The organism is Pseudomonas sp. 21615526 (assembly GCF_013386245.1).
GTDB lineage: Bacteria > Pseudomonadota > Gammaproteobacteria > Pseudomonadales > Pseudomonadaceae > Aquipseudomonas.
Map to the genome: position 1 here is coordinate 1 of NZ_JACAOM010000075.1, position 55,492 is coordinate 55,492.

At 61.8% G+C, this 55,492-nt stretch carries 58 protein-coding genes (1 of these 58 cut by a window edge); 34 read left to right on the forward strand and 24 right to left on the reverse strand.

Features of this window, described 5'->3' with window-relative positions:
• Nucleotides 1-46 precede the first annotated feature (46 nt).
• From HX786_RS21395 to pilG, 4 genes are read right to left on the reverse strand one after another with little or no spacing between them, the layout of a single operon-like run.
• The gene (locus HX786_RS21395; RefSeq protein ID WP_008434142.1) at nt 47-2,098 is read right to left on the reverse strand and encodes a methyl-accepting chemotaxis protein; all 2,052 of its coding nucleotides are present in this window, start codon (nt 2,096-2,098) and stop codon (nt 47-49) included.
• Nucleotides 2,095-2,619, reverse strand: coding sequence for a chemotaxis protein CheW (locus tag HX786_RS21400; RefSeq protein ID WP_003213731.1), 525 nt, complete (start codon nt 2,617-2,619; stop codon nt 2,095-2,097). The genes HX786_RS21395 and HX786_RS21400 overlap by 4 nt, the downstream gene beginning before the upstream one ends.
• 12 nt (nt 2,620-2,631) lie before the next feature.
• On the reverse strand, nt 2,632-2,997 hold the full coding sequence (gene pilH, locus HX786_RS21405; protein WP_003213734.1) for a twitching motility response regulator PilH: 366 nt from the start codon (nt 2,995-2,997) through the stop codon (nt 2,632-2,634).
• A gap of 47 nt (nt 2,998-3,044) precedes the next feature.
• Entirely contained in the window at nt 3,045-3,452 is a 408-nt protein-coding gene (gene pilG / locus HX786_RS21410) for a twitching motility response regulator PilG (RefSeq protein WP_003213736.1), read from the reverse strand.
• Between the two features lie 239 nt (nt 3,453-3,691).
• Here pilG and gshB point away from each other — a divergent pair, with 239 nt between their 5' ends.
• From gshB to HX786_RS21445, 7 genes are all read left to right on the forward strand, one after another.
• Entirely contained in the window at nt 3,692-4,645 is a 954-nt protein-coding gene (gshB, locus tag HX786_RS21415; protein ID WP_003213738.1) for a glutathione synthase, read from the forward strand.
• 77 nt (nt 4,646-4,722) lie between these two features.
• Complete coding sequence (locus HX786_RS21420; protein WP_003213740.1) at nt 4,723-5,622, forward strand: energy transducer TonB; 900 nt, start codon at nt 4,723-4,725, stop codon at nt 5,620-5,622.
• Nucleotides 5,623-5,689: 67 nt separating this feature from the next.
• Nucleotides 5,690-6,259 carry a YqgE/AlgH family protein gene (locus HX786_RS21425; RefSeq protein WP_003213742.1) on the forward strand — a complete coding sequence of 190 codons (570 nt, stop codon included), beginning with the start codon at nt 5,690-5,692 and terminating at the stop codon, nt 6,257-6,259.
• Nucleotides 6,259-6,696, forward strand: a complete 438-nt coding sequence (gene ruvX, locus HX786_RS21430) for a Holliday junction resolvase RuvX (protein ID WP_008434150.1) — start codon at nt 6,259-6,261, stop codon at nt 6,694-6,696. Before HX786_RS21425 ends, ruvX begins: the two co-directional genes overlap by 1 nt.
• 72 nt (nt 6,697-6,768) lie before the next feature.
• Nucleotides 6,769-7,275 carry a bifunctional pyr operon transcriptional regulator/uracil phosphoribosyltransferase PyrR gene (pyrR, locus tag HX786_RS21435; RefSeq protein ID WP_003213746.1) on the forward strand — a complete coding sequence of 169 codons (507 nt, stop codon included), beginning with the start codon at nt 6,769-6,771 and terminating at the stop codon, nt 7,273-7,275.
• A gap of 24 nt (nt 7,276-7,299) precedes the next feature.
• Complete coding sequence (locus tag HX786_RS21440; protein WP_003213748.1) at nt 7,300-8,304, forward strand: aspartate carbamoyltransferase catalytic subunit; 1,005 nt, start codon at nt 7,300-7,302, stop codon at nt 8,302-8,304.
• Nucleotides 8,301-9,572 (forward strand): dihydroorotase, encoded by a 1,272-nt coding sequence (locus HX786_RS21445; protein WP_003213750.1) that lies wholly within the window; start codon nt 8,301-8,303, stop codon nt 9,570-9,572. Before HX786_RS21440 ends, HX786_RS21445 begins: the two co-directional genes overlap by 4 nt.
• Nucleotides 9,573-9,706: 134 nt before the next feature.
• On the opposite strand, the gene HX786_RS21450 is transcribed toward HX786_RS21445, so the two are convergent.
• Complete coding sequence (locus HX786_RS21450; protein WP_003213752.1) at nt 9,707-10,135, reverse strand: TM2 domain-containing protein; 429 nt, start codon at nt 10,133-10,135, stop codon at nt 9,707-9,709.
• Between the two features lie 250 nt (nt 10,136-10,385).
• Here HX786_RS21450 and HX786_RS21455 point away from each other — a divergent pair, with 250 nt between their 5' ends.
• Nucleotides 10,386-11,021, forward strand: coding sequence for a C40 family peptidase (locus HX786_RS21455; protein ID WP_023659314.1), 636 nt, complete (start codon nt 10,386-10,388; stop codon nt 11,019-11,021).
• Nucleotides 11,022-11,162: 141 nt separating this feature from the next.
• Here HX786_RS21455 and HX786_RS21460 read toward each other — a convergent pair whose 3' ends face one another.
• Nucleotides 11,163-12,197 (reverse strand): type IV pilus twitching motility protein PilT, encoded by a 1,035-nt coding sequence (locus HX786_RS21460; RefSeq protein ID WP_177041193.1) that lies wholly within the window; start codon nt 12,195-12,197, stop codon nt 11,163-11,165.
• 57 nt (nt 12,198-12,254) lie between these two features.
• Here HX786_RS21460 and HX786_RS21465 point away from each other — a divergent pair, with 57 nt between their 5' ends.
• From HX786_RS21465 to HX786_RS21505, 9 genes are all read left to right on the forward strand, one after another.
• On the forward strand, nt 12,255-12,941 hold the full coding sequence (locus HX786_RS21465) for a YggS family pyridoxal phosphate-dependent enzyme (protein ID WP_178912562.1): 687 nt from the start codon (nt 12,255-12,257) through the stop codon (nt 12,939-12,941).
• A gap of 33 nt (nt 12,942-12,974) precedes the next feature.
• Complete coding sequence (proC, locus tag HX786_RS21470) at nt 12,975-13,793, forward strand: pyrroline-5-carboxylate reductase (RefSeq protein ID WP_178912563.1); 819 nt, start codon at nt 12,975-12,977, stop codon at nt 13,791-13,793.
• A 24-nt stretch (nt 13,794-13,817) separates the two neighbouring features.
• Nucleotides 13,818-14,405, forward strand: coding sequence for a YggT family protein (locus tag HX786_RS21475; RefSeq protein ID WP_003213764.1), 588 nt, complete (start codon nt 13,818-13,820; stop codon nt 14,403-14,405).
• A gap of 230 nt (nt 14,406-14,635) precedes the next feature.
• Entirely contained in the window at nt 14,636-15,775 is a 1,140-nt protein-coding gene (locus HX786_RS21480) for a homoserine O-acetyltransferase (RefSeq protein ID WP_008434158.1), read from the forward strand.
• A gap of 7 nt (nt 15,776-15,782) precedes the next feature.
• Nucleotides 15,783-16,403: a methionine biosynthesis protein MetW gene (metW, locus tag HX786_RS21485; protein ID WP_003213768.1), complete on the forward strand. Its 621-nt coding sequence runs from the start codon at nt 15,783-15,785 to the stop codon at nt 16,401-16,403.
• 21 nt (nt 16,404-16,424) lie between these two features.
• The gene (locus HX786_RS21490) at nt 16,425-16,859 is read left to right on the forward strand and encodes a DUF4426 domain-containing protein (protein WP_003213770.1); all 435 of its coding nucleotides are present in this window, start codon (nt 16,425-16,427) and stop codon (nt 16,857-16,859) included.
• Complete coding sequence (rdgB, locus tag HX786_RS21495; RefSeq protein ID WP_008434161.1) at nt 16,856-17,452, forward strand: RdgB/HAM1 family non-canonical purine NTP pyrophosphatase; 597 nt, start codon at nt 16,856-16,858, stop codon at nt 17,450-17,452. The genes HX786_RS21490 and rdgB overlap by 4 nt, the downstream gene beginning before the upstream one ends.
• Nucleotides 17,449-18,651, forward strand: a complete 1,203-nt coding sequence (gene hemW, locus HX786_RS21500; protein ID WP_256343980.1) for a radical SAM family heme chaperone HemW — start codon at nt 17,449-17,451, stop codon at nt 18,649-18,651. Before rdgB ends, hemW begins: the two co-directional genes overlap by 4 nt.
• Before the next feature lie 19 nt (nt 18,652-18,670).
• A complete protein-coding gene (locus HX786_RS21505; protein ID WP_003213776.1) occupies nt 18,671-18,994 on the forward strand; it encodes a DUF3392 domain-containing protein in 324 nt (107 codons plus the stop codon).
• Nucleotides 18,995-19,137: 143 nt separating this feature from the next.
• Here the strand turns inward: HX786_RS21505 and trmB are convergent, their stop codons facing one another.
• From trmB to HX786_RS21525, 4 genes are all read right to left on the reverse strand, one after another.
• Nucleotides 19,138-19,863: a tRNA (guanosine(46)-N7)-methyltransferase TrmB gene (trmB, locus tag HX786_RS21510; protein WP_003213778.1), complete on the reverse strand. Its 726-nt coding sequence runs from the start codon at nt 19,861-19,863 to the stop codon at nt 19,138-19,140.
• A 9-nt stretch (nt 19,864-19,872) separates the two neighbouring features.
• Complete coding sequence (locus HX786_RS21515) at nt 19,873-20,667, reverse strand: thiazole synthase (RefSeq protein WP_102370101.1); 795 nt, start codon at nt 20,665-20,667, stop codon at nt 19,873-19,875.
• A gap of 65 nt (nt 20,668-20,732) precedes the next feature.
• Nucleotides 20,733-20,933: a sulfur carrier protein ThiS gene (gene thiS / locus HX786_RS21520; RefSeq protein ID WP_177022332.1), complete on the reverse strand. Its 201-nt coding sequence runs from the start codon at nt 20,931-20,933 to the stop codon at nt 20,733-20,735.
• A 71-nt stretch (nt 20,934-21,004) separates the two neighbouring features.
• Complete coding sequence (locus HX786_RS21525) at nt 21,005-21,382, reverse strand: DUF423 domain-containing protein (protein WP_003213781.1); 378 nt, start codon at nt 21,380-21,382, stop codon at nt 21,005-21,007.
• Between the two features lie 74 nt (nt 21,383-21,456).
• Between HX786_RS21525 and mtgA the strand changes: the two genes are divergently transcribed.
• Nucleotides 21,457-22,179 carry a monofunctional biosynthetic peptidoglycan transglycosylase gene (gene mtgA, locus HX786_RS21530; protein WP_178902671.1) on the forward strand — a complete coding sequence of 241 codons (723 nt, stop codon included), beginning with the start codon at nt 21,457-21,459 and terminating at the stop codon, nt 22,177-22,179.
• A 135-nt stretch (nt 22,180-22,314) separates the two neighbouring features.
• Here the strand turns inward: mtgA and rpoH are convergent, their stop codons facing one another.
• The 4 genes from rpoH to ftsY form a co-directional block, all read right to left on the reverse strand.
• A complete protein-coding gene (gene rpoH / locus HX786_RS21535; RefSeq protein ID WP_003176698.1) occupies nt 22,315-23,169 on the reverse strand; it encodes an RNA polymerase sigma factor RpoH in 855 nt (284 codons plus the stop codon).
• Between the two features lie 129 nt (nt 23,170-23,298).
• Nucleotides 23,299-24,321, reverse strand: coding sequence for a permease-like cell division protein FtsX (ftsX, locus tag HX786_RS21540; RefSeq protein WP_003213783.1), 1,023 nt, complete (start codon nt 24,319-24,321; stop codon nt 23,299-23,301).
• The gene (gene ftsE, locus HX786_RS21545; RefSeq protein WP_003213784.1) at nt 24,318-24,989 is read right to left on the reverse strand and encodes a cell division ATP-binding protein FtsE; all 672 of its coding nucleotides are present in this window, start codon (nt 24,987-24,989) and stop codon (nt 24,318-24,320) included. The genes ftsX and ftsE overlap by 4 nt, the downstream gene beginning before the upstream one ends.
• A complete protein-coding gene (gene ftsY, locus HX786_RS21550) occupies nt 24,986-26,395 on the reverse strand; it encodes a signal recognition particle-docking protein FtsY (protein WP_178912564.1) in 1,410 nt (469 codons plus the stop codon). The genes ftsE and ftsY overlap by 4 nt, the downstream gene beginning before the upstream one ends.
• Before the next feature lie 232 nt (nt 26,396-26,627).
• Between ftsY and HX786_RS21555 the strand changes: the two genes are divergently transcribed.
• From HX786_RS21555 to HX786_RS21570, 4 genes are all read left to right on the forward strand, one after another.
• Nucleotides 26,628-27,983 carry a pitrilysin family protein gene (locus HX786_RS21555; protein ID WP_003213786.1) on the forward strand — a complete coding sequence of 452 codons (1,356 nt, stop codon included), beginning with the start codon at nt 26,628-26,630 and terminating at the stop codon, nt 27,981-27,983.
• Nucleotides 27,976-29,466, forward strand: a complete 1,491-nt coding sequence (locus HX786_RS21560; RefSeq protein ID WP_003213787.1) for a pitrilysin family protein — start codon at nt 27,976-27,978, stop codon at nt 29,464-29,466. Before HX786_RS21555 ends, HX786_RS21560 begins: the two co-directional genes overlap by 8 nt.
• Nucleotides 29,466-30,077: a 16S rRNA (guanine(966)-N(2))-methyltransferase RsmD gene (rsmD, locus tag HX786_RS21565; protein WP_063026488.1), complete on the forward strand. Its 612-nt coding sequence runs from the start codon at nt 29,466-29,468 to the stop codon at nt 30,075-30,077. Before HX786_RS21560 ends, rsmD begins: the two co-directional genes overlap by 1 nt.
• 190 nt (nt 30,078-30,267) lie before the next feature.
• Entirely contained in the window at nt 30,268-31,263 is a 996-nt protein-coding gene (locus HX786_RS21570) for a hydrolase (RefSeq protein ID WP_178912565.1), read from the forward strand.
• Between the two features lie 47 nt (nt 31,264-31,310).
• Here the strand turns inward: HX786_RS21570 and HX786_RS21575 are convergent, their stop codons facing one another.
• Both HX786_RS21575 and HX786_RS21580 read right to left on the reverse strand, forming a co-directional pair.
• Complete coding sequence (locus HX786_RS21575; RefSeq protein ID WP_087693253.1) at nt 31,311-32,165, reverse strand: sulfurtransferase; 855 nt, start codon at nt 32,163-32,165, stop codon at nt 31,311-31,313.
• Between the two features lie 39 nt (nt 32,166-32,204).
• Nucleotides 32,205-32,876 (reverse strand): TetR/AcrR family transcriptional regulator, encoded by a 672-nt coding sequence (locus tag HX786_RS21580; RefSeq protein ID WP_003213791.1) that lies wholly within the window; start codon nt 32,874-32,876, stop codon nt 32,205-32,207.
• Between the two features lie 146 nt (nt 32,877-33,022).
• On the opposite strand from HX786_RS21580, the gene HX786_RS21585 reads away from it, so the two are divergent.
• From HX786_RS21585 to HX786_RS21605, 5 genes are all read left to right on the forward strand, one after another.
• A complete protein-coding gene (locus HX786_RS21585; RefSeq protein ID WP_134327473.1) occupies nt 33,023-34,450 on the forward strand; it encodes a coniferyl aldehyde dehydrogenase in 1,428 nt (475 codons plus the stop codon).
• Between the two features lie 28 nt (nt 34,451-34,478).
• Nucleotides 34,479-35,024, forward strand: a complete 546-nt coding sequence (locus HX786_RS21590; RefSeq protein WP_102370105.1) for a twin-arginine translocation pathway signal protein — start codon at nt 34,479-34,481, stop codon at nt 35,022-35,024.
• 33 nt (nt 35,025-35,057) lie between these two features.
• Entirely contained in the window at nt 35,058-36,653 is a 1,596-nt protein-coding gene (locus tag HX786_RS21595) for a GMC family oxidoreductase (RefSeq protein WP_134327474.1), read from the forward strand.
• 114 nt (nt 36,654-36,767) lie between these two features.
• The gene (coaD, locus tag HX786_RS21600) at nt 36,768-37,247 is read left to right on the forward strand and encodes a pantetheine-phosphate adenylyltransferase (RefSeq protein WP_003176711.1); all 480 of its coding nucleotides are present in this window, start codon (nt 36,768-36,770) and stop codon (nt 37,245-37,247) included.
• 183 nt (nt 37,248-37,430) lie between these two features.
• Entirely contained in the window at nt 37,431-37,682 is a 252-nt protein-coding gene (locus tag HX786_RS21605; RefSeq protein ID WP_003213796.1) for a YfhL family 4Fe-4S dicluster ferredoxin, read from the forward strand.
• A 133-nt stretch (nt 37,683-37,815) separates the two neighbouring features.
• On the opposite strand, the gene mutM is transcribed toward HX786_RS21605, so the two are convergent.
• Together mutM and HX786_RS21615 are read right to left on the reverse strand one after the other, a co-directional pair.
• Complete coding sequence (gene mutM, locus HX786_RS21610) at nt 37,816-38,628, reverse strand: bifunctional DNA-formamidopyrimidine glycosylase/DNA-(apurinic or apyrimidinic site) lyase (RefSeq protein ID WP_008438968.1); 813 nt, start codon at nt 38,626-38,628, stop codon at nt 37,816-37,818.
• Between the two features lie 21 nt (nt 38,629-38,649).
• On the reverse strand, nt 38,650-39,462 hold the full coding sequence (locus tag HX786_RS21615; RefSeq protein WP_173882995.1) for an HDOD domain-containing protein: 813 nt from the start codon (nt 39,460-39,462) through the stop codon (nt 38,650-38,652).
• 313 nt (nt 39,463-39,775) lie between these two features.
• Here HX786_RS21615 and HX786_RS21620 point away from each other — a divergent pair, with 313 nt between their 5' ends.
• The 4 genes from HX786_RS21620 to ilvD all read left to right on the forward strand — a co-directional run bounded on the left by HX786_RS21620 (nt 39,776) and on the right by ilvD (nt 45,867).
• Nucleotides 39,776-40,972: a class I SAM-dependent rRNA methyltransferase gene (locus tag HX786_RS21620; RefSeq protein WP_177041177.1), complete on the forward strand. Its 1,197-nt coding sequence runs from the start codon at nt 39,776-39,778 to the stop codon at nt 40,970-40,972.
• A gap of 387 nt (nt 40,973-41,359) precedes the next feature.
• Complete coding sequence (locus HX786_RS21625; RefSeq protein WP_177035304.1) at nt 41,360-42,442, forward strand: SagB/ThcOx family dehydrogenase; 1,083 nt, start codon at nt 41,360-41,362, stop codon at nt 42,440-42,442.
• Nucleotides 42,443-42,564: 122 nt separating this feature from the next.
• The gene (locus tag HX786_RS21630) at nt 42,565-43,764 is read left to right on the forward strand and encodes an MFS transporter (protein WP_177022339.1); all 1,200 of its coding nucleotides are present in this window, start codon (nt 42,565-42,567) and stop codon (nt 43,762-43,764) included.
• Nucleotides 43,765-44,025: 261 nt separating this feature from the next.
• On the forward strand, nt 44,026-45,867 hold the full coding sequence (gene ilvD / locus HX786_RS21635; RefSeq protein WP_003213802.1) for a dihydroxy-acid dehydratase: 1,842 nt from the start codon (nt 44,026-44,028) through the stop codon (nt 45,865-45,867).
• Between the two features lie 193 nt (nt 45,868-46,060).
• On the opposite strand, the gene HX786_RS21640 is transcribed toward ilvD, so the two are convergent.
• A complete protein-coding gene (locus HX786_RS21640; protein ID WP_256344258.1) occupies nt 46,061-47,119 on the reverse strand; it encodes a haloacid dehalogenase-like hydrolase in 1,059 nt (352 codons plus the stop codon).
• 241 nt (nt 47,120-47,360) lie between these two features.
• Between HX786_RS21640 and HX786_RS21645 the strand changes: the two genes are divergently transcribed.
• On the forward strand, nt 47,361-48,752 hold the full coding sequence (locus HX786_RS21645) for an L-cystine transporter (RefSeq protein ID WP_003213804.1): 1,392 nt from the start codon (nt 47,361-47,363) through the stop codon (nt 48,750-48,752).
• A gap of 94 nt (nt 48,753-48,846) precedes the next feature.
• Here HX786_RS21645 and HX786_RS21650 read toward each other — a convergent pair whose 3' ends face one another.
• Nucleotides 48,847-49,359 (reverse strand): dihydrofolate reductase, encoded by a 513-nt coding sequence (locus HX786_RS21650; protein WP_008438965.1) that lies wholly within the window; start codon nt 49,357-49,359, stop codon nt 48,847-48,849.
• 90 nt (nt 49,360-49,449) lie between these two features.
• Here HX786_RS21650 and HX786_RS21655 point away from each other — a divergent pair, with 90 nt between their 5' ends.
• The gene (locus HX786_RS21655) at nt 49,450-50,829 is read left to right on the forward strand and encodes a DUF2868 domain-containing protein (RefSeq protein WP_134327480.1); all 1,380 of its coding nucleotides are present in this window, start codon (nt 49,450-49,452) and stop codon (nt 50,827-50,829) included.
• On the forward strand, nt 50,822-52,195 hold the full coding sequence (locus tag HX786_RS21660; protein WP_178912566.1) for a DUF3482 domain-containing protein: 1,374 nt from the start codon (nt 50,822-50,824) through the stop codon (nt 52,193-52,195). The genes HX786_RS21655 and HX786_RS21660 overlap by 8 nt, the downstream gene beginning before the upstream one ends.
• Here HX786_RS21660 and HX786_RS21665 read toward each other — a convergent pair.
• From HX786_RS21665 to HX786_RS21680, 4 genes are all read right to left on the reverse strand, one after another.
• Nucleotides 52,192-52,746, reverse strand: coding sequence for a phosphonate degradation HD-domain oxygenase (locus HX786_RS21665; RefSeq protein WP_178912567.1), 555 nt, complete (start codon nt 52,744-52,746; stop codon nt 52,192-52,194). The two genes, HX786_RS21660 and HX786_RS21665, sit on opposite strands and share 4 nt — an antisense overlap.
• The gene (locus tag HX786_RS21670) at nt 52,746-53,870 is read right to left on the reverse strand and encodes a TIGR03364 family FAD-dependent oxidoreductase (protein ID WP_178912568.1); all 1,125 of its coding nucleotides are present in this window, start codon (nt 53,868-53,870) and stop codon (nt 52,746-52,748) included. The genes HX786_RS21665 and HX786_RS21670 overlap by 1 nt, the downstream gene beginning before the upstream one ends.
• A 125-nt stretch (nt 53,871-53,995) precedes the next feature.
• Nucleotides 53,996-55,012, reverse strand: coding sequence for a putative 2-aminoethylphosphonate ABC transporter substrate-binding protein (locus HX786_RS21675; protein ID WP_003213811.1), 1,017 nt, complete (start codon nt 55,010-55,012; stop codon nt 53,996-53,998).
• Between the two features lie 23 nt (nt 55,013-55,035).
• On the reverse strand, nt 55,036-55,492 hold the end of the coding sequence (locus HX786_RS21680; RefSeq protein WP_178912569.1) for a putative 2-aminoethylphosphonate ABC transporter permease subunit. The gene runs 1,268 nt beyond the window's last position; the window shows 457 of its 1,725 coding nt (coding positions 1,269-1,725); its start codon lies off the right edge, out of view; it ends in the stop codon at nt 55,036-55,038.

The window sequence follows — 55,492 nt, forward strand, 5'->3', positions numbered from 1 at the left end:
CAAGCCCGCTCCCACATGGGCTCGGTGGGGTTCTTGAGGGCGCATTTCACTCATCCACCCGCTTCGCCGCCGGCAAGGTGAACCCCGACACCGACCGCCGCAACTGACTGGCCATTTTTGCCAGGTTGCCGATGCTCTCGGCAGTGGCCGTAGAGCCCGACGAAGTCTGAGTGGTGATCTGTTGAATCACGTTCATCGTCAGGGAAATCTGCCCTGCCGACGACGTCTGCTGCTGCGCCGCGTTGGAGATACTCTGGATCAGCGCCGCCAGGGTTTTCGACACGCCTTCGATCTCTTCCAGCGCAACCCCGGCGTCCTGGGCCAGCCGCGCACCGCGCACCACTTCGGTGGTGGTCTGCTCCATGGAAATCACGGCTTCGTTGGTGTCCGTCTGGATCGCCCGCACCAGGGTTTCGATCTGCCGCGTCGCCGCCGAAGAACGCTCAGCCAGGCGCTGTACCTCATCGGCCACCACCGCAAAACCACGCCCGGCATCACCGGCCATGCTCGCCTGGATCGCGGCGTTGAGCGCGAGGATGTTGGTCTGCTCGGCGATGTCATCGATCAGGCTGACGATGTCGCCAATTTCCTGGGACGATTCCCCCAGGCGCTTGATGCGCTTGGCGGTGTCCTGGATCTGTTCACGGATGTTGTCCATGCCGTGGATGGTGTTGTGCACCACCTCGTTGCCCTTGTTGGCAATCTCTACCGAACGCTCGGCCACTGCCGAAGATTCGGCGGCGTTGGCCGACACCTGGTCGATGGACTGGGCCATCTGGTTGATCGCCGTGGACGCTTCGGCAATCTGCTGTGCCTGATGCTCCGACGCTTGGGCCAGGTGCATGGCGGTGGCCTGGGTGTCCTGCACCGCACCGGCCACCTGGCCGGCAGTGAGGTTGATGGTGGCCACCAGGTCGCGCAGTTGGTCCACGGAATAGTTGATGGAGTCGGCAATGGTGCCGGTGAAGTCTTCGGTGACCGAGGCGGTGACGGTCAGGTCGCCGTCGGCCAAGTCTTCAATCTCATCCAGCAGGCGCATGATCGCGTTCTGGTTGCGCTCGTTCTTCTCGGCGGTTTCCCGCAACTGGCGGTTGGTCTCGCGGACCATCACCAGGCCGATCAGGATGATCGAGGCCAGCGCCAGCAAGCCCAGCACGTAGCCGCCGATGGTGTCGAAAGTGCGCCCGTCCGCGAGGTTTTCAAAGCCGGTGGCCAGGTGCGAGGCTTCGTCCAGCAGGGTTTGCGACAGGTTGAAGATATTGCTCGCCGAGGCGCGCACCTGGAACAGCTGCGGCGAGGTCTCGAGGATTTCGTCCACGGAACCGGAGACGAATTCGAACAGCTCGGAAATCTCCGCCAACCGGGCGCGGGCGTCGTGGTCTTCAACCTGGGTGATGCGCAGCCCGGGATTGCCGTTGAGCATGCCACTGAGCACCACGCCGAAACGGTTGGCATCGCGGCCAAAGGCATCGGCGGCCTGCACGGCAGTCTCGTCCCCCGCCAGCACGGTGTTCACCGCCCCCAGGATGCGTTCGGCCAGCAATGACTGGCGCTGGGCCAACGCTACCTGGCTGGCCGGTGCGCCGCGTTGCAGCAGAATATCGACAACCTTTTCCGACTCCATCTGCAACTGCGGAACGGTTTCCGCCAGGGTCGCGGCCACTTGATGCAACGACAGCACCGTTTGCTCGCTGGCCAGAATCGCATCGGCGTTTTTCAGCAGCGCTTCCCAGTCGGTCTGCACGGCGCGCATTTCTGCACGCACGGCGGTGGGTGCAGCGGGCAGGCCGGTGGCCGGGTCGCCTTTTTTCAGGTAACCCCAGCGCTGGGCAAAATCGTTGCGCGCATCCCCCAGCAGCTTGAACGCCGCCGCCTTGCCGGCGGCAGCCTCGGTGGCGTTCTTGGCGATGCGCTGGGACAGCACCCGCAGCTCGCCGGCGTGGCCGATGTACTGTTTGTCGTAGGTGGACTGGGTGTTGAGGTACGCGAAGTTGGCGAACAGCAGCATGATGAACACGATCAGCGCGATAAACAGCACGATGATCTGCGAGCGGCTGCGGGAGGCTTCCTGGGGTTTGACCGGGGTGACGGTACTCATGCGGCGACATCCATGAAACCTGGAGCCTGGGCCAGGGCGAAGGGGCTGAAGACCTGCCACAGCTGGTCGCCGTCGAACTGGCCCTGGATAAACGGCGCGCCGCCTGCGGTGCTCGTCGACAACGCGTCTTGTGCGAAATGCTGCATGCCCACCACCTCGTCCACCAACAGGCCGACAAACACGTCCTGATACTCCACCACCAGCACCCGCCGTTGTTTGCGCGCCACCGACAGCTCAAGGCCAAGGAAACCGCCCAGGTCCATCACCGGCAGCAAGCGCCCGCGCAGGTTGGCCACGCCCTTGATCCACGGCTTGACCCCGGGCATCAAGGTACAGCGCGGTTCGTGCAGCACTTCCGCCACCTCGCCCATGGGCGCCACGTACCAGTGTTCGCCCAGGCGAAACCCGATCCCGCTCCAGCTGAGCAGCCGGGTTTCCTGGGACGGCAGGTCGGCAGCCAGCAAGCGGCAGCGGCGGTCGATGTCCAGCAGCAGCTCGAAGGCGGTTTGCGACTCGGTCATGGGAACGTGCCGTCAGCCGGCCAGCACCTTGTTCAGGGTGGCGATCAGGGTTTCTTCGTCCACGGGCTTGGTCAGGTAATCCTTGGCGCCCTGGCGCTCGCCCCAGATCTTGTCGGTTTCCTGATCCTTGGTGGTGATGATGATCACCGGGATGTGGCTGGTCTCGGCATCTTTGGTCAACTGACGGGTGGCCTGGAAGCCATTGAGGCCCGGCATCACGATATCCATCAGCACCGCATCCGGCTTTTCCTGACGGGCCAGCGCAACGCCATCGCCGCCGTTCTGGGCCTTGAGGACGGTGTGACCGTGCTTTTCGAGCATTTCGGTCAGTTTGTACATTTCAGTCGGCGAATCGTCGACGATCAGAACACGTGCCATGGTTTTCCCCACTTATCTAGTAGACGCAAGCCCTCGTGGGGCCCCCGTCAGTGTGCTTGTTCTACTGCGGCGAAGCCCGGTACATAGGCCTTGATCGCGCTCAGCAGTTCTTCCTTGCTGAAAGGCTTGGTCAAAAACTGATCAGAGCCGACGATGCGCCCCTTGGCCTTGTCGAACAGACCATCCTTGGAGGACAGCATGATTACCGGGATCGACTTGAACGCCGGGTTGTTCTTCACCAGCGCGCAGGTCTGATAGCCATCCAGGCGCGGCATCATGATGTCGACAAAGATAATGTGTGGATGATGGTCAACAATCTTGGCCAGGGCATCGAAACCGTCGATGGCCGTGATGACGTCGCACCCTACGTTCTTCAACAGTGTTTCGGCCGTGCGGCGAATCGTTTTCGAATCGTCGATCACCATCACTTTCAAGGCGTTGGAATGCTGTTCCATATCTGCTCTACCATCGCCACAGCGAATAGGTTTTCGGTGTGTACTGCCTGATGTTGCACAGGACGAGCGCCAAAAGCCTCGGAATTCAAGGGCTGATGTGCCATGGCAGCCTTTTTAGCACAGTCTCAGAACGCAATCTATCGGCCGACCCGCGTGGTGGTTTTTCCTTGACCCACAACAGCCGCAGCGCCACTCTGACGCCACTTTTATGCGCCCTTATTTGCTAGAGGAAATCCCCCATGAGCGTTCGCGTCGGCATTGTCATGGACCCTATCGCCAGCATTTCCTATAAAAAGGACAGCTCGCTGGCCATGCTGCTGGCCGCCCAGGCCCGCGGCTGGAGCCTGTTCTATATGGAGCAGCCGGACCTTTACCAGGGCGACGGTGAAGCGCGGGCGCGGATGCGTCCCCTGCAGGTGTTTGCCAACCCCGAGAAGTGGTTCGAGCTGCAAGACGAAATCGACAGCCCCCTGAGCGACCTCGACGTGATCCTGATGCGCAAGGATCCGCCGTTCGACATGGAGTTCGTCTACTCCACCTACCTGCTGGAGCAGGCCGAGCGCGCGGGCGTGCTGATCGTCAACAAGCCCCAGAGCCTGCGCGACTGCAATGAAAAGCTGTTCGCCACGCTGTTCCCGCAGTGCACGCCGCCGACCGTGGTCAGCCGCCGCGCCGATGTGCTGCGTGAATTCGCCGCCAAGCACGGCGATGTGATCCTCAAGCCGCTGGACGGCATGGGCGGTACCTCGATCTTCCGCCACCGCGCCGGCGACCCGAACCTGTCGGTGATCCTGGAGACCCTGACTGCGCTGGGCACCCAGCAGATCATGGGCCAAGCCTACATTCCGGCGATCAAGGACGGCGACAAGCGCATCCTGATGATCGACGGCGAGCCGGTGCCTTACTGCCTGGCGCGCATTCCGGCCGCCGGCGAGACCCGCGGCAACCTGGCCGCCGGTGGCCGGGGTGAAGCCCGCCCGCTGACGGACAAGGATCGCTGGATTGCAGCCCAAGTCGGCCCGACCCTGCGCGAAAAAGGCCTGCTGTTCGTAGGACTGGACGTAATCGGCGAGAACCTCACCGAAATCAACGTCACCAGCCCGACCTGTATTCGCGAGATCGACAACGCATTTGGCACGAACATCGGCGAAATGCTGATGGCTGCGATTGCCGCCAAGCTACAAGCCAAGTGACATAGAACAGCCGGACACAAACCAACATTGCGTTATCATGCGCCACCTGTGAAACGCGCGATGTTGGTTTTCTTGTCATGACGCTCCCGTCCGATCTGCCCCCCGAACTCTCCCACAGCGGCGTGCGCCCGGCTGATCGGCTCGGATTTACCCTGTTTCTGGCGGCGTTGATTCACCTGGCGTTGATCCTCGGCCTGGGTTTCACCTTTGCCGAACCCAAGCAGATCACAAAGACCCTGGAAATCACCCTCGCCACGTTCAAAAGCGAAAAGAAGCCCGAAAAGGCCGACTTTCTCGCCCAGGACAATCAGCAAGGCAGCGGCACCCTCGACAAGAAGGCCGTGCCCAAGACCACTGAAGTCGCGCCATTCCAGGACAACAAGGTCAATAAGGTCACGCCACCGCCGGCGCCCAAGCCGGAGGTGAAACAGGCCGCACCCAAGGCGGCGGTCACCACCGTGGCGCCCAAGCCGCAAAAAGCCCCGACCCAGCGCGAAAAGGCCAAGACCGAACCCACGCCGGCACCGCCGGCCCCGACGTTTGACAGCTCGCAACTCTCCAGTGAGATCTCCAGCCTGGAAGCCGAACTGGCCCACGAACAACAGCTGTACGCCAAGCGCCCGCGGATCTACCGCCTCAACGCCGCCTCCACCATGCGCGACAAAGGCGCCTGGTATAAGGACGAGTGGCGCAAGAAGGTTGAGCGCATCGGCAACCTGAACTACCCGGACGAAGCCCGTCGCCAGCAGATCTACGGCAATTTGCGACTGCTGGTGTCGATCAACCGCGACGGCACCTTGTACGAGGTGCAGGTGCTGGAGTCCTCCGGCCAACCGCTGCTGGACCAGGCGGCGCAACGCATCGTGCGGCTGGCGGCGCCTTTTGCGCCGTTTACCGGGGACCTGAACGACATCGACCGCCTGGAAATCATTCGCACCTGGCGCTTTGCCAAGGGTGATCGGCTGTCGAGCAATTGATGCTGACGGTGATTTCCTGCGCATCCTCAGCTTGTCAGTTCGCCCCTCCAACGCCACACTAGCGGACATGAAAAATGTCAGCCCGACCTACCTCAAGCACCAATTCCTGATCGCCATGCCCCATATGGCCGACCCGAACTTTGCGCAGACCTTGACCTACATCGTCGAGCACACCGCCAATGGTGCGATGGGGTTGGTGGTCAACCGCCCGCAAGACCTGAACCTGGCCGATATCCTCGAGCAACTGCGCCCGGACATCGACCCACCCGCCAGCTGCCAGCACGTACCGATCTACATCGGCGGGCCGGTGCAGACGGACCGGGGTTTTGTGCTGCACCCCACCGGGCCGAAATTCCAGGCGACCGTGGACCTTGAAGGGTTGTCCCTGTCCACGTCCCAGGACGTCCTGTTCGCGATTGCCGACGGCGTGGGGCCTGATCAAAGTGTGATCACCCTCGGCTACGCCGGCTGGGAAGCCGGGCAACTGGAGGCGGAGCTGGCGAGCAATGCCTGGCTGACCTGCCCGTTCGATGCCGACATCCTGTTCAACACCCCCAGCGAACTGCGCCTGGAAGCGGCCGCCGCCAAGCTGCGGATCAACCTCAGCCTGCTGACCAGCCAGGCGGGGCACGCCTGATGGCCTTGCGTCTGATCCTCGGTTTCGACTACGGCACCAAACAGATCGGCGTCGCCGTCGGCCAGGTGATTACCGGCCAGGCCCGCGAGCTGTGCACCCTGAAGGCCCAGAACGGCGTGCCGGACTGGAACCAGGTCGAAGCCCTGATCAAGGAGTGGAAGCCCGACGCCGTGGTGGTCGGCCTGCCGCTGAACATGGACGGCACCCCGAGCGAGATGTGCCTGCGGGCCGAAAAGTTCGCCCGCCGCCTGAACGGCCGCTACAACCTGCCCTTCTATACCCACGACGAACGCCTGACCACGTTCGAAGCCAAGGGCGAGCGCCGTGACCGTGGCGGGCAGAAAGGCAGTTACCGCGACAACCCGGTGGATGCCATCGCCGCGGCCCTGCTGTTGCAGGGCTGGCTGGATGAAAACGCCGCTTTATTTGAATCCTGACTGACGCGGCTTGCCGCGTCTTCTTACGTTTGAGCCCGGACCTTGCCTGCGCGAGGCCTAGAAGGAGCACCCATGAGCCTGCCCAATCCCGCCGATCTGATCAGCCAGATGGCGATCCGCCTCAAGGCGCACCTGGAACACCGTGCCATCAGCGAGCCGCGCTTTATCGGCATCCGCACCGGTGGCGTGTGGGTGGCCCAGGCGCTGCTGGAAGAACTGGGCAGCGACTCGCCCCTGGGCACCCTGGACGTGTCTTTCTACCGTGACGACTTCAGCCAGAACGGCCTGCACCCGCAAGTGCGCCCCTCGGCCCTGCCCTTCGAGATCGAAGGCCAGCACCTGGTGCTGATCGATGACGTGCTGATGAGCGGTCGCACCATACGTGCCGCGATGAACGAACTGTTCGACTACGGCCGCCCGGCCAGCGTGACCCTGGTCTGTTTGCTGGACCTGGACGCCGGCGAATTGCCGATCAGCCCGGACGTGGTCGGCGCCACCCTGTCCCTGGAAGCCCACCAGCGGGTAAAATTGTCCGGTCCCACGCCGCTCGAACTCGAACTGCAAGACCTTGCCCTTTAAACCGCCTTGTAAAGAGTCCCCGCGATGACGCCTCTAGATGCCAAGCGCCCGCTGCAGCTCAATGCTCAGGGCCAGCTGCAACACTTCCTGTCCCTCGACGGCTTGCCCCGCGAACTGCTCACCGAAATCCTCGACACGGCCGACTCGTTTCTCGAAGTCGGCGGCCGGGCGGTGAAGAAAGTCCCGTTGCTGCGCGGCAAGACCATCTGCAACGTGTTCTTCGAGAACTCGACCCGCACCCGCACCACCTTTGAACTGGCGGCCCAACGCCTGTCGGCTGACGTGATCACGCTGAACGTGTCCACCTCGTCGGCGAGCAAGGGCGAAACCCTGCTCGACACCCTGCGCAACCTGGAAGCCATGGCCGCCGACATGTTCGTGGTGCGCCACGGCGATTCCGGTGCTGCGCACTTCATCGCCGAGCACGTGTGCCCGAATGTGGCGATCATCAACGGCGGCGACGGCCGTCACGCCCACCCGACCCAGGGCATGCTCGACATGCTGACCATCCGGCGGCACAAGGGCAGCTTTGAAAACCTCTCGGTGGCCATTGTCGGCGACATCCTGCACTCGCGGGTTGCACGCTCGAACATGCTGGCCCTGAAAACCCTGGGTTGCCCGGACATCCGCGTGATCGCCCCCAAGACCCTGCTGCCGATCGGTATCGAGCAGTACGGCGTGAAGGTCTACACCGACATGGCCGAAGGCCTGAAGGATGTGGACGTGGTGATCATGCTGCGCCTGCAGCGCGAGCGTATGGCGGGCGGCCTGCTGCCGAGCGAAGGCGAGTTCTATCGCCTGTTCGGCCTGACCACCGCACGCCTGGCCGGCGCCAAGCCGGACGCCATCGTGATGCACCCGGGGCCAATCAACCGTGGCGTGGAGATTGAGTCGGCGGTGGCCGATGGCGCGCAGTCGGTGATTCTCAACCAGGTCACGTACGGCATCGCCATCCGCATGGCGGTGTTGTCCATGGCCATGAGCGGGCAAACCGCGCAACGTCAATTCGAGCAGGAGAACGCCCAGTGAAGCTCAGCATTCTCGGCGCCCGAGTCATCGATCCGGCCAGCGGCCTGGATCAAGTCACCGATCTGCACCTGGAAGCCGGCAAGATCATTGCCATCGGCGCCGCACCCGCAGGCTTCAGCGCCAGCGAAACTATCGACGCCAAAGGCCTGATCGCCGCGCCTGGCCTGGTTGACCTGAACGTCGCCCTGCGTGAGCCGGGCTACAGCCGCAAGGGCAACATCACCAGCGAAACCCGCGCCGCCGCTGCCGGTGGCGTGACCAGCCTGTGCTGCCCGCCCCACACCAAACCGGTGCTGGACACCTCGGCGGTGACCGAACTGATCCTCGACCGCGCCCGCGAAGCCGGCAACTGCAAAGTGTTCCCCATCGGTGCCCTGAGCAAAGGGCTGGACGGCGAACAACTGGCCGAACTGATCGCCCTGCGCGACGCAGGCTGCGTGGCCTTCGGCAACGGCCTGGAGAGCTTTCGCAGCACCCGCACCCTGTGCCGTGCGCTGGAATATGCGGCGACTTTCGACCTGACTGTGATTTTCCACTCCCAGGACCGTGACCTGGCCGAAGGCGGCCTGGCCCACGAAGGCGCCACCGCGAGCTTCCTCGGCCTGCCGGGCATCCCGGAAACCGCCGAGACCGTGGCCCTGGCCCGCGACCTGCTGCTGGTGGAACAAAGCGGCGTACGCGCGCACTTCAGCCAGCTGACCAGCGCTCGCGGCGTGGCCCTGATCGCTCAGGCCCAAGCCCGCGGATTGCCGGTGACGGCGGATGTGGCGCTGTATCAGCTGATTCTGACGGATGAGGCGCTGATCGACTTCTCCAGCCTGTATCACGTGCAGCCGCCCCTGCGTACCCGCGCTGACCGTGACGGTTTGCGGGCGGCGGTGAAGTCCGGGGTGGTTTCGGCGATCTCCAGCCATCACCAGCCCCACGAGCGGGATGCCAAGCTGGCGCCGTTCGGCGCGACGGAGCCAGGCATCAGCAGCGTCGAGCTGTTGCTGCCGCTGGCAATGACGTTGGTGGAAGATGGTTTGCTGGACCTGCCGACCCTGCTGGCGCGTCTCAGTGCGGGCCCTGCCGAGGCGCTGCGCCTGCCGGCGGGCAAGCTGGCGGTGGGCTCGGCGGCGGACCTGGTGCTGTTTGATCCGGCCAGCTCCACGATTGCCGGGGAACACTGGCTGTCCAAGGGTGAAAACTGCCCATTCATCGGCCATAGCCTGCCGGCGACTGTGCGTTACACGCTGGTGGATGGGCGGATCAGCTACCAGGCTTGAATCCAATCCAGTGTGGGCACAGTAAATGTGGGAGCGGGCTTGCTCGCGAAAGCGGTGGGTCAGTCAATAGAGATGTCGACTGACACATCGCATTCGCGAGCAAGCCCGCTCCCACATTTGGATCTTCACACATCTTATCGGCCGCCGTTGCGCTCGGCATTGCGGATCGAAATCTGCGTATTCAGCGTCCAGAAGTCATACAGCACCCCGATCAGGAACAAGCCCCCGGTCAGCAGGTAAATGATCCCGCTGATCCATTTGCCCTGATACATGCGGTGCAAACCGAACACACCCAGGAACGCCAACAGAATCCAGGCCACGTTGTACTCGATCGGCCCGGCGGTAAATCGCAGGTCTGCTTCGCGGTCCATTGCCGGAATCAGGAACAAGTCGATCAACCAGCCAATCCCGAACAAACCGAAGGTGAAAAACCAGATCGTCCCGGTCACCGGCTTGCCGTAATAAAAGCGGTGAGCACCGGTAAAACCGAAAATCCAAAGCAGGTAGCCGATCACCTTGCTGTGGGTGTCTTGTTGCGAAACATCCTGTCGATAGGTGTTCATGGAGTACCTCTTTAGCCTCGATAGATAAATATTTCTGGTTTCTTTGTGACTTTTTTACGGGCGCCCGACATGCGGCAAATGGTATCTTCGCTTCCCTCAAAGCCTTATACCGCCTGACTTGTGTAGGACAATCGCGGCAATTCGTCACGGTTTTCCTGAATTTGACCCCAGGGTTCAGTCGACAAACGGCCTTAGCACGACACAAAAAGCTGTTATAAAGTTGCGCGCAAACCAAAAAGAGCCACGCCTAATGCGACCATTTTTCAAGACATGGCTAACCATTTGCCTATTAATGCCACTGGCCGCCCACGCCACCAATCGTGAGCAACGACTTCCCAACGTTAACGGTTTCACCCCTAAAGTTCACGCCACCACCAGCTCCGCCAAATCGGTAAAGCTGACCGTGAAGCGCCCGACTCAACTGAGCAAGGCCCACGGTAATGCGGCGCCAGGGCTGATGGCCGTCAACACCAAGCAAAGCAGCAACGTCCTCAGCCGTGCCGTCAACGTGCTCGGTACTCCTTATCGTTGGGGCGGCAGCAGCCCAAGTAAAGGGTTCGACTGCAGCGGCTTGGTGAAATATGCGTTTAACGACGTAAAAGCCGTGGATTTGCCGCGCACTTCCAACGCCATGGCCGCCGGCCACGGGCTGAAGGTTGAGCGCAAGGACTTGAAACCGGGTGACCTGCTGTTCTTCAAACTGAAGAGCCGCCAGGTGAACCACGTTGCCATCTACCTGGGCAACGACCGTTTCATCCACGCACCGCGTCGTGGCAAGTCCGTGAGCATCGATACGCTGAAGAAGCCGTTCTGGGACAAGAACTACGTGATTGCCAAGCGTGTCCTGCCTAAAGAACAGAACAACCTGCGGATTGTGCAGCGCTGATATCAGGCTGATGTGAGAGCAGGCTTGTGTGGGAGCGGGCTTGCTCGCGAATGCGGAGTGTCAGTCGATACATGCTTGACTGATACACCGCATTCGCGAGCAAGCCCGCTCCCACATTAGTTTTTCATCGCCCACGCGACCTTAAATATCCCCAGGCACCCTCGCCTTCTCCCGGGCATGTTCCCGGCTGATCACCCCCTGGCTGACCAACGCCTTCAAACTCATGTCCAGCGTCGTCATCCCCAACGCCCCGCCGGTCTGAATCGCCGAATACATCTGCGCCACCTTGTCCTCGCGGATCAAATTACGAATCGCCGGTGTGCCGAGCATGATTTCGTGAGCCGCCACCCGCCCGCCGCTGACCTTCTTCACCAGCACCTGGGACACCACCGCCTGCAATGACTCCGAGAGCATCGAGCGGACCATGGCCTTTTCCCCCGCCGGAAACACATCCACCACCCGGTCCACGGTTTTAGCCGCCGACGTGGTGTGCAGCGTGCCGAACACCAGATGCCCGGTTTCCGCCGCCGTCAGCGCGAGCCGAATGGTTTCCAGGTCCCGCAATTCGCCAACCAGGATCACATCCGGGTCCTCCCGCAATGCCGAACGCAGGGCGGCCGAGAAGCTGTGGGTGTCGCGATGCACCTGCCGCTGGTTGATCAGGGCGCTTTTCGGCTGATGGATAAATTCGATAGGGTCTTCAAGGGTGAGGATGTGCTGGCGACGATGGGTGTTGAGGTAATCGATCATCGCCGCCAGGGTCGTGGACTTGCCGGAACCGGTCGGCCCGGTGACCAGTACCAGCCCCCGTGGCAGGTCTGCGATGCGCCGGAACACCTCGCCCAACCCCAGGTGTTCCAGGCTCTGCACCGTTGAGGGGATGGTACGAAACACCGCGCCCATGCCCCGGTGCTGCTGGAACACGTTCACCCGAAACCGCGCCACCTCGGGCAACTCGAAGGCAAAATCCGTTTCAAGAGATGTTTCGAAATCCTTTTGCTGGTGATTGTTCAGCAAAGGGCTGAGCAACGCCGCCACTTGCACCGGCGCAAGTACAGGCCAATCGAGTGGCCAGACCTCGCCATCCACTCGCAGCATCGGCGCCAACCCCGCCGACAGATGCAGGTCGGAGGCCCGCAGGCGTACGCCGGCGGCCAGCAGTTCAGTGATATCCATAGGGCTTTCCATTTCCAGTAGAATGCCGCGGACTCCATATCCACGGGCGCAACTTGAATGTCGACCATAGCAGACAACATCGGCCTGGTTTCCGAGCGGATCCGGGCAGCCGCCGAGGCCGCGCAGCGCGACGCAGGCAGCGTGCACCTGCTGGCCGTGAGCAAGACCAAACCCGCACAGGCCGTGCGCGAAGCCTATGCCGCCGGGATGCGTGACTTTGGCGAGAACTATCTGCAGGAAGCCCTGGGCAAACAGGCCGAATTAACCGACCTGCCCTTGAGTTGGCACTTCATCGGCCCCATTCAATCGAACAAGACTCGTGCGATCGCCGAGAACTTCGCCTGGGTGCATTCCGTGGACCGCCTGAAAATCGCACAACGCCTGTCCGAACAACGCCCGGCTGACCTGCCGCCGCTGAATATCTGCATCCAGGTCAACGTCAGTGGCGAAGCCAGCAAGTCCGGCTGTACACCCGCCGACCTGCCCGCCCTGGCCGAAGCCATCAGCGCCCTGCCGCGCCTGAAGCTGCGCGGCCTGATGGCGATTCCCGAGCCGACCGACGACCGTTCAGAGCAAGACGCAGCCTTCGCCACCGTGCGCGACCTGCAAGCGAGCCTCGACCTGGGGCTCGACACACTTTCCATGGGCATGAGCCATGACCTTGAGTCGGCCATCGCCCAAGGGGCCACCTGGGTGCGGATCGGTACCGCCCTGTTTGGTGCCCGCGACTATGGCCAGCCGTGAAATGGCTGACTTCCATCTGAGTAAGGACCTGTCATGAGCAACACGCGTATTGCCTTTATCGGCGCCGGCAACATGGCGGCCAGCCTGATCGGCGGCCTGCGGGCCAAGGGCCTGGAAGCACAACAGATTCGCGCCAGCGACCCGGGCGCCGACACCCGCGCCCGCGTCAGCGCCGAGCACGGCATCGAAACCTTCGCCGACAACGCAGAAGCGATTGAAGGCGTGGACGTGGTAGTGCTGGCGGTCAAGCCACAAGCCATGAAAGCCGTGTGCGAAAGCCTGCGCCCAAGCCTCAAGCCCCATCAACTGGTGGTGTCCATCGCCGCCGGCATCACTTGCGCCAGCATGACCCACTGGCTCGGCGCCCAGCCGATTGTGCGTTGCATGCCCAACACCCCGGCGCTGCTGCGCAAGGGCGTGAGCGGCTTGTACGCCACATCCGAAGTCACTGCCCAACAGCGCGACCAGGCACAAGAGCTGCTGTCCGCCGTAGGTCTCGCCGTGTGGCTGGAACAAGAGCAGCAACTGGACGCCGTCACCGCCGTCTCCGGCAGTGGCCCGGCGTATTTCTTCCTGCTGATCGAGGCCATGACCGCCGCTGGTGTGAAACTCGGCCTGCCGCAGGAAGTCGCCGAGCAATTGGCCGAGCAGACCGCACTGGGCGCCGCGCAGATGGCCGTGACCAGCGATGTCGACGCGGCCGAGTTGCGCCGTCGCGTGACCTCGCCGGGCGGCACGACCCAGGCGGCAATCGAATCATTCCAGGCCGGGGGCTTTGAAGCCCTGGTGGAAAAAGCACTGGGTGCCGCAGCACATCGTTCGGCCGAAATGGCCGAGCAGCTGGGCAAATAGTCGTCCCCCACATAGGAATCAAACATGCTCGGAATCAATGACGCTGCCATTTTCATCATCCAGACCCTGGGCAGCCTGTACCTGCTGATCGTGCTGATGCGTTTTATCCTGCAACTGGTGCGGGCGAACTTCTACAACCCGCTGTGCCAGTTCGTGGTAAAGGCCACGCAGCCGCTGCTCAAGCCTCTGCGCCGGGTGATCCCGAGCCTGTTCGGCCTGGACATGTCGTCGCTGGTATTGGCGCTGCTGCTGCAGATCCTGCTGTTCGCGGTCATCCTGCTGCTCAATGGCTATCAGGCCACCACGCTGCTGTTGCTGCCGTGGGCCTTGATCGGGATCTTCTCGCTGTTCCTGAAGATCATTTTCTGGTCGATGATCATCAGCGTGATCCTGTCCTGGGTCGCTCCGGGCAGCCGCAGCCCGGGTGCCGAACTGGTGGCACAGATCACTGAGCCGGTGCTGGCACCGTTCCGTCGCCTGGTACCTAACCTGGGTGGCCTGGACATCTCGCCGATCTTCGCGTTTATCGCGATCCAGCTGCTGCAAAGCTGGGTGATTCCACGCTTGGCGTTCTACGCATTCATGCCCAAAGAACTGTTCGGTCTGATCTGACAACAATGTGGCGAGGGAGCTTGCTCCCGCTGGGCTGCGCAGCAGCCCCAAAACGGCCGACCGCGTTGCATCTGCGAAATCGCGGCAACCGGACCGGGACCGCTTCGCGCTCCAGCGGGAGCAAGCTCCCTCGCCACAAAAAGCCTTAAAAGCACCAGCCGCAGGCCTTTGCTTGCCGCTGGGTGCAGCGGTCTTTAGACTTACGCCTCATTTAAACGAGAGCAGGGTCGATGCCAACTGCCTTCCCCCCCGATTCTGTTGGACTGGTCGTGCCCCAAGTGGCGCACTTCAGCGAACCGCTGGCCCTGGCCTGCGGCCGTTCGCTGCCCGCCTACGACCTGATCTATGAAACCTACGGCCAACTGAACGCCACGGCCAGCAACGCCGTGCTGATCTGCCACGCCCTGTCCGGCCACCACCACGCTGCGGGTTTCCACAGCATGGACGAGCGCAAGCCCGGCTGGTGGGACAGCTGCATCGGCCCCGGCAAGCCCATCGACACTAACAAGTTCTTCGTGGTCAGCCTGAACAACCTCGGCGGCTGCAACGGCTCCACCGGCCCCAGCAGCCTCAACCCGGAAACCGGCAAGCCGTTTGGCGCCGATTTCCCGGTGCTGACCGTGGAAGACTGGGTGCACAGCCAGGCGCGCCTGGCCGACGTACTGGGCATCGCCCAATGGGCCGCCGTGATCGGCGGCAGCCTGGGCGGCATGCAGGCCCTGCAATGGACCATCACCTACCCGGACCGCGTGCGCCATTGCCTGGCCATCGCCTCGGCCCCCAAGCTGTCGGCGCAGAACATCGCCTTCAACGAAGTGGCGCGCCAGGCGATCCTCACCGACCCGGAGTTCCACGGCGGTTCGTTCCAGGAAGCGGGCGTGATCCCCAAGCGCGGGCTGATGCTCGCGCGCATGGTCGGGCACATCACCTACCTGTCGGATGACTCCATGGGCGAGAAATTCGGCCGTGGCCTAAAGAGCGAGAAGCTCAACTACGACTTCCACAGCGTCGAATTCCAGGTCGAGAGCTACCTGCGTTATCAAGGCGAGGAGTTTTCCGGGCGTTTCGACGCCAACACCTACCTGCTGATGACCAAGGCCCTGGACTACTTCGATCCGGCGGCGAACTTCGACGATGACCTGGCGCGCACCTTCGAGGCGGCCACCGCCAAGTTCTGCGTGATGTCGTTCACCACCGACTGGCGCTTCTCCCCGGCCCGCTCGCGGGAATTGGTGGATGCGCTGATGGCCGCCAAGAAAGACGTCTGCTACCTGGAGATCGACGCACCGCAAGGCCACGACGCCTTCCTGATCCCGATCCCGCGCTACCTGCAGGCCTTCAGCAACTACATGAATCGAATAGCACTGTGAGAACGCCATGAGAGCCGACCTGGAAATCATCCAAGACTGGATCCCCGCCGGCAGCCGCGTGCTCGACCTCGGTTGCGGCGATGGCGAACTGCTGAGCTGGCTGCGCGACAACAAGCAAGTCACCGGCTATGGCCTGGAAAACGACCCGGACAACATCGCCCAGTGCGTGGCCAAGGGCATCAACGTGATCGAGCAGGACCTGGACAAGGGCCTCGGCAACTTTGCCAGCAACAGCTTCGACATCGTGGTCATGACCCAGGCCCTGCAAGCCGTGCACTACCCGGACCGGATCCTCGACGAAATGTTGCGCGTCGGCCGCCAGTGCATCATTACTTTCCCCAATTTCGGCCACTGGCGCTGCCGCTGGTACCTGGCCACCAAGGGCCGCATGCCGGTGTCGGACTTCCTGCCGTACACCTGGTACAACACGCCCAACATCCACTTCTGCACCTTTGAAGACTTCGAAGCGCTGTGTGGCGAGCGCGAAGCCAAAGTCATCAACCGCCTTGCCGTCGATCAACAGCATCGTCACGGCTGGGCGAGTAAGCTATGGCCCAACCTGCTGGGTGAGATCGGGATCTACCGGGTCAGCAGCCCGGGCCTGACGGACCACCAGATTGCCGTCTAACCATTTTCAAGGAGGACGATCATGAGTCGCCTGGCTGTTTTTCTACTCACCGCGTGCCTGAGCGTCAGCGCTATGGCGGCGGATGTTATCGATGGTAATCGTCAGAAAGAATTCGGCGATATCACGGTGCACTACAACACCCTGACCACCAGCTTCCTGACGCCGGAAATGGCTCAGGAAGCCGGGATCGTACGCAGCAAAGAGCTGGGCATGATCAATGTGTTCGTAAACAAGGGCGTCGAATCGATAGACGCCACCGTTACCGGCACAATCAAGGATCTGGGCGGCAAGAGCGAGATGCTGACGTTCAAGAAAATCACCCAGAAAGGTTCTACGCTTTACGTCGCCCAGTACCCGGTGCCGCAGCAGGAAACCAAGATTTTCACCATCAACGTTGAAACCGGTGGCAAAGCCCACGGTTTCAGTTTCAACCAGGAACTGTTTCCGGCGCAATGATGAACCTTACTCAACTCGTACTGGCCAGCCATAACGCCGGCAAGCTCAAAGAACTCCAGGCCATGCTCGGCGACTCGGTGCAACTGCGCTCGATTGGCGAGTTCAGCCAGGTAGAGCCGGAAGAGACCGGCCTGTCGTTTGTCGAGAACGCCATCCTCAAGGCCCGCAACGCCGCGCGTATTTCCGGCCTGCCGGCACTGGCTGACGATTCGGGCCTGGCCGTGGACTTCCTGGGCGGCGCGCCTGGCATCTACTCGGCACGTTACGCCGACGGTAAAGGCGACGCGGCCAACAACGCCAAGCTGCTGGACGCCCTCAAGGACGTGCCCGACGCGATGCGCGGCGCGCAGTTCGTCTGCGTGCTGGCCCTGGTGCGTCACGCCGATGATCCATTGCCGATCCTCTGCGAAGGCTTGTGGCACGGTCGCATCCTGCATGCGGCCAGCGGCGAGCACGGGTTTGGCTACGACCCGTTGTTCTGGGTGCCGGAGCGCAATGTCTCCAGCGCCGAATTGAGCCCGGCCGACAAGAACCAGATCAGCCACCGCGCCCGCGCAATGGATTTGCTGCGCCAGCGTCTGGGCCTGAAATGACCCAGAACACCTCCGCGCAGCCACTGATCCTCGGTGGCGCGCAAACACCTCGGGCGGCCCTGCCTCACCTGCCGCCCCTGGCGCTGTATATCCACATCCCGTGGTGCGTGCGCAAATGCCCCTATTGCGACTTCAACTCCCACACCGCCAGCAAGGTGCTGCCGGAGGAAGAGTACGTCGACGCGTTGCTGGCCGACCTCGATCAGGACCTGCACGCGGTGTACGGCCGTGAGCTGAGTTCGATCTTTTTCGGCGGCGGCACCCCAAGCCTGTTCAGCGCCGTTGCCCTGGGCCGGTTGCTCAAGGGCGTGGAAGCGCGCATCCCGTTTGCCGGCGATATCGAGATCACCCTGGAAGCCAACCCCGGTACCTTCGAGCAAGAGAAGTTCGTGGCGTACCGCAAGCTGGGGATCAATCGGCTGTCGATTGGCATCCAGAGTTTCCAGCAGGAAAAACTCGAAGCCCTGGGCCGCATCCACAACGGTGACGAAGCCGTGCGTGCCGCCGGCATGGCGCGCCAGGCCGGGTTCGACAACTTCAACCTGGACTTGATGCACGGTTTGCCCGATCAGTCCCTGGAGGACGCCCTGGGCGACCTGCGCCAGGCCATTGCCCTCAAGCCCACGCATCTGTCCTGGTATCAACTGACCCTGGAACCCAACACCGTGTTCTGGAACCAGCCGCCCGTGCTGCCGGAAGACGACACCCTGTGGGACATCCAGGAAGCCGGCCAGGCGCTGCTCGCCGAACACGGTTACGCCCAGTACGAAGTCTCGGCCTACGCCCAACCGGGCCGGCCGGCGCGGCATAACCTGAACTACTGGAGCTTTGGCGATTTTATCGGCATCGGCGCCGGTGCCCACGGCAAGCTCAGCCATCCGGACGGGCGCATCGTGCGCACCTGGAAAACCCGGGCGCCGAAGGACTACCTCAACCCGGCGAAAAACTACCAGGCCGGCGCGAAAGAACTGACCAACGAAGAGTTACCGTTCGAGTTCCTGATGAACGCCCTGCGCCTCACCGACGGCGTCGAAGCCAGGCTTTATGCCGAGCGCACCGGCCTTGAGCTGGCGAGTCTCGATGAGGCCCGTCGTGAGGCAGAACAAAGTGGCTTAATGCAGGTCGAACCGTCACGCCTGGCGGCCACCGACCGCGGGCAACTCTTTCTCAATGACCTGCTGCAGAAGTTTTTGAGCTGATTGCTCTTAAGGAAATCAAATGGATCTGGTACTCGACCTGCTCGCCACCGTATCCCGCTGGAGCCGTAGCAACCTGTCGGAAATCTCCCTGGCGTTGGTAGGTTGCCTGCTGGTGCTGTTTGGCGCCGACATCAAGGGCTGGGTCGAAGCACGGCTGGGCAGCATCGCGGGTGCGCTGCGCGTGCCGCTGATGGCGCTGGTGTGCATGATCGGCAGCGGCGCTGCGCTGATCTATGCCACGCCGTGGATTGTTCGCGGGTTGAGCCAGTTCAACAACTACAGCCTGGCGCCGGTGTTGTTGGTGGTGCTGGTGTTGATTGGGGTGGTGGCGGATCGCCGCTGACCTTAAGCGCGGCACAAAACAAATGTGGGAGCGGGCTTGCTCGCGAATGCGGTGTGTCAGTCAGCGTAAATGTCGACTGATCTACCGCATTCGCGAGCAAGCCCGCTCCCACATTTTTTACTGCATTTCAATCCAGGGACTTATCAGTCCACTTTCTCGAACTTCAAATCCCAAACCCCATGCCCGAGTCGCTCGCCGCGACGTTCGAACTTGGTGATCGGCCGCTCGGCCGGGCGCGGGACGCATTTGCCGTCTTCCGCCAGGTTGCGGTAGCCAGGGGCGACGTTCATTACTTCCAGCATGTACTCGGCATACGGTTCCCAGTCGGTGGCCATGTGCAGGATGCCGCCCACTTTCAGCTTGCTGCGCACCAGTTCCGCGAAGGAAGCCTGGACGATGCGGCGCTTGTGGTGGCGGCTCTTGTGCCAGGGGTCCGGGAAGAACAGCATCAGGCGGTCGAGGCTGTTGTCGGCGATGCAGCGGTTGAGCACTTCGATCGCGTCGCAGTCGTAGACCCGCAGGTTGGTCAGGCCCTGAGTCAGCACGCCGTTCAGCAGCGCGCCAACACCCGGACGGTGTACTTCAACCCCGATAAAATCCTGCTCCGGCGAAGCCGCGGCCATTTCCAGCAGGGAATGGCCCATGCCGAAGCCAATCTCCAGGGAGCGTGGTGCCGAGCGGCCAAACACCTGGTCGTAATCCACCGGCGCGTCTGCCAGCGGCAGGACGAACAGCGGCGTGCCCTGCTCCAGGCCCTTTTGCTGGCCCTCGGTCATGCGACCGGCGCGCATCACAAAACTCTTGATGCGGCGGTGCTTGGACTCGTCGCCTTCTTCCAGGGTGTTCGGCGTTTCGTTTGATTCAGTCATCAATGGCTCTTACTTGATCAGACCATCCAGCGGCGAGGAGGCGCTGGCGTAAAGTTTTTTCGGCATGCGCCCGGCGAGGTACGCCAGGCGGCCGGCGACAATTGCGTGGTTCATGGCTTCAGCCATCAGGACCGGCTGCTGCGCATGGGCGATGGCCGAGTTCATCAGCACCGCATCGCAACCCAGTTCCATGGCGATGGTGGCGTCGGAGGCAGTGCCCACGCCCGCATCCACCAGCACCGGGATCTTGGCTTCTTCAAGGATGATCTGCAGGTTGTACGGATTGCAGATACCCAGGCCGGAACCGATCAGACCGGCCAGCGGCATCACCGCGATGCAGCCGATTTCGGCCAGTTGGCGGGCGATGATCGGGTCGTCGCTGGTGTAGACCATCACGTCGAAGCCTTCCTTGACCAGGGTCTCGGCGGCCTTGAGGGTTTCGATCACGTTGGGGAACAGGGTTTTCTGGTCGGCCAGCACTTCCAGCTTCACCAGGTTGTGGCCGTCGAGCAGCTCACGGGCCAGGCGGCAGGTGCGCACGGCTTCGATGGCGTCGTAGCAACCGGCGGTGTTCGGCAGGAAGGTGTAGCGATCCGGCGACAGCACTTCGAGCAGGTTCGGCTCGCCCTCGATCTGGCCGAGGTTGGTGCGGCGCACGGCGAAAGTAACGATCTCGGCGCCCGAGGCTTCGATGGCCAGGCGGGTTTCTTCCATGTCGCGATACTTGCCGGTGCCGACCAGCAGACGCGACTGGAAGGTACGACCGGCCAGGACGAAAGGCTTGTCGCTACGAACGATGCTCATGGGAAATCCTCGAGTTGGGGTGAGGTTCTGCAGAATGCGGGTTGGCGCCCTGGAGCGCCGGACGGCTAGCCGCCGCCGATGGCGTGGACCACTTCGACCTGGTCACCCTCGGTGAGCGCGGTCTCGACGTGCTGGCTACGCGGGACGATATCCAGATTGAGCTCCACTGCGACGCGGCGTCCGGTCAAGTCCAGACGGGTCAGCAGGGCCGCAACGGTTTCACCGTCGGGCAGTTCAAAGGGTTCGCCGTTCAACTGAATGCGCATGCCACGGGCCGCCATCGTTTTTAGGGGCCAGCATTCTAGCGTGATTGACGTTGCTGGCCCAAGCCCCTTGGTCAGGCAGCCTGTAGACGCCACGCCGCCAAACCGAGGAAGAACCAGCCCAGCAGGAACGCCAGGCCACCAAACGGGGTGATGATGCCGAGCTTGCTGATGCCGGTCATGGTCAGCACATACAGGCTGCCGGAGAACAGCAGGATGCCCACGGCAAAGGACACCCCCGCCCACGTCACCAGCCTGCCCGGGATGTGCGCCGCCAACAGTGCCACGCCGAACAGCGCCAGGGTGTGCACCAACTGGTAGGTCACGCCGGTGTGGAAAATCGCCAGGTACTCGGCGCTCAGGCGGTTTTTCAGGCCGTGGGCGGCAAACGCGCCCAGGGCGACGCCGGTGAAACCGAAAAAGGCAGCCAGCATCAGAAAGCCACGCAACATGAGGAACTCCAGTCAGACTCAGGGGGCAGGGTCTGTATAATGGCCCGCTCAACGGGTTCGGCCAAGCCATCTCTATGCTGCGTCTCCTCTTCAAGCGTTTTCTCAAAGCCCTCAAGTGGTTTGCCATCGGCAGCGTGCTGCTGGTGCTGCTGTTCCGTTTCGTGCCACCACCGGGCACTGCGCTGATGGTTGAGCGCAAGGTCGAGTCCTGGGTCGACGGCGAGCCGATTGACGTACAGCGCACGTGGGTGCCGTGGGATCAGATCTCCGACGAACTGAAAGTGGCGGTGATGGCGGGCGAAGACCAGCGCTTCCCGCAACATTGGGGTTTTGATTTCGACGCGATCCAGGCGGCGTTGCTGCATAACGAGCGCGGCGGTTCGATTCGCGGCGCCAGCACCTTGAGCCAGCAGGTGTCGAAGAATCTGTTTTTGTGGACCGGCCGCAGCTATTTCCGCAAAGGCCTGGAAGCCTGGTTTACCGGGCTGATCGAGATTCTCTGGCCCAAGCAGCGAATTCTTGAGGTGTACCTCAACAGCGTGGAGTGGGATGAAGGCGTGTTCGGCGCCGAAGCGGCGGCGCGGCATCACTTTGGGGTGAGCGCCAAGGCGCTGACCCGCCAGCAGGCCAGCTACCTGGCGGCGGTGTTGCCTAACCCGCGGGTGTGGAGTGCCAGCCATCCAACGTCGTATGTCGCGCGACGGGCGGCGTGGATTCGGCAGCAGATGAGTCAGTTGGGTGGCGACAGCTATTTGAATGAGCTGAACAACTCGCGCAAGGCGCTCTGGGCTGACTGACCCACCACAAAACAAAAGTGGGAGCGGGCTTGCTCGCGAAAGCGGTGTGCCAGTCAATACCTTAGGTGACTGATCCACCGCTTTCGCGAGCAAGCCCGCTCCCACATTTCGATCGCGCTGTCCTAGCTACCTGTGTCAGGCGGCGATCGACAGTTTCAGCTTGTTCATCGCACTCTTCTCGAGCTGACGAATCCGCTCGGCCGACACGTTGTACTTCTGCGCCAGGTCGTGCAGCGTGGCTTTTTCTTCTGCCAACCAGCGCTGGTAGAGAATGTCACGGCTGCGGTCGTCCAGCACTTCCAGCGCTTCGTGCAGGTTGTGATTGGAGTTGTCGCTCCAGTCGGCATCTTCCAGCTGACGCGCCGGGTCGTACCGGTGGTCTTCCAGGTAGTTGGCCGGCGATTGGAAGGCGCTGTCGTCGTCCGCTTCGGCGGCCGGGTCGAAGGCCATGTCATGGCCGGTCAGGCGACTTTCCATCTCGCGCACTTCACGTGGCTCTACGCCGAGGCTTTCGGCCACGCGATGCACTTCTTCGTTGTTCAGCCACGCCAGGCGTTTCTTCTGGCTGCGCAGGTTGAAGAACAGTTTGCGCTGGGCCTTGGTGGTCGCGACTTTCACGATGCGCCAGTTGCGCAGGATGAATTCGTGAATTTCCGCCTTGATCCAGTGCACAGCAAACGACACCAGGCGCACACCCATTTCCGGGTTGAAGCGCTTCACGGCTTTCATCAGGCCAACGTTGCCTTCCTGAATCAGGTCAGCCTGGGCCAGGCCGTAGCCGCTATAGCTACGGGCGATATGTACGACAAAACGCAGGTGGGCGAGCACCATCTGCCGAGCCGCCCCCAAATCCTGCTCATAGTAGAGACTCTCGGCCAGTTCACGCTCCTGCTCGGGCGTCAGCAATGGAATGCTGTTGACCGTGTGCACATAGGCCTCCAGGTTCGCACCCGGGACCAGAGCATAAGCAGGTTGCAAAGAAGTGGTCATACGAAAAAACCTCCGACTCACATAACTCGTGCAGTTCAGCACTGCGAAAATTGACCGGGAACCGTAGGACAAGTTCCCTAAACCACTGATACGGTCAATACAAACGAAACCACATTACCCTGACATTAACTACTTCGGTGCCAGCTCACGTAAATGCCGTGCGACCGCAATCCAAGCACCGATATACCCCAAGAGCACTGCCCCAAGCAACAATGACAGACCATCGGCTGCCGGCACGCCGGCCAGGGCAAAATCGCTGCCGTACAAACCGGCAAGCCCCACCACCGCGTCGTTCAGCCAGTTCAGGCCAAAAGCCAGTACGCCCCAGGACAAAATTCCCGCACCGAAGCCATACAGCGCGCCCATGTACAGAAAAGGCCGACGCACATAGCTGTCCGTGCCGCCGACGAGTTTAATCACTTCTATCTCGGTGCGGCGGTTTTCAATATGAAGACGAATGGTATTGCCTATCACCAAAAGTAATGCAGACACCAGCAACACCGTCAGGCCGAACACAAACCGGTCGCCCAGCTTGAGAATCGCGGCCAACCGCTCTACCCAGACTAGATCAAGTTGTGCCTGTTGGACCTTCGGCAGCTCTGCGAGTTTTTGTCGCAGGGCTTCCAGGGTGGTCTTGTCGACCTCGTTCGGGGTGACCAGCACCACGCCCGGCAGCGGGTTTTGCGGCAACTCCTTGAGCGCCTCGCCCAGGCCGGACTGTTGCTGGAACTCTTCCAGGGCTTGATCGCGGCTGATGTACTCAGCCTCGGCCACACCCGGAATGCCCTTGATCTGGTCGCGCAGGGACTCACCGTCCTGGGCGCTGGCATCCAGGTTCAGGTACAGGGAAATCTGCGCCGCCCGCTGCCACGAACCGCCAAGGCGCTCGACATTGTTCAGCAGCAATGACAAGCCCATGGGCAGGCTCAAGGCCACGGCCATGACCAGGCAGGTAAAAAAGCTGCCGATCGGCTGCTTGCCGAGGCGGCGCAGGCTGTCTACCAGGCTGGCACGGTGGCTTTCGATCCAGGCATGCACCAGGGTGCCGAAATCCGGGCCATCGTCTTCGTCGCGTTTTTTCTTCTGTGGCTGCGGGTCGGCCGCCTTTGGCGCGACGCGCTCGGAAACCTTCGGGCTGCGTGTTGCACTCATACCCCAGCCTCCCCGTCACCGATCAGGCGGCCGCGTTGCAGGGTCAGCATGCGGTGGCGCATGCGGGCGATCAGCGCCAGGTCGTGACTGGCGATCAGCACGCTGGTGCCCAGGCGGTTGATGTCTTCGAACACGCCCATGATTTCTGCGGCCAGGCGCGGGTCGAGGTTACCGGTGGGTTCGTCCGCCAGCAGCAAGGCCGGGCGATGGACGATGGCGCGGGCGATGCCGACGCGCTGTTGCTGGCCGGTGGACAGGTCGCCTGGGTACAGGTCGGTCTTGTCCGACAGCGCCACGCGCTCCAGGGCCGAATCCACGCGCTTGACGATTTCGGCCTTGGACAGACCGAGAATCTGCAACGGCAAGGCGATGTTGTTGAACACCGTGCGATCGAACAGCAACTGGTGGTTCTGGAACACCACGCCGATCTGGCGGCGCAGGAATGGAATCTGTGCGTTGCTGATGGTTGCCAGGTCCTGGCCCGCCAGCAGCAGTTTGCCGGTGGTTGGGCGTTCCATGGCCAGCAGCAGGCGCAACAAGGTACTTTTACCGGCACCCGAATGGCCGGTCACAAACAAGAATTCGCCGCGACGCACCCGGAAACTCAGCTCATGCAAGCCGACATGCCCGTTGGCGTAGCGTTTACCGACCTGTTCGAAACGAATCATGAACGCTCCCGCTCGGCAAACAGTGCCTGTACAAAGGGTTCGGCTTCAAAAGTGCGCAGGTCGTCGATGCCTTCACCGACGCCGATGTAACGAATCGGCAACCCGAACTGCTTCGCCAGGGCGAAGATCACACCGCCCTTGGCCGTGCCGTCGAGCTTAGTCAATGCCAGGCCGGTCAGCTGGACCGTCTGGTGGAATTGTTTGGCCTGGCTGATGGCGTTCTGGCCGGTACCGGCGTCCAGCACCAGCAACACCTCGTGGGGCGCGTCGGCGTCGAGCTTGCCGATCACGCGGCGAACTTTCTTCAGCTCTTCCATCAGGTTGTCTTTGGTGTGCAAGCGACCGGCGGTATCGGCGATCAGCACATCGATGTTGCGCGCCTTGGCGGCCTGCACCGCATCGAAGATCACCGAGGCCGAATCGGCGCCGGTGTGCTGGGCGATGACCGGGATCTTGTTGCGCTCGCCCCAGACCTGCAATTGCTCCACGGCGGCGGCACGGAAGGTGTCACCGGCGGCGAGCATGACTTTCTTGCCTTCCAGTTGCAGCTTCTTCGCCAACTTGCCGATGGTGGTGGTCTTGCCGGCGCCGTTGACGCCAACCACCAGGATCACAAACGGCTTTTTCTGCGTATCGATGATCAGCGGCGCTTCCACCGGCTTGAGCATGTTGGCCAGCTCGGCCTGCAGCGACTTGTAGAGCGCATCGGCGTCGGTCAGCTGCTTGCGCGCGACCTTCTGGGTCAGGCTCTGGATGATCACGGCGGTGGCTTCGACGCCCACGTCGGCGGTCAGCAGGCGGGTTTCGATGTCCTCCAGCAGCTCGTCATCGATGGTCTTTTTGCCGAGAAACAGGCTGGCCATGCCTTCGCCGATGCTGGCGCTGGTCTTGCTCAGGCCTTGCTTGAGGCGGGCAAAGAAACCGGTCTTGCCGGTTTCGGCAGGAACAGCAGGCTCTTCGATGACTGCTGGCGCGGCGATGGCGACCGGAACAGGTTCGGCAACCATCGGTGCAGGCACCTCAACCACTGGCGGCGCTTGGACCACAACGGGCGCAGGCTCCACGAGGGCCGGAATCGGCGGCGCCACATGCTCGGCCTGCTCGTCTTCAACCAGCGCTACAGGCTCTTCTGCCACCGGCAACACCAGCCATGGCTTGTGCTCTGGCTCTGGCGCAGGTTCTGGCTCAACCACCGGCTGCAACACCGGCTCGGCCATCGGCAACACCACCGGGGCCGGTGTTTCGGCAACCGGTTCGGCTTCTACTATGGATTCGGGGATCGGTTCAGCTTGAACCTGCGGCTGTTCGACGACGGTTTCCTGCGGCTTTTTGCGCAGCCATCCGAACAGGCCTTTTTTCTCGCCAGCCGCAGCTGGGGTCTTCTTGTCGTCGTTGGAACCAAACATGGAGACGGCTATCTCAAGGTAGCGACGCGCCAGGGGGCGTGCCGGTAAATAAAATTCGATGCGTAACAGACTGTTTTTTAGCCAGCTCGTTCATGCGCAACATTTTGTAAGGCCTAAATAGAGCCTTAACAAGACAGCCATAGTGGCCGTCCCTAGGTCGGACCAGTATCCTAGCACCTCCTCGCCCGCCGACGCTAAGACCAAGCGGGCAGCCCAACAGGTTTAAAAACGAATGAATGCTCTAGCCCGCCGCGCCGCAGGCCTGCTGCTCAGCACAGTTTGTCTGCCCCTTTCAGCTTTGGCTGCCGACCCACAACCCACCCATGAATTCACCCTGGACAACGGCCTCAAGGTCGTCGTGCGCGAAGACCATCGCGCCCCGGTGGTGGTTTCGCAGGTCTGGTACAAGGTGGGCTCCAGCTACGAAACCCCGGGCCAGACCGGTTTGTCCCACGCCCTGGAACACATGATGTTCAAGGGCAGCGCCAAGGTCGGCCCCGGCGAGGCTTCGTTGATCCTGCGTGACCTGGGCGCCGAAGAAAACGCTTTCACCAGCGACGACTACACCGCCTACTACCAGGTGCTGGCCCGTGACCGCCTGGGCGTCGCCTTCGAGCTGGAAGCCGACCGCATGGCCAGCCTGCGCCTGCCGGCCGACGAGTTCAGCCGCGAGATCGAGGTGATCAAGGAAGAACGCCGGATGCGCACCGACGACAACCCGATGTCCAAGGCCTATGAGCGCTTCAAGGCCATGGCCTACCCGGCCAGCGGCTACCACACCCCGACCATCGGCTGGATGGCCGACCTGGACCGCATGAAGGTTGAAGAGCTGCGCCACTGGTACCAATCCTGGTACGTGCCGAACAACGCCACCCTGGTAGTGGTGGGCGACGTAACCCCGGATGAAGTCAAAACCCTGGCCCAGCGCTATTTCGGCCCGATCCCCAAGCGCGACGTCCCTCCGGCGAAAATCCCGCTGGAGCTGGCCGAGCCCGGTGAACGCCTGCTGACTATGCATGTACAGACCAAACTGCCGAGCGTGATCCTTGGTTTCAACGTGCCGAGCCTGGCCACCGCTGAAGACAAACGCTCGGTCAACGCCCTGCGCCTGATCTCGGCCCTGCTGGACGGCGGCTACAGCGCGCGCATCTCGACACAACTGGAGCGCGGCGAAGAGCTGGTGTCCGGCGGCTCGTCGAGCTACGACGCCTACACCCGCGGTGACAGCCTGTTCACCCTGACTGCCACACCGAACCTGCAAAAGAAAAAGACCGTGGCCCAGGCTGAAGCCGGCCTTTGGCGCCTGCTGGATGAGCTGAAGGCCAAGCCACCGAGCGCTGAAGAACTGGAGCGTATCCGCGCCCAGGTCATCGCCGGCGTGGTTTACCAGCGCGACTCGATTACCAGCCAGGCCACTGCCATCGGCTCCCTGGAGACGGTGGGCCTGTCCTGGAAACTCATGGACACCGAGCTGGCCGAGCTGCAAAGCGTCACCGCCGAAGATATCCAGAAAGCTGCACGCACCTATTTCACCCGCGAACGTCTCAGCGTCGCCCATGTCTTGCCTGAGGAGACCGCTCATGAGTGAACGTAAAAACAACCGCCTGGTGCTGCCCGGCCTGATCGTGGTGACTTTGGCTGCGGCATGCGCGGTGTACTTGCTGCGCCCCAGCGAATCCGTCGCCAGCCAGGCGCTGGAGCAGGCCAAGTCCGCCAACAAGCTGCAATCCCTGGCCGAGCTGGACGACAAGGCGCCGACCAACCGCAAGCTCGACGTGCAAACCTGGACCACCGCCGAAGGCGCCAAGGTGCTGTTCGTCGAAGCCCATGAACTGCCGATGTTCGACATGCGCATCCTGTTCGCCGCCGGCAGCAGCCAGGACGGCGCAACACCAGGCCTGGCGCTGTTGACCAACGCAATGCTCAACGAAGGCGTGCCGGGCAAGGACGTCAGCCAGATTGCCGCCGGTTTCGACGGCCTGGGTGCTGATTTCAGCAATGGCGCTTACCGCGACATGGCGCTGGTTTCCCTGCGCAGCCTGAGCGCCAGCGACAAGCGTGACGCCGCCCTGTCACTGTTTGACGACGTGATCGGCAAGCCGACCTTCCCGGCAGACTCTCTGGCGCGGATCAAGAACCAGTTGCTGGCGGGCTTCGAGTACCAGAAACAGAACCCCGGCAAACTGGCGAGCATCGAGCTGTTCAAGCAGCTCTATGGCGACCACCCTTACGCCCATCCGAGCGAAGGCAACGCCGAGAGCGTGCCGAAGGTGACTCTCGCGCAATTGAAGGACTTCCACGCCAAGGCCTACGCCGCCGGCAACGCAGTGATTTCCGTAGTCGGCGATCTGACCCGCGCCGAAGCCGAAGCCATGACCGCCAAGGTTTCCGCGTCCCTGCCAAAAGGCCCGGCGCTGGCGAAAATCGCCCAACCGGTCGAGCCCAAGGCTGGCACCACCCACATCGAGTTCCCGTCCAAGCAGACAACCCTGCTGCTGGCGCAACTGGGTATCGACCGTGCCGACCCGGATTACGCCGCGCTGTCCCTGGGTAACCAGATTCTCGGCGGCGGTGGCTTCGGCACCCGTTTGATGAGCGAAGTGCGCGAGAAACGCGGCCTGACCTACGGCGTATACTCCGGCTTCTCGCCGATGCAGGTACGCGGCCCGTTCATGATCAACCTGCAAACCCGCGCCGAAATGAGCGCCGGCACGCTGCGATTGGTGCAGGACGTACTCGCCGACTACCTCAAGACCGGCCCGACACAGAAAGAACTCGATGACGCCAAGCGCGAACTGGCCGGCAGCTTCCCGCTGTCCACCGCGAGCAACGCCGATATCGTCGGGCAACTGGGCGCCATGGGTTTCTACAACTTGCCGCTGAGCTACCTGGAAGATTTCATGAAACAATCCCAGGCGCTGACCGTTGACCAGGTCAAAGCTGCTTTGAACAAACATTTGAGTGCCGACAAGATGGTCATCGTGACCGCCGGCCCGACGATTGCGCAAAAGCCACTACCGCCCCCCACTGATAAACCCGCCGAGCAACCGCTCGGGGTTCCGGAGCATTAATGGCCCGTCCATCCCGCCCCAAAAAACCTGTCCACAACGTTCACAACGGTGTGGGCCAACTGCGCATCATCGGCGGAGAGTGGGGCAGCCGTAAGCTGAGCTTCCCTGATGTCGTGGGCCTGCGCCCGACGCCAGACCGCGTGCGTGAAACCCTGTTCAACTGGCTCGCGCCGTATATCGCCGGGGCCAAGGTGCTGGACCCGTTCGCGGGTAGCGGCGCGCTGTTCCTGGAGTCGCTGTCCCGTGGCGCGGCGCTGGGCCAGGCGCTGGATGCCAGCAATGTGGCGGTCGCCAGCCTCAAGGAACACCTGGGCACCCTGCGTTGCACCACCGGGCAAGTGCAGACGGCTGATGCGTTGCGCTACCTGGAAACCCAGGAAGCCCGTGAGTTTGACGTGGTGTTTCTTGATCCGCCGTTCAACCAGAATCTGCTGCCGACTGTATGTGCGCTGCTGGAAGAGCGTCAGTGGTTGGCGCCGGATGCCTGGATCTACACTGAAAGCGAAACCGCACCGTCCACACTCGGCCTGCCGGGCACGTGGCGCCTGCACCGCGAGCAGAAATCCGGGCGGGTGTATTACGCGTTGTGGCAACGTACGACACAAAGCTAACCCTGTGGCGAGGGAGCTTGCTCCCGCTGGGCTGCGCAGCAGCCCCAAAGCAGGCGACCGAGTTTTCTGAGAGATTGAGGGGGCGGTTTTAGGGCCGCTTCGCGGCCCAGCGGGAGCAAGCTCCCTCGCCACAGCAAGCTCCCTCGCCACAGGTTGCTCATCCGCTCTGCCACCTGCCGCGAGAACCATCGTGTCAAAAACGCCCGACCGCTTCTCCCCCGCCTTCGGCCTCGGCAACCCGCACCTGCAAACGTTGTGGGGACCGCTGTGGCGCAAAACCACGCACATCGAACGCCAGCGCGAACGGCTGTGGCTGGCAGACGGCGATTTTCTCGACCTCGACTGGCATGGGCCCCATGACGCAACCACCCCGCTGGTGCTGGTACTGCACGGGCTGACCGGCTCGTCCAACTCGCCCTATGTAGCCGGCCTGCAAAAAGCCCTCGCAACCCAAGGCTGGGCCAGCGTCGCGCTGAACTGGCGTGGCTGCTCCGGCGAACCCAACCTGCTTGCCCGCAGCTACCATTCCGGCGCCAGTGAAGACCTGGCCGAAACCATCGTTCACCTGCGGGCCAAGCGCCCGTTGGCGCCGCTGTATGCGGTGGGGTATTCACTGGGCGGGAATGTGCTGCTCAAGTACTTGGGCGAAACCGGTGAAGCCTCCGGGCTGCAAGGCGCGGCCGCCGTGTCGGTACCGTTTCGCCTGGATCAGTGCGCCGATCGCATTGGCCTGGGCTTTTCTCGGGTTTATCAGAAGCATTTCATGCGCGAAATGCTGGCCTATATCCGCGTCAAACAAAGCCGGTTTCTCAAGGATGGCCGCGAGGCAGGCCTGAAAACCCTCGCCGACCTGGGCTCGCTGGAGAAGATGCGCACGTTCTGGGACTTTGACGGCCGCGTCACCGCGCCGCTGCACGGGTTCCTCAGTGCCGAGGACTACTACCGCCGCGCCTCCAGCCGCTACTACCTCGGGGGCATTCGCACACCAACCCTGATCATCCAGGCCGCGGACGACCCGTTCGTGTTCGCCCACAGCCTGCCCGAGGCCAGCGAACTGTCGGATTGCACCGAGTTCGAACTGCTGGCCAAGGGCGGGCATGTCGGGTTTGTGGACGGCTCATTGAAGCAGCCAACTTACTACCTGGAACGGCGAATCCCGGAGTGGCTACTGACACAACGCCGATAAAAATGTGGGGGCTCCCACACTTTGGATCAGACCGGGTCAGGCAGACCTCAGTCGCCTGTTGCAACTTCCCGCTTTGGATCAGTGATCCACTCGCTCCACGACCCCGCGTACAACTTGCCCAACGGGTAACCCGCCAGGCACAGCGCAAACAGGTTGTGGCAGGCAGTCACGCCGGACCCGCAGTAGGCCACCAGGTCATCCGGCGAGCGGTCTTGCAGCTTGGCGGCGAAGCGTTGCTTGAGCTGGTCCGCCGGCAGGAAACGGCCGTCGCTGCCCAGGTTTTCATTGAATGCGGCACATTGCGCGCCGGGGATATGCCCGGCAACCGGGTCGATCGGCTCCACTTCACCACGAAAACGCGGCTGGGCGCGGGCGTCGATCAGGGTCAGGCCGGGCTGGCCAAGGCGTTTCTGCAGGTGTTCGGCGTCCAGTTGCAAGTGGTTGTCCGGCGTGCCGCTGAAGGTGCCGGGCTCGATCACCGGCGCATCCAGGCTCAACGGGAAGCCCGCCGCGTGCCAGGCTTTCAGGCCGCCATCGAGGATGAACACACCGTCGCGCTTGCCCAGCCAGGCCAGCAGCCACCAGGCACGGGCGGCATAGGCACCCGGGCCGTCGTCATACAAAACGATATCGCTGTCGGCGTTAACGCCCCATGCCCGCAGTTGCCGGATAAACGCATCCGGCGCCGGCAACGGATGGCGACCGGTCACGCCCTTGATTATCGGCCCGCTGAGGTGGCGCTCCAGGTCGGCATACTGCGCCCCTTCGATATGCCCTTCGGCGTAGCTGCACAGGCCGTAGTCCGGGTCTTCCAGGGCAAAGCGGCAATCGAGGATTACCAGCCCGCCGGACTTCTGGCGCTCGGCCAGTTGCTGGGGGCTGATCAGTTGGGCAAGCGGCATGACTGACTCCTGTGGCTAGGTTAGCGTTCGGGAAACATCCTACTTCACTTCTTCCAGCGCCTGATTCAACGGCACGTAAAACTCTTTGAACAGTGCATCCACCGCGTCCTTGGCCTTGGGGGTGATAAACCCGGCTTCCAGCACCAGCACCTGATACACCCCGCGCTTGATCGCCTCGGCGCTCAGGTGCGTGGACTTTTCATTGGTGGTGCACAGGAAGCGCACCCACGAGGTGAGGATGATCCAGGCGTTGAGGGTCAGGGCTTCGGTTTGTACCGGGTCCATGTTCAGGATGCCGGCATCGACAAAACCCTGGTAGATGGCTGCGCCCTGGATCAGGCAACGCTGGGAGAACCGCCGGTAGCCGGTGGCCAGCTCCGGGTCGCTTTCCAGCAGGTGTTCGAGGTCGCGGTGCAGGAAGCGGTAGCGCCACATGCCGGCCAGCACCGCCTGCAGGTAGAAGCGCTTGTCTTCCACGGTCACCGCACGGCCCTGGGGCGGGCGCAGGAAGCTGTCCACCAACGCTTCGTACTCACGAAACAGCACTGCGATAATCGCCTGCTTGTTGGGGAAGTGGTAGTACAGGTTGCCCGGGGAAATTTCCATATGGGCAGCGATATGGTTGGTGCTGACACTGCGCTCGCCCTGCTGGTTAAACAGCTCCAGGCTGGTTTGCACAATGCGCTCGCTGGTCTTTACTCGTGGTGCCATGGGAAATCAACTTCTAGACCCGTGATGGCGGCATCTTACGGACTATCCTTGTCCGGATAAATCGGCACGTTGTGCAATGTTATTTGACAATTTAGAGCAATGACTCTAAAAACTGAAGCATTCCAATAACAATCGGGAACTTCGCCATGTCTGCCAACGTTGCCTACCTGCAAGATTCCCAGGCGCTGGACCAGCTCCAGGAACTGTTCGACGCCCAGCGCCAAGCCTACGCCGCCAACCCGATGCCGCCGGCCGCCCAGCGCCAGCAATGGCTCAAGGCCTTGCGCGAGCTGTTGAGTGACGAGCGCCAGGCGCTGATCAACGCCATCAGCAGTGATTTCAGCCACCGCAGCGCCGACGAAACCCTGTTCGCCGAACTGATGCCCAGCCTGCATGGCATTCACTACGCCAGCAAACACCTCAAGGGCTGGATGAAACCTTCCCGCCGCGCTGTAGGCATTGCCTTCCAGCCCGCGTCCGCCAAGGTCATCTATCAACCCCTGGGTGTGGTCGGGGTGATCGTGCCCTGGAACTACCCGTTGTACCTGGCCATCGGCCCGCTGGTGGGTGCATTGGCGGCCGGCAACCGGGTGATGCTCAAGCTCAGCGAATCCACCCCCGCCACCGGCCAGTTGCTCAAGGCGCTGCTGGCGAAGATCTTCCCCGAGGACCTGGTGTGCGTGGTGCTCGGCGAGGCTGAAGTGGGCATGGCGTTTTCCAAGCTGCGCTTCGACCACCTGCTGTTCACCGGCGCCACCAGCATCGGCAAGCACGTGATGCGCGCGGCGGCCGAACACCTGACGCCGGTCACCCTGGAACTGGGCGGCAAATCACCGGCGATTGTTTCCGCCGACGTGCCGCTCAAGGACGCCGCCGAACGCATCGCCTTCGGCAAGGCGCTGAATGCCGGGCAAACCTGCGTGGCGCCGGACTATGTGCTGGTGCCGGAAGACCGTGTAGACGGCTTCGTCGAGGCCTACAGCAAGGCGGTCCGCGGGTTCTATCCGACCCTGGCCGACAACCCGGACTACACCGCCATCATCAACGAACGACAGTTGGCCCGGCTCAACGGCTACGTGAAAGACGCCACCGACAAGGGTGCCACCCTGGTCCCACTGTACGACCAGGGCCAGGACCGCCGCATGGCCCACAGCCTGCTGCTGAATGTCAGCGACGAGATGACCGTGATGCAGGACGAAATCTTCGGCCCGGTGCTGCCGATCGTGCCGTATCGCGGCCTCGACCAAGCCTTCGCCTACATCAATCAGCGCCCTCGCCCACTGGCGCTGTATTACTTCGGCTACGACAAGGCGGAACAGAACCGCGTACTGCACGAAACCCATTCCGGCGGCGTGTGCCTGAACGACACGTTGCTGCACGTAGCCCAGGACGACATGCCCTTCGGCGGCATCGGCCCGTCGGGCATGGGCCATTACCACGGTCATGAAGGTTTCCTGACCTTCAGCAAGGCCAAGGGCGTGCTGATCAAGCAACGCCTGAACGCCGCCAAGCTGATTTACCCGCCCTACGGCAAATCCATCCAGAAGTTGATCCAGAAGCTGTTCGTCCGCTAACAAACCCATCACCGGGATAACAATAAGAATGAACCCTAGCCTGACTGAATCACCCGCGCTGTCACGGCGCGGCGTCTTGAAACTCGGCCTGTGCGCCAGTGCTTTCCTGGCCACCGCCGGGCTGGGCGCCAGCCTCAGCGGCTGCTCCAGCAGCACCCCGGCCAGCGGCTTTGCGATGTTGCGCAGCAGTGACCTGCCGTTTTTGCGGGCAGTGATTCCGGTGCTGCTGGAGGGCGTGGCCAGCGCCGAGATAGTGGTGGCCGGCATCGACGACACCCTGAAAAAGCTCGACTTCAGCCTGCAACACCTGTCGCCCGAGATGTTCAAGCTGACCCAGCAACTGTTCGACGTCTTGGGCATGGCCATCACCCGTGGGCCCCTGACCGGCGTGTGGGGCAGCTGGGAAAACGCCAGCGGCGAACAGATCCGCAACTTCCTGCACCGTTGGGAAAACAGCTACCTGAACCTGCTGCGCATGGGCCAGGGCTCGTTGCTCAAGCTGGTGATCATGGCCTGGTATTTCCGCCCCGAGTCCTGGGCGCATTGCGGCTACCCCGGCCCACCGAAAATCTGATCTGCATCCCGATAAAAACAAGAGACGACCCTGATGCCCGTACCTGATCTGTTCCGCGATGGCATGGCCCGCGGCTGGAAGACCCACAATGGCGCCGCCCTCGACCAGGACCTGACCCTGGAAGCCGACGTCGCGATCATCGGCAGCGGCGCCGGCGGCGGCACCACCGCCGAAATCCTCAGCGCCGCCGGCTACAAGGTGCTGCTGATCGAAGAAGGCCCGCTGAAGACCAGCAACGACTTCAAGCTGCTGGAAGACGAGGCCTACGCCAGCCTCTACCAGGAAGGCATCGGCCGCATGAGCAAGGACGGCGCTATCACCATCCTGCAGGGCCGCGCGGTCGGCGGCACCACGCTGATCAACTGGACCTCCAGCTTCCGCACCCCGGACCCGACCCTCGCCCACTGGGCCAGCGAGTACGCGGTCAAGGGCCACAGCAGCGCCGAAATGGCGCCCTGGTTCGAAAAAATGGAACAACGCCTGGGCATCGCGCCTTGGGCCATGCCACCGAATGCCAACAATGACGTGATCCGCAAGGGCTGCGAAAAGCTTGGCTACAGCTGGCACGTGATCCCGCGCAATGTGCGCGGCTGTTTCAACCTGGGGTATTGCGGCATGGGTTGCCCGGTCAACGCCAAGCAATCAATGCTGGTGACCACCATTCCGTCCACCCTGGAGAAAGGCGGCGAGCTGCTGTACCTGGCCCGTGCCGAACGCCTGAAGTTCAGCGGCGACACCATCACCAGCCTCGAATGCGTGGCCATGGATCAGTTTTGCGTGGCACCCACCGGCCGCAAGATCACAGTCAAAGCCAAGCATTACGTACTGGCCGGCGGCGGCATCAACAGCCCGGCGCTGCTGCTGCGCTCGGACGCACCCGATCCCCACTCGCGACTGGGCAAGCGAACCTTTTTACACCTGGTGAATTTTTCCGCAGGGTTGTTCGACGAGGTGATCAACCCGTTCTACGGCGCGCCGCAGTCGATTTATTCCGATCACTTCCAATGGCAGGACGGCACTACCGGCAAAATGTCCTACAAGCTCGAAGTACCGCCACTGCATCCGGGCCTGGCCAGCACCTTGCTCGGCGGCTACGGCACGCAGAACGCGCTGGACATGGGTCAACTGCCGAAAACCCACGCCATGCTGGCGCTGCTGCGGGACGGCTTCCACCCCGACAGCCCGGGTGGCACAGTCGAATTACGCGGCGATGGCACACCGGTGCTCGATTATCAGGTTTCGCCCTACGCCTGGGACGGCCTGCGCCGGGCATTCCACAGCATGGCGGAGATTCAGTTTGCCGGCGGCGCCAAGTCGGTGATGCCGCTGCACGGCGATGCGCGCTACGTGAACACCTTGGCTGAAGCCCGCAGCATGATCGACGGGTTGAACCTCGAATTGCACCGAACCCGGCTCGGCAGCGCTCATGTAATGGGCGGTTGCGCGATGGGGGAAGAACCGAAAAACGCCGTGGCCGACAGCCTTGGGCGCCATCATCAACTGCGCAACTTGTCGATCCACGATGGCTCGCTATTCCCCACCAGTATTGGCGCTAACCCGCAGTTATCGGTGTATGGATTGACGGCGCAACTGGCGACGGCATTGGCCGAACGTCTGAAAACGGCCTGAAAAAACCGGGTATTCGCGGTGTCTATAGTGCTTTCTTCTGAATAAGTTGACTTGGCCGACCGGGATGGCTGCGATACCATCCGGTTCCCCAACGGACTCCGCCAGGACGACGCGATGAACCGAGTGTTGTACCCAGGTACCTTCGACCCAATCACCAAGGGCCATGGCGATCTGGTCGAACGCGCCTCGCGCTTGTTCGACCATGTGATTATCGCGGTCGCTGCCAGCCCCAAGAAAAACCCGCTGTTTCCCCTGGAACAGCGCGTGGAGCTGGCCCGTGAGGTCACCAAGCATCTGCCCAACGTTGAAGTGGTCGGCTTCTCGACGCTGCTGGCGCACTTCGCCAAGGAACAGAACGCCAATGTGTTCCTGCGCGGCCTGCGGGCGGTGTCGGATTTCGAATACGAATTCCAGCTGGCCAACATGAACCGCCAACTGGCGCCGGACGTGGAAAGCCTGTTTCTTACGCCTTCGGAACGTTATTCGTTCATTTCCTCGACGTTGGTCCGGGAAATCGCGGCGTTGGGCGGGGATATCACCAAGTTCGTGCACCCGGCTGTGGCGGATGCTCTCACCCTGCGATTCAAGAAATAATCCCGGACTGCAGGAGCTGGCTTGCCAGCGATCCAGGCGCCACGGTGCAACTGACCCATCGCCATCGCCGGCAAGCCGGCTCCTACTGTCCATCGCTGTGACTCGCACTGCGGGCGCCAATGCGGCACAATTGCGCGCATTAGTTTTCAGATGCCTTGGCTGACAGCCCTGGCAGGAGTTTCCATGTCCCTGATCATCACCGACGATTGCATCAACTGCGACGTCTGCGAACCCGAGTGCCCGAACGCTGCCATTTCCCAGGGTGAAGAGATCTATGTGATCGACCCCAACCTGTGCACCCAGTGTGTCGGCCACTACGACGAACCCCAGTGCCAGCAGGTTTGCCCGGTGGATTGCATTCCGCTGGACGAGGCTCATCCGGAAACGGAAGAGCAACTGATGGAGAAGTACCGGTTGATTACCGGGAAGGCCTAAGTCCCTTGGCGCTTCATTAAGCCCCTTCGCGAGCAAGCCCGCTCCCACATTCGACCGAGTTCCACCTTTGGAATGCAGTCGAATGTGGGAGCGGGCTTGCTCGCGAAGAGGCCATCAGCAGCACCACAAATCGTCAGCTCTGACACTTCGGGCAAAACACACTCGCCCGCTGCCCCAGCATCACGTTGCGCAACTCAGTCCCACAGACCTTGCACGCCTCGCCACCACGGCCATAGACGAACAATTCCTGCTGGAAATACCCCGGCTGCCCGTCGCCGCCGATAAAGTCCCGCAACGTGGTGCCGCCGCGCTCGATGGCCGCCGCCAGGATGCGCTTGATCTCGATCGCCAGCTTCAGGTAACGCCCACGGGAAATGCCCTTGGCTTCCCGACGCGGATCAATCCCAGCGGCAAACAGCGCCTCCGTCGCGTAGATGTTGCCCACCCCCACCACCACCGCGTTGTCCATGATGAACGGCTTCACCGCCATCGAGCGTCCACGGGACAGCTGGAATAGCCGCTCGCCGTCGAACAGGTCGGTCAACGGCTCCGGCCCCAGGCGGATCAGCAGCTCGTGGTTCAGCGGGTCGAGGCTCCAGAGCATCGCGCCAAAGCGTCGCGGGTCGGTGTAGCGCAGGGCCAGGCCCGACTCAAGTTCTATATCCACATGCTCATGCTTGGCCGCCGGGCTGCCGGCTTCCACCAGGCGCAAATTGCCCGACATGCCCAAGTGGCTGATCAGCGTGCCGACCTCGGCATTGATCAACAAATACTTGGCCCGCCGCTCCACCAGCACGATGCGTTGCCCGGACAGCCGCACATCCAGGTCTTCCGGGATCGGCCAGCGCAGGCGCCGCTCACGCACCACCACACGGCTGACCCGCTGGCCTTCCAGGTGCGGCGCAATTCCGCGCCGGGTGGTTTCGACTTCCGGTAACTCGGGCATGTGTACCTCTTGGAAAAAGGGTTAGTGCGCGCCCAGCTCGCGGATCGACAACTTCAAGCTCTCGAAGTCGTAGTCCGACAGGCCGATATGGTCCAGCACCAGCGGGCCGATGGCGTTCCACTCATGGTCATCCACCTGGTTGCCCAGCACGCGGTACGACGCACAAATGTGCTCGGCCATCTTCAGGATCGCCAGCAGGTTTTTCAGCTGCGGCTTGTGGTTGGACTCGTCGCTGAAAATCGCCAGGGCATTGTGGTGGTTGGCGATGGCGTCGGTCACATGTTCCGGCAGGCGCCAGGATTTGGCGGTGTAGTAACCCACCACGGCATGGTTGGTGTTGAACGCCTGGTTCTCGGTGTCGACCACACGGCACTCCGGGCCGGCGTTGGCATAGGCCTCTTCCAGCACACTCATGTAGTTCGGGAAACGCTTGAGCATCAACGGCACGCCACAATCGTGGAACAGCCCCAATGCGTAGGCTTCATCGACCGCCTGGCTGCCGGTGCGCTTGGCCAGGGCCAGGCAGGTCATGGCCACGTCCTGGGCGGTGTCCCAGAAACGGTTGAGGGTGACGATGGTGTCGTCGCTCATCTCGCCCTTGATCGACTGCGCGTTGATCAGGTTGACGATGGAGCGGCTGCCCAGCAGGTTCACCGCGCGCTGTATCGAGACGATCTTGTTGCTCAGACCGTAATACGGCGAATTGACGATCTTCAGCAGCGAGCCGGAGAGGCCCGGGTCCTGGGCGATCAACCGGGCGATCACTTCCAGGTCCGGATCGGGCATGTACTGCTCCATCTGCAAATCCACCATGATTTGCGGTTGAGGCGGCACACTGATGCCTTGGAGGCTCTGTTGGATCTGTTCGGCGGATAGCTCTTGGGACATAGGGGGCACACTCTGGACTAGGCGGCGATTCTAACCTTTATGGCAACCAGGCTGACACCTCAAAAACCCGAACTGAAACCGGACCGAATGTGGGAGCGGGCTTGCCTGCGATGCAGACGGCTCGGTCTTTCAGATAACCGAGGTGATGCTATCGCAGGCAAGCCAGCTCCCACAGGGACATCACAACCCACATGTCCGGCGGCGCCGCCAAGTACTGCACAACACGGTATACTCCCGCTCTTTTTTCCGGAGCGACGTCATGTCCCTGCCAAGCCTGCGTCTCAAAGCCAACGCCGATCGTCGTTTGCGCAACGGCCACCTGTGGGTCTACAGCAACGAAATCGATGTGGCCGCCACACCTCTTCACGGCTTCCAGGCAGGCGACCAGGCGATCCTGGAAGCAGCCGGCGGCAAGCCCCTCGGCATCGTGGCCATGAGCCCGAACAACCTGATCTGCGCCCGCCTGCTGTCCCGCGACATCAAGTTGCCGCTGGACAAGTCGCTGCTGGTACACCGCATCAACGTCGCCCTGTCCCTGCGTGACCGCCTGTTCGACAAGCCGTTCTACCGCCTGGTGTACGGCGATTCCGACTTGTTGCCAGGCCTGGTGGTCGACCGTTTCGGCGACATCCTGGTGGTGCAGATCGCTTCGGCGACCATGGAAGCCCACAAGGAAGACGTGATTGCCGCACTGACCCAAGTGCTCAAGCCAAGCGGCATCCTGTTCAAGAACGACTCCGCCGCGCGTGATGCCGAAGGCCTCAACCGCTACGTCGAAACCGTGTTCGGCCTGGTGCCGGAGTGGGTGGCACTGGAAGAAAACGGCGTGAAGTTCGAAGCGCCGGTGATCCAGGGCCAGAAGACCGGCTGGTTCTACGACCACCGCATGAACCGCGCCCGCCTGGCTCCGTATGCCAAAGGCAAACGCGTACTCGACCTGTACAGCTACATCGGCGGCTGGGGCGTGCAAGCGGCCGCCTTCGGTGCCAGTGAAGTGTTCTGCGTCGACGCCTCCGCCTTCGCCCTCGACGGCGTGGAGCGCAACGCGGCACTGAACGGCGTTGCCGAGAAAATGACCTGCATCGAAGGCGACGTGTTCGAAGCCCTCAAAGAGCTGAAAGCCAGCGAAGAGCGTTTCGACGTGATCGTGGCCGACCCGCCTGCCTTCATCAAGCGCAAGAAAGACATGAAAAACGGCGAAGGCGCCTACCGCCGCCTGAACGAGCAAGCCATGCGCCTGCTCAGCAAGGACGGCATCCTGGTCAGCGCTTCGTGCTCGATGCACTTGCCGGAAGACGACCTGCAAAACATCCTGCTGACCAGCGCCCGTCACCTGGATCGCAACATCCAGATGCTGGAACGCGGCGGCCAGGGCCCGGACCACCCGGTGCACCCGGCGATTGCCGAGACCCGGTATATCAAGAGCATTACTTGCCGGTTGTTGCCGAATAGCTAAGTTATTCCCGCGATGCTGCCCGACTGGCTCCGGGCAGCATCAATTCACAAAGCCGCGCCTTCAAATAAAAGCAAACTTTTTAATTTCTTGTACAACGTCAAAAACCACATATAGCTTCATCGTTACAGCAAAAACATACTACAACGCCAGCAGAATCCTCCTACGCCTCCTGACTAGATAAATCTAAAACCAGCGCCTAGCCTAGTTTCTGTCACAATCATTTTGTGTGACAGCCATTTAACTTAATGAAATGGAGAGCTGATATGAAGGCAATCGTTCTTGAGTCAAAAGCACTGGCAGCATTCGCATTGATTGGAATGCCTAAATAAGTCGTTGATGACAAGCTGGGTTGTACGCCAACCCAGCCCTAAGAACGGGAAGAAAACAATGCACATAAATCCCAACTTATTTTTCTTAACCAAATCACAACATCTGATCATCTGGAACTACAAAACTCATGAGCAATTTGAATTAGATCGCGCGCACTCGCAGCGACTGCTAGAACTAATATACGACCTTTCGCTTTATAACCCTGAGTTTGAGATCGACTCGACGTTCACTCACCATGCAATTATTCAACAAGGTGCGCCAACGTTAGATAACCAGTGGGGGTGGGATGACTTGTCGAGGATATTCCACATCGGTACAAAAGACTTATCAGACGCTGATCAACCTACAGACAGCGTCAGTTGGGCAGCTCATTATTTGGCCCACTGCCAGGGCGTAATGCGCAAGAGTCCTCCTGACTCGAATCGGTTCGCCCATCTCCAATCAGAAGACTTTATCAGTCTGCCGCAACCCTCACCAAACGAATCTCTCAGAACATACCCGTTACTGCAACACACGTTAATTAAGCGAAAAACCTGCCGCACCTATTTAAACAAAAGCATTTCTTTAGAAGACCTGAGTACGCTGCTCTACCTGTCTCTAGGGCACTTAAAAGAACGCCTGCAAGACACCTCACATTTAACGCCCCCCTCTTTCCGCGCTAGACGAAGCAGCCCGTCAGGTGGTGGATTAAGCTCCAGCGAAGGTTATGTGTATGCGTACAACATAAGAGGCGTAAATCCCGGACTTTATTATTACCACCCGGAGTTACACGCACTCAGGCTGATTCGTCGAATACAAGAGCCTCTTGGAAACTACCTTAACGGCCAGCACTTCATCGACAATCTTCCGTTTGGTATTTTCATTACATCACGATTCGACAAACTGTGGTGGAAGTACCCACACTCCAGAGCCTACCGAGTTGCCCTGATAGAGGCCGGACACATCTCACAAACCGCTCAGCTCATTTCAACCGCCATGGGGCTTAATACTTGGATTTCCTCCGCTCTCAACGATACCAAGATCGAGAAAGCCCTTGGCATACAGGACCTTAAAGAGCAGTTGGTACTTTTCGTAGGCGCCGGTTACAGCGACGGTCAGGTTTTCAGCGATGAATTCGAAAAGCTTTTGAGGACTGATTGAGGCCTTGGCGATGCAGCCTTTTACAGCATGCCTTTGGAAGAGAATGGCTCCACCTTTATTGATTGAATTCTCGCCACCCAAGGCTAATATCGGTTTTTGGCACCCCACCGGAAATAAAAACAATGTCTGAGTCTTCCTGCTCGCCCTTACTCGGCAGCGAGATAAAACGCCACCAATTCTCACGCTTCATCCTCATCACTTGCATCTCACTTATCAGCTTCTTCCCGATCAACATCCTGCTGCCCTCCTTCCCCGCCTTGGCTGAAAGGTTCGATACACCCACCGCCGATGTGGCGCTGTCCATCAGCCTGTTCACCCTGGTTTTTTCGATTTCCCAACTGGTCGCCGGACCGCTGTCGGATAAATGGGGCCGCAAGGAAGTCCTGCTCGGTTGCATCACGCTGTCGATCCTGGGTGCGATAGGTTGCGCATTATCGACGGACTACCTGAGCTTCCTGCTCTTTCGCTCGGTCCAGGCCATGGGTTGCGGCTTCTTCGTACTGGGCCACGCGTTAGTGGAGGACCTGTTCGAAGAACAGGATCGCGCCCGTGTGCGCCTCTACTACATGACCCTGAGCGGCTCGTTCGTCGCCTTGTCACCGCTGATCGGCTCCTGGTTGCAAACCACCTTCGACTGGCAAGGTAGTTTCTATGGGTTCGCACTGATGGCGTCGGGCATGTTGATCCATGCGTTCTGCATACTGCCCTCCAAGTCCGCCAGCCCGCACCGCACGCAGGTGTCGATCATCGGCACGCTGAAAGATGTCGCAACCAATCGCGACTTCCTGCGTTACTGGTGGATCGCCGCGTTGGTGTTCGCCTGCTACTTCGCCTTGATCAGCGTGACACCGTTGATTTTCATGGACTCGCTGAAACTCTCCGAATACCAGTACGCACTGGTACTCATGGTGTATGGCGTGGCCTATCTGCTCGGTGGCTTGGCGGCGTCGTATCTTCAAAAACGCATCTCGCTGTCCCGGCAAATCAACATCGGCCTTGGATTGCTGCTTGTCGCAGGCGTGCTTCTGATGCTGATCGTCGGTCTTGGAGCTATCACCACCATCACCCTGCTGATCCCGATGCTGATCAGCGCCCTGGCCGTGACCCTGGTACGCCCCGCCGCGATTTCCGCGGCCATGTTGCTGTTCTCCAGCAGCGCCGGCACCGCCGCGTCGGCCGGCAACAGCATCATGTTCATCACCGCCGCCGTCAGCAGCGCCGCCCTCGCCCAAGCCGGGGCCAACCTGCTGATGACCATCGCCATCAGCTTCATCGTGTTCAGCGTTTGGGGCGTGGTGACGAACGCCCGGGTCGGTCGCTGACCATGAAACTTGCACACCCACACGTCTCGTAAGCGCTATCTACACGCTGGCGGCCATTCCCTCCGGCCGCCAGCGGTGTAGAATCGGACCTATTCATCGCCAGTCATCCCCCGGCGGGTTTATGAGCTCGAGGCCCAAGCAAGCGGCGATCCCGCGACGCGAGTGGCAACTTCCGGACACACGGCCATTTTTCGGGTGTTCCAGTCGTCAATTAGAAGCTCACTCCCCTTTAGTACTTGATTAGCCGCCCGGAGTGCTCCAATGCCTGATTACCGCTCGAAAACATCCACCCACGGCCGCAACATGGCCGGCGCCCGCGCACTGTGGCGCGCCACGGGGATGAAAGATGACGACTTCAAGAAGCCGATCATCGCGATTGCCAACTCGTTCACCCAGTTCGTACCCGGCCACGTCCACCTCAAGGACCTGGGCCAACTGGTCGCCCGCGAGATCGAACGCGCCGGCGGTGTAGCGAAAGAATTCAACACCATCGCCGTGGATGACGGCATCGCCATGGGCCATGACGGCATGCTGTATTCCCTGCCGAGCCGCGAGATCATCGCCGACTCCGTGGAATACATGGTCAACGCCCACTGCGCCGACGCCATCGTGTGCATCTCCAACTGCGACAAGATCACCCCCGGCATGCTGATGGCCGCCCTGCGCCTGAACATCCCGGTGATCTTCGTCTCCGGCGGCCCGATGGAAGCCGGCAAGACCAAGCTCGCCTCCCACGGCCTCGACCTGGTGGACGCCATGGTCATCGCCGCCGATTCCAGCGCTTCTGACGAGAAGGTCGCGGAATACGAGCGCAGCGCCTGCCCTACCTGCGGTTCGTGCTCCGGCATGTTCACCGCCAACTCGATGAACTGCCTGGTGGAAGCCCTGGGCCTGGCCTTGCCGGGCAACGGCTCGACACTGGCCACCCACAGCGACCGCGAGCAACTGTTCCTGCAGGCCGGCCGCACCATCGTCGAGCTGTGCAAGCGCTACTACACCGAGAACGATGAGTCGGTGTTGCCGCGCAACATCGCCAACTTCAAGGCGTTCGAAAACGCCATGACCCTGGACATCGCCATGGGCGGTTCCACCAACACCATCCTGCACTTGCTGGCCGCCGCGCAAGAAGCCGAGATCGACTTCGACCTGCGGGACATCGACCGCCTGTCGCGCCACGTGCCGCAACTGTGCAAAGTCGCGCCGAACATCCAGAAGTACCACATGGAAGACGTGCACCGCGCCGGCGGGATCTTCTCGATCCTCGGCTCCCTGGCCCGTGGCGGCCTGTTGCACACCGACCTGCCGACCGTGCACAGCAAATCCATCGCCGAAGGCATCGCCAAGTGGGACATCACCCAAACCACTGACGAAGCCGTGCATCACTTCTTCAAGGCCGGCCCGGCCGGCATCCCGACGCAGACCGCGTTCAGCCAGTCGACCCGTTGGGAAACCCTCGACGACGACCGTGAAAACGGCTGCATCCGCAGTGTCGAGCATGCCTATTCGAAAGAGGGCGGCCTGGCCGTGCTGTACGGCAACATCGCCCTCGATGGCTGCGTGGTGAAAACCGCCGGTGTCGACGAGTCGATCCACGTGTTCGAAGGCCGCGCCAAGATCTACGAAAGCCAGGACAGCTCGGTACGCGGCATCCTCGCTGACGAAGTGAAGGAAGGCGACATCGTCATCATCCGTTACGAAGGCCCGAAAGGCGGCCCGGGCATGCAAGAGATGCTGTACCCGACGTCGTACCTGAAATCCAAGGGCCTGGGCAAAGCCTGCGCCTTGCTGACCGACGGCCGTTTTTCCGGCGGGACCTCGGGCCTGTCCATCGGCCACGCTTCGCCGGAAGCTGCTGCGGGCGGCGCCATCGGCCTGGTGCAGGATGGCGACAAGGTGCTGATCGACATTCCGAACCGCTCGATCAACCTGTTGATCAGCGATGAAGAACTGGCGGCACGCCGGGTCGAGCAGGACAAGAAAGGCTGGAAGCCGGTGGAGAAGCGTCCGCGCAAAGTCACCACCGCCTTGAAGGCTTACGCCCTGCTGGCCACCAGTGCCGACAAGGGTGCTGTGCGTAACAAGGCGATGCTTGACGGTCTGTAAACCTCGCCCATAAAAATGCCCCGCCATGTGCGGGGCATTTTTTTGTCTGGAGATAATTCCCCAAACAAAGAAGATCAACTGTGGGAGCGGGCTTGCTCGCGAATTGCGGTGTGCCAGTTACTGAATAAGCTGGCTGATCCACCGCCTTCGCGAGCAAGCCCGCTCCCACATTTTTGACCGAGTCCAGCCGTACTTACTGAATCTCGTCCGGCTTGACGATCACCCAGTTTTTATCCGCCGTCACCGGCAACCCTTCCTTGGCCTGGGCCGCAGCGTGCTTGGCCATCATGCCGTTGAGCTGGGTCATGTATTTGTCTTTACGGTTGATCCACAGGTGGATGCCGCCCTTGGCCACGTCCACATCATGGAACAGCATGTAGCCGTCACTGGTTGGCGTGTCGCCACCGACGATCACCGGTTTTTTCCACTCGTCGATATAGGTCAGGATCGCTGCGTGCTTGCCGGCCATCCAGGTGGCCGGGGTCCACAGGTACGGGGTCAGTTCCAGGCCGAGGTTGGCCTTCTCGTCATACTTGCCGGCAGCAATCTGTTTGCGGGCGGTGGTCAGCTCGCCGGTCTTGCGGTCCTTGAGCAAGGTGGTCACGCCGATGACGTTCTCGGGTTTGACGTTGTAGCCGTACTTCGGATCGGCCGCGACCATGCGCACCAGTTCCTCGGACGCGGCGGTCATCACGTAGACCTCGATGCCGTTTTCCATCAGCTTGTTGAACAGCTCAGCCTGGCCGGTGAAGACCTTCGGCGGCTGCACTTCCATGTTCTTGACCACGTCACCGTCGTAATAGGTGACCGGCACCGGCTTGCCCGACGCCATCATCTCGTCGACGTAGCCCTTGAGTTCCTTGAGGGTGAAGCCGGAGAAAATCTGCGCGACCCACGGGTAGCAGACCATGTCGTCGACTTCGCAGAGGCGGTAGTAGTAGCTGAAGAGGCTTTCCTTGTGGTCGGCGGTGTCTTTGAACGGGATCAGCTTCAGGGAAGGGTCCATGGTGTCGCGGGTAATCAGGCCCTTGTTTTCCAGGTACGGCAGCAACGACTCTTCAAGGTCGTAGCGGTAACTGGTGTTGTCCATGTCGAACACCGCGAAGTTGCCCTTGTTGGCATTGGCAGCAATCATCGTGTCCAGTTGCTTGGCGGCAGCCGCCGGCCAGTGTTTCAACTCGGTGGCGGCAAAGGCCTGGCTCGCGAGGCCCAGGCACAGCGCGGCGGCAAACAGTTTCGGCGCTAGCTTCATGTGCGTTTTCTCCCTGAGTGAAAGACATCGACGCTAACAAATCTGTATGACAGTTATCGCCCGAGCGCGACCGCTTTCGTCGTGATCGCGCCAATGCCATACGCCTGCGCGTCATCCGCTTATTCCAAAAACGACAGTCACCATGCGATAACGTTATTAAATCAATATATTTCAAGCTGTTAGGCTTGCCGGTTCGCAATCGCAGGCTCCTGCGATTGGCTGCCTTCTCAACGGAGCTTCAATGAATCTGCCCCTGATTCTCAACTTACTGGTGTTCGTGGCCTTGCTGCTGGGCCTGGCACAAACCCGCCGAACCAACTGGAGCCTCGCCAAGAAGGTGTTGTTTGCGTTGGTACTCGGCGTGATCTTCGGTGTGGTGCTGCACGCGATCTACGGTGCCGGCAACCCGGTGCTCAAGGCCTCGATCGGCTGGTTCGACCTGGTCGGCAACGGTTACGTGCAGTTGCTGCAAATGATCGTGATCCCACTGGTGTTCGCCTCGATCCTCAGCGCCGTGGCCCGTCTGCATAACGCCTCGTCCCTGGGCAAGATCAGCTTCCTGACCATCGGCACGCTGCTGTTCACCACGGCAATCGCGGCGCTGATCGGTATCGGCCTGACCAACCTGTTCGGCCTCACCGCCGAAGGCCTGGTGGCCGGCACCCAGGAAATGGCGCGCCTGCAAGTGATCCAGAGTGATTACGCGGGCAAGGTCGCCGACCTGAATATCCCGCAACTGCTGCTGTCGTTCATCCCGCAGAACCCGTTCGCCGACCTGGCCCGGGCCAAGCCGACGTCGATCATCAGTGTGGTGATCTTCGCTGCATTCCTCGGGGTTGCCGCGCTGCAACTGCTCAAGGATGACGTGGAAAAAGGCCAGAAAGTCCTCAACGCCATCGACACCCTGCAAGCCTGGGTGATGCGCCTGGTGCGCCTGGTGATGAAACTGACCCCCTACGGCGTATTGGCGCTGATGACCAAAGTGGTCGCCAGCTCCAACCTGCAAGACATCATCAAGCTCGGCAGTTTTGTGGTGGTGTCGTACCTGGCCCTGGGCCTGATGTTTGTGGTGCATGGCCTGCTGCTGTCGCTGGCCGGGATCAACCCGCTGCGGTTCTTCCGCAAGGTCTGGCCGGTACTGACGTTTGCCTTCACCAGCCGCTCCAGCGCCGCGAGCATCCCGCTGAGCATTGAAGCGCAGACCCGTCGCTTGGGGATTCCGCAGTCCATCGCCGGCTTTGCCGCCTCGTTTGGCGCAACGATTGGCCAGAACGGTTGCGCGGGTCTTTACCCAGCGATGCTGGCGGTGATGGTTGCGCCGACCGTGGGTATCAACCCGCTGGACCCGCTGTGGATCGCAACACTGGTGGCGATTGTGACCTTGAGTTCGGCCGGTGTGGCGGGCGTGGGCGGCGGTGCGACGTTTGCCGCGCTGATCGTGCTGCCGGCGATGGGCTTGCCGGTGTCATTGGTGGCGCTGCTGATTTCGGTTGAGCCGCTGATCGACATGGGCCGTACGGCATTGAACGTGAACGGTTCGATGACGGCCGGGGCGATTACCAGCCAGATCATGCAGCAGACGGATAAAGAACTGCTCAATGCCGATGAGCATGCGGAATTGGCGCAGGCCTGACAGACCGCTATCGCAGGCAAGCCAGCTCCCACATTGAACCGGTTTTTTCAGTAATACTCGGTCAACTGTGGGAGCTGGCTTGCCTGCGATGCTCTTAGGCTTTTTCCCAAACTTCGAAGTTGTACGCCGGCTTGTCACCCTCAGCCGCATTCTCGACATTCGACACCAGCTTCCACTGGTTCAAATCAAACTCGGGAAACCACGCATCCCCGTCCGGGCTCAACGCCACCCGCGTCAAATACAGGCGATCCGCCTGCTCCAGCCCCTGGGCATACAACTGCGCGCCGCCGATCAGCATCAGCTCATCCACGCCCTGCGCCTTGGCCCATTCCTCAGCCCGCTCCACGGCCGCGTCCAGTGACGGAAAAACTTCCGCACCTTCCAGCGCCAAGTCGGTCTGACGGCTGACCACAATGTTCAACCGGCCCGGCAACGGTCGCCCCAGGGAATCCCAGGTCTTGCGCCCCATGATGATCGGCTTGCCCAGGGTGGTGGCCTTGAAATATTTGAAATCCCCCGGCAAATGCCAGGGCATGCTGTTGTCGACGCCGATCACACGGTTTTCACCGAGGGCTGCGATCAGGCTTAAAGGGAGAGTTTTTTTCATGGCGACGAGAATACCAGAGCCGCGCGCGGCATACCCCAACCGGCGTTCCAGCGGTTATGCTCCAGACTCACTGGCTCAACAGGACGGCGCGTGACAGCTCTGACCCCCCTGCAAACACTCTGGCTGACCGAGACCGTGCGCCTGCGCGAGGAACACGCGGGCGCCCTGGAAGACCAGGAAGCCAATCGCCTGGCCCGCAGCGCCGGCGGCGATTTGCCCACGCGCATTCAAAACCGCGCGCTGTGGCTGGCCGAACGCGATGGCCTGACCGCCGCCCTGACCCGCTGGCTGCAAGGTGCGCGCCTGGCGCTGATCCTGCTAGCGGCAGTCGCCATTATCAGCGGCGCCGGCCTGGCGTTTGCCGCGCTGGGCAACGGGTTGGCGCCGGTCAATGTGTTCTGGGCCCTGGGCAGCCTGCTGGGTTTGAACCTGATCCTGTTGTTGAGCTGGGCCCTGGGCCTGCTGTTTGCCGGCGAACACGGCGCCAGTCTTGGCCGCCTGTGGTTATGGCTCAGCGAAAAACTCGCCCGCGACGCCAAGGCCGCGCAACTGGCGCCCGCCCTGCTGCTGTTGCTGCAACGGCGCAAGCTTAATCGCTGGGCCGTCGGTGTGCTGGTCAACAGCCTGTGGCTGCTGGCCCTGCTCAGCGCCCTGGTGATCCTGCTGACGCTGTTGGCCACCCGGCGCTACGGCTTTGTGTGGGAAACCACCATCCTGCGGGCCGATACCTTTGTCGCCGTGACCCAAACCCTTGGCGCCCTGCCCGCCTTGCTCGGCTTCAACGTGCCCACTGTCGAGATGATCCGCGCCAGCGGCGATGCCGCCCTGAATATCGAAAGCGCCCGCCAGGCCTGGGCCGCCTGGCTGGTGGGCGTGCTGCTGGTGTACGGCATCCTGCCGCGGCTGATCCTTGCGTTGCTGTGCCTGTGGCGTTGGAAACGTGGGCGCGCCGCCTTGAGCCTCGACCTTAACCTGCCCGGCTACAGCCAACTGCGTGAACGGCTGATGCCCAGCAGCGAACGGCTTGGGGTCAATGATGCGGCGCCCGAACAATTGCACCACGTGACCGGCGGCGTCAGTGAACTGGAAAGCAACGGCGCCCTGCTGGTGGCCATCGAGCTGGACGACCAGCGCCCATGGCCGCCGAAGCTCCCGGCCAGTGTCAAGGACGCCGGCATCCTCGACAGCCGTGAATCCCGCAACAAGCTGCTGGAGCAACTCACCCGCTTCCCGCCCGCGCGCCTGGCCATCGCCTGCGACCCACGCCGCTCGCCGGATCGCGGCAGCCTTGCGCTGATTGCCGAACTGGCCCGCAGCGCCACCGCCACTCGGGTCTGGCTGCTGCAAGCGCCCGCCGGCCAAGCCCTGGATGCTGAGCGCCTGGGTGATTGGCACACGGCCTTGCAACAACTGGAGATACCGTTCGCCGATTGCGCGCCGCTCACCTGGCTGGAGACCGGTCATGACTAAGCCCCAGAAACTTGCGGTGGTCGGCCACACCAACGTCGGCAAGACCTCGTTGCTGCGCACGCTCACGCGAGACGTCGGCTTTGGTGAAGTCTCCCATCGTCCCAGCACCACCCGGCATGTCGAAGGTGCGCGCTTGTCGGTGGACGGCGAAGCCTTGCTGGAGCTGTACGACACGCCGGGCCTGGAAGATGCCATCGCCCTGCTCGATTACCTCGAACGCCTGGACCGCCCCGGCGAACGCCTCGACGGCCCGGCACGGCTGGCGCGTTTTCTGGAAGGCAGCGAGGCCCGGCAACGCTTCGAACAGGAAGCCAAGGTGCTGCGCCAACTGCTCGCCTCGGATGCGGGCTTGTATGTGATTGATGCAAGGGAGCCGGTGCTGGCCAAGTACCGCGATGAGCTGCAAGTGCTGGCCAGCTGTGGCAAGCCGTTGCTGCCGGTGCTCAATTTTGTCAGCAGCGCCGACCACCGCGAGCCGGACTGGCGCGAAGCCCTCGCCCGCCTCGGCCTGCACGCGCTGGTGCGTTTCGACAGCGTCGCGCCGCCGGAAGACGGCGAGCGCCGGCTCTATGAAAGCCTCGCCCTGCTGCTGGAAAACTCCCGTGGGCAACTGGAACGGCTGATCCTTGATCAGGAAGCCCAGCGCCAGGCCCGCCAGCAAAGTGCGGCGCGGCTGATCGCCGAACTGCTGATCGACTGCGCCGCCTGCCGCCGCAGCGTGGTCAGCGAAGCCGAGGTAGAACAGCAAGCCATCAGCGAACTGCGCAAAGCCGTGCGCCAGCGCGAACAGCGTTGCGTGGAGGCCTTGCTCAAGTTGTTCGGCTTCCGCCCGCAGGACGCCGCCGCCAGCGATTTACCGCTGCTGGACGGGCGCTGGGGCGATGACCTGTTCAACCCCGAGACCCTCAAGCAACTGGGCGTGCGGGTCGGTGGCGGTATCGCAGCCGGCGCGGCGGCCGGTGCAGGTGTGGATCTACTCGTAGGCGGCCTGACCCTCGGCGCCGCCGCCCTCGCCGGAGCCATCGCGGGAGGCGCGCTGCAAACTGCCCGCAGTTATGGCAGCCGCCTGCTGGGCAAGATCAAGGGCCAGCGCGAGCTGACCGTCGACGACAGCGTGCTGCGCCTGTTGGCCCTGCGCCAGCGGCAACTGCTCAAGGCCCTGAACCTGCGGGGGCATGCGGCGATCCACAGCATCAAGGTCGACACACCCCAGGACAAGACCTGGCGCGAAGGCAAATTGCCCGAAGCCCTGAACAAGGCCCGCGCCCATCCGCAATGGTCGTCCCTCAACCCGCACCCCAGGTTGAGCCAGGCCGAACGCCAGGAACAGATCGAAGCCCTGGCCCAGCGCCTGGACGAGACCTAAGCCGCCAACAATTGCCGGGCCTTGGATTTCAACACTTCAAGGTCCAGCACCGGCACATGCATTTCCTTGGCCTGTTCATCCCAGTGGCGCATGCGCAGGCTCACGGCGCACAGCGGGTCCTGCTCGAACGCTTGGGCTTCCTCGGCGGTCATCACGCCGCCCTGGTAACCCAAGGTACGACGGCTGGCTTCGCTCAAGCGTGCGTAATAATCCGGCTGGCTGAAGGTCAGATAACGCTTGGCCTGCACGTGGTATTCCACCAGTTTTGCCATCCGCTCGCTGAAGCCTGCGCGGCGCAGATAATCGGCGCCCAGCCGTTCATGGCTGACCACACCATAACCGCCCATGTTCTCGCCACCTTGGCCGCAGATATGCCCGATATCGTGGAAGAACGCTGCCAGCACCACTTCATCATCGAAGCCCTCAGCCATGGCCAACTGCGCAGCCTGGGACATGTGCTCGATCTGCGAGACCGGTTCGCCGATGTAGTCAGCCGTGCCGTGCTGTTCGTAAAGGCCGAAGACCTCGGCGATTGCCTGCTCTGCGTTCATCACGCGCTCCCCCACAGCTCAGTGATATTGCGCTCGGCCATCGCCGGCCCGACGCTCATGCCCACGCCGGTGTGCATCAACGCCGCGCTCACCCCCGGCGCCGCCCGCGTGAACGAGAACGGCCCCGGCCCACGGGAACCATAGACGCCCTGCCAGCGCTCCACGACCTGGATCTTGCAGCCCAGGGTATGTTCGGCCAGTTCGATCATCCAGTTGTCCACCTGTTCGGCGTTGAACGGGGAAGGATCGCTGCCGTAATGGTGGGAATCCCCGATGATCAGTTCGCCATAGGGTGTCGGGCTGATCAGCAGGTGAATACCGTTTTCATGCAGGTGCGGTACATCCCGCAGAATTTCGGCCTGTACCGGCGCGGCTTCCGGCAAGTCGGCGAAGGCGCCGTAGTGCACGCAGCTGAGGCCGGTCAGCAGCGCGTGTTGCAGGTTCAACTCCACCACTGGCCGGGCGCGCAGCATTTGCAGGCGGCAGATTTGCGGGTTGAGTTCGGCAATCTGCTCGGCCAGCAGCGTCTGGTAGTCGTGACCGGAGCAGACAATGATCTGCTCGCCGCGAAAGGAGCCGGCAGTGGTGTGCACCTGGCCGGGTTCGATGTCGCGCACCAGGGTGGAGAAATGAAACTCCACGCTCAGTTCGCGGCTGAGGTAGTTGATCAGCGCCGGGATAGCCTCGCGCGAATACAGTTGTTGATCATCCAGGCCGTGAAGCGCAGCGCGGTGATGGGCGAACTGGCCACCGTACAGCTCGTGCAGGGCGGCGCCTTGCAGCAACTTGACGCGATAACCGTGTTCTTGCGCGCGACCGGCGCAGAAGGCTTCAAGCAAGTGCTCTTCGGCTTCGGTGCGGGCGAACAAATAAGAGCCGTTGCGCTTGAGCTGGATGCCGGCGAGTTGCGCCCACTGGCCCCAGATCTCGCGGCTTTCCCGCGCCAGGTCGAGCATCGGCCCGGGCGGCTGGCCGGTGACCAGTGCCTGGCCGAAGTTGCGCACGGAAGCACCCAGCGGTGTGCCGCTGCGCTCGAAGACCTTGACCTTGAGGCCGCGTTTGGCAGCGGCATAGGCATGGGACAGGCCGAGGATGCCGGCACCGATGATCAGCAGTTGTGTCATGAAGACCTCTCGTTCCCACGCTCCGCGTGGGAATGCATCCTGTGACGCTCCGCGTCACGACTACAAAAGCGGACGCAGAGCGTCCAGAGCCGCGTTCCCACGCAGAGCGTGGGAACGATCGGTAGTTATTGTTTTTCCGACTTGCCGTCATAGCGCTTGCGCCATTCGGTCAGGATGCTGTCGCGGTTTTTCGACGCCCAGGCAAAGTCATTCTTGATCAACCGCTGCTCGTAGTCCGCCGGCAACTCGGTCTGCGGCTTGGCAATACCCGGCTGAGCCAGTACCGCGAAGTTTTCCTTGTACAGCTCCATCGCCGCGGGGCTGGCGGAGAAGTCGGCGAGTTTCTGTGCCGCGTCTGCGTGGGCAGTGCCCTTGATCACGGCAGTGGCTTCGATATCCCAGCCCAGGCCTTCTTTCGGCAGGATGATGTCCAGCGGTGCGCCCTGGCGCTTCAGCTGAACGGCCGGGTATTCGAAGGAAATGCCGATCGGGAATTCACCCGAGGCCGCCAGCTTGCAGGGTTTGGAACCGGAGTGAACGTACTGGCCGATGTTCTGGTGCAGGTCGTCCATGTACTGCCAGCCCTGCTTCTCGCCGAAGGTCTGCAACCAGGCACTCACATCCAGGAAGCCCGTGCCGGACGAGGCCGGGTTGGGCATCACGATCTTGCCCTTGTATTCAGGCTTGGTCAGGTCCTGCCAGCTCACCGGCTTGCTCAGGCCCTGCTTTTCGGCTTCGACGGTGTTGAAGCAGATGGTCGCAGCCCACACGTCCATGCCGACCCAGGCCGGCGGGTTGGCGGCGTCGCGGTAGTTCGCACCGATCTTGCTCAAATCTGCCGGTGCGTAGTTTTGCAGCATGCCCTGCTGGTCGAGGATCGCCAGGCTGGAAGCCGCCAGGCCCCAGACCACGTCAGCCTGCGGGCGGGCTTTTTCGGCCAGCAGCTTGGCGGTGATGATGCCGGTGGAATCGCGCACCCATTTGATCTCGATGTCCGGGTTAACCTTTTCGAAGGCTTGTTTGTAAGTCTTCAATTGCTCGGCTTCGAGGGCCGTGTACACGGTCAACTCGGTCTTGGCGGCAAAGGCATTCAGGCTGAACGCAGTGAGCACAGCAGCGGCTAACGCCAGGGGCTTGAACATGGTGCAGTTCCTTTATGGGTGAATTATTGGCCGGGCGCGGTTTGGCGCCAGGCCTGGGAGCGGCGCAACAAGCCGCGTGAGGCCCACGCCAGCAGCAAGGACACGCTCGCCGAGGTGAACAGGATCAGGGTCGACATGGCCGCCGCACCGCCGACGTTGCCGGCGTCGTCCATGTTCAGTACGGCGACGGCGGCGAGGATGGTGTCGGGGCTGTAGAGGAAGATCGCGGCGGAGACGGTGGTCATCGCCGAGACGAACAGGTAGCGCACGATGTCCAGCAGCGCCGGCAGGCAGATCGGCACGGTGACCCGCAGGTAATGGCGGTACAGCGGCGCCTTCAGCGACAGCGCGGCGGCTTCGAATTCCGCGTCCAGTTGGCGCAGGGCCGTGGTGGCGGTCATTTGGGCGGTGGTCAAATAGTGAGCAATGGTGCACACCACCAGCAACGTCATGGTGCCGTAGAGCACATGCAGCGGGTTG

Bases quoted from the DNA above. Each gene is read 5' to 3' on its own strand.
- ftsX (WP_003213783.1), bottom strand. From the start codon at position 24,321: ATGAGTGCAACACGCAGCCCGAAGGTTTCCGAGCGCGTCGCGCCAAAG.
- proC (WP_178912563.1), top strand. From the start codon at position 12,975: ATGAGCAACACGCGTATTGCCTTTATCGGCGCCGGCAACATGGCGGCC.
- HX786_RS21650 (WP_008438965.1), bottom strand. From the start codon at position 49,359: ATGAAAAAAACTCTCCCTTTAAGCCTGATCGCAGCCCTCGGTGAAAAC.
- HX786_RS21625 (WP_177035304.1), top strand. From the start codon at position 41,360: ATGCACATAAATCCCAACTTATTTTTCTTAACCAAATCACAACATCTG.
- metW (WP_003213768.1), top strand. From the start codon at position 15,783: ATGAGAGCCGACCTGGAAATCATCCAAGACTGGATCCCCGCCGGCAGC.
- HX786_RS21630 (WP_177022339.1), top strand. From the start codon at position 42,565: ATGTCTGAGTCTTCCTGCTCGCCCTTACTCGGCAGCGAGATAAAACGC.
- pyrR (WP_003213746.1), top strand. From the start codon at position 6,769: ATGAGCCTGCCCAATCCCGCCGATCTGATCAGCCAGATGGCGATCCGC.
- HX786_RS21585 (WP_134327473.1), top strand. From the start codon at position 33,023: ATGTCTGCCAACGTTGCCTACCTGCAAGATTCCCAGGCGCTGGACCAG.
- mtgA (WP_178902671.1), top strand. From the start codon at position 21,457: ATGCTGCGTCTCCTCTTCAAGCGTTTTCTCAAAGCCCTCAAGTGGTTT.
- gshB (WP_003213738.1), top strand. From the start codon at position 3,692: ATGAGCGTTCGCGTCGGCATTGTCATGGACCCTATCGCCAGCATTTCC.
- mutM (WP_008438968.1), bottom strand. From the start codon at position 38,628: ATGCCCGAGTTACCGGAAGTCGAAACCACCCGGCGCGGAATTGCGCCG.
- HX786_RS21605 (WP_003213796.1), top strand. From the start codon at position 37,431: ATGTCCCTGATCATCACCGACGATTGCATCAACTGCGACGTCTGCGAA.
- coaD (WP_003176711.1), top strand. From the start codon at position 36,768: ATGAACCGAGTGTTGTACCCAGGTACCTTCGACCCAATCACCAAGGGC.
- HX786_RS21490 (WP_003213770.1), top strand. From the start codon at position 16,425: ATGAGTCGCCTGGCTGTTTTTCTACTCACCGCGTGCCTGAGCGTCAGC.
- HX786_RS21480 (WP_008434158.1), top strand. From the start codon at position 14,636: ATGCCAACTGCCTTCCCCCCCGATTCTGTTGGACTGGTCGTGCCCCAA.
- rsmD (WP_063026488.1), top strand. From the start codon at position 29,466: ATGGCCCGTCCATCCCGCCCCAAAAAACCTGTCCACAACGTTCACAAC.
- HX786_RS21400 (WP_003213731.1), bottom strand. From the start codon at position 2,619: ATGACCGAGTCGCAAACCGCCTTCGAGCTGCTGCTGGACATCGACCGC.
- HX786_RS21580 (WP_003213791.1), bottom strand. From the start codon at position 32,876: ATGGCACCACGAGTAAAGACCAGCGAGCGCATTGTGCAAACCAGCCTG.
- HX786_RS21665 (WP_178912567.1), bottom strand. From the start codon at position 52,746: ATGAACGCAGAGCAGGCAATCGCCGAGGTCTTCGGCCTTTACGAACAG.
- HX786_RS21440 (WP_003213748.1), top strand. From the start codon at position 7,300: ATGACGCCTCTAGATGCCAAGCGCCCGCTGCAGCTCAATGCTCAGGGC.
- thiS (WP_177022332.1), bottom strand. From the start codon at position 20,933: ATGCGCATTCAGTTGAACGGCGAACCCTTTGAACTGCCCGACGGTGAA.
- hemW (WP_256343980.1), top strand. From the start codon at position 17,449: ATGACCCAGAACACCTCCGCGCAGCCACTGATCCTCGGTGGCGCGCAA.
- HX786_RS21505 (WP_003213776.1), top strand. From the start codon at position 18,671: ATGGATCTGGTACTCGACCTGCTCGCCACCGTATCCCGCTGGAGCCGT.
- ftsE (WP_003213784.1), bottom strand. From the start codon at position 24,989: ATGATTCGTTTCGAACAGGTCGGTAAACGCTACGCCAACGGGCATGTC.
- HX786_RS21560 (WP_003213787.1), top strand. From the start codon at position 27,976: ATGAGTGAACGTAAAAACAACCGCCTGGTGCTGCCCGGCCTGATCGTG.
- HX786_RS21595 (WP_134327474.1), top strand. From the start codon at position 35,058: ATGCCCGTACCTGATCTGTTCCGCGATGGCATGGCCCGCGGCTGGAAG.
- pilG (WP_003213736.1), bottom strand. From the start codon at position 3,452: ATGGAACAGCATTCCAACGCCTTGAAAGTGATGGTGATCGACGATTCG.
- pilH (WP_003213734.1), bottom strand. From the start codon at position 2,997: ATGGCACGTGTTCTGATCGTCGACGATTCGCCGACTGAAATGTACAAA.
- trmB (WP_003213778.1), bottom strand. From the start codon at position 19,863: ATGACTGAATCAAACGAAACGCCGAACACCCTGGAAGAAGGCGACGAG.
- HX786_RS21450 (WP_003213752.1), bottom strand. From the start codon at position 10,135: ATGAACACCTATCGACAGGATGTTTCGCAACAAGACACCCACAGCAAG.
- HX786_RS21645 (WP_003213804.1), top strand. From the start codon at position 47,361: ATGAATCTGCCCCTGATTCTCAACTTACTGGTGTTCGTGGCCTTGCTG.
- HX786_RS21660 (WP_178912566.1), top strand. From the start codon at position 50,822: ATGACTAAGCCCCAGAAACTTGCGGTGGTCGGCCACACCAACGTCGGC.
- ftsY (WP_178912564.1), bottom strand. From the start codon at position 26,395: ATGTTTGGTTCCAACGACGACAAGAAGACCCCAGCTGCGGCTGGCGAG.
- HX786_RS21455 (WP_023659314.1), top strand. From the start codon at position 10,386: ATGCGACCATTTTTCAAGACATGGCTAACCATTTGCCTATTAATGCCA.
- ilvD (WP_003213802.1), top strand. From the start codon at position 44,026: ATGCCTGATTACCGCTCGAAAACATCCACCCACGGCCGCAACATGGCC.
- HX786_RS21515 (WP_102370101.1), bottom strand. From the start codon at position 20,667: ATGAGCATCGTTCGTAGCGACAAGCCTTTCGTCCTGGCCGGTCGTACC.
- HX786_RS21425 (WP_003213742.1), top strand. From the start codon at position 5,690: ATGAAAAATGTCAGCCCGACCTACCTCAAGCACCAATTCCTGATCGCC.
- HX786_RS21395 (WP_008434142.1), bottom strand. From the start codon at position 2,098: ATGAGTACCGTCACCCCGGTCAAACCCCAGGAAGCCTCCCGCAGCCGC.
- HX786_RS21475 (WP_003213764.1), top strand. From the start codon at position 13,818: ATGCTCGGAATCAATGACGCTGCCATTTTCATCATCCAGACCCTGGGC.
- HX786_RS21670 (WP_178912568.1), bottom strand. From the start codon at position 53,870: ATGACACAACTGCTGATCATCGGTGCCGGCATCCTCGGCCTGTCCCAT.
- ruvX (WP_008434150.1), top strand. From the start codon at position 6,259: ATGGCCTTGCGTCTGATCCTCGGTTTCGACTACGGCACCAAACAGATC.
- HX786_RS21590 (WP_102370105.1), top strand. From the start codon at position 34,479: ATGAACCCTAGCCTGACTGAATCACCCGCGCTGTCACGGCGCGGCGTC.
- HX786_RS21555 (WP_003213786.1), top strand. From the start codon at position 26,628: ATGAATGCTCTAGCCCGCCGCGCCGCAGGCCTGCTGCTCAGCACAGTT.
- HX786_RS21575 (WP_087693253.1), bottom strand. From the start codon at position 32,165: ATGCCGCTTGCCCAACTGATCAGCCCCCAGCAACTGGCCGAGCGCCAG.
- HX786_RS21620 (WP_177041177.1), top strand. From the start codon at position 39,776: ATGTCCCTGCCAAGCCTGCGTCTCAAAGCCAACGCCGATCGTCGTTTG.
- HX786_RS21465 (WP_178912562.1), top strand. From the start codon at position 12,255: ATGTCGACCATAGCAGACAACATCGGCCTGGTTTCCGAGCGGATCCGG.
- HX786_RS21675 (WP_003213811.1), bottom strand. From the start codon at position 55,012: ATGTTCAAGCCCCTGGCGTTAGCCGCTGCTGTGCTCACTGCGTTCAGC.
- rpoH (WP_003176698.1), bottom strand. From the start codon at position 23,169: ATGACCACTTCTTTGCAACCTGCTTATGCTCTGGTCCCGGGTGCGAAC.
- HX786_RS21460 (WP_177041193.1), bottom strand. From the start codon at position 12,197: ATGGATATCACTGAACTGCTGGCCGCCGGCGTACGCCTGCGGGCCTCC.
- HX786_RS21525 (WP_003213781.1), bottom strand. From the start codon at position 21,382: ATGTTGCGTGGCTTTCTGATGCTGGCTGCCTTTTTCGGTTTCACCGGC.
- HX786_RS21420 (WP_003213740.1), top strand. From the start codon at position 4,723: ATGACGCTCCCGTCCGATCTGCCCCCCGAACTCTCCCACAGCGGCGTG.
- rdgB (WP_008434161.1), top strand. From the start codon at position 16,856: ATGATGAACCTTACTCAACTCGTACTGGCCAGCCATAACGCCGGCAAG.
- HX786_RS21640 (WP_256344258.1), bottom strand. From the start codon at position 47,119: ATGAAGCTAGCGCCGAAACTGTTTGCCGCCGCGCTGTGCCTGGGCCTC.